Here is a 57,671-nt window from a genome sequence, read left to right on the forward strand (position 1 = left end):
TTCTTTCAGCAAGTTTAGTATCAAAATAGCCACTTTTTATTTCTGAAATTCTTAAAATAGTATCTCCTTTCTTTACAAAATCTCCCTCTTGTACAAACCATTCTTCTATACGCCCAGGTATTTGTGATTGTAATGTTTGTGGACGTTGATTAGGTTTAAGGGTGGTAACCTGTCCTTTGCTAGTTACATTTTGAGTCCAAGGTAAAAACAAGATGATTATTAAGATAACAGAAAATACTAGTAAAAACCTTTTAAATAACTTGTGGTACTCTTTTGTGAAAATGTCTTTTCCAGACTTGAACGTTGTTATGTCTATTTGGTCTGAAACGGTGTTTTTTGATATGTTTAACATGATTACCTAGGATTTAAAGTTAGTTATACTACCTTTTTCAAGGGTAATTTGTTTGTTGCACTTCTCTTTCCAATATTCATTACGGCTTACAATAATTAAACTCCATGGTTGAGAAACATCAGTAATGAAATCAATTATTTTTTCAGCTTCATTTTTTTCAAATAAATCAAGGGGATTCTCCAAAATGAGAAGTTTTGGTTTTTTAATGATTGCTCTAGAAAGAATAATTTTCTTAGCGACTGTATAAGCAATAAGTTTCCCTTCAGGTTTTAAATAAGTGTCTAAACCTTTAGGTTGCTGCTTTAGAAACTCTGTTAATCCTGTGATTTTAAAAATGTTATGTATCTCGTCATCTGTTATAGAAGAATCTCCAAAAGTTATGTTTTCTCTAATAGTTCCTTTGAAAGGAGTTTCTTCTGAAAGAGATAAGCCTAGGTTAGCTCTGTAGTTGTTAGTTAATACACCTTTTAGTGATAAGTCATTCACAAAAATACCTCCATATGTTGGTTCAATTAAACCAGAAATGAGTTGAATTAAACTAGATTTTCCAGAGTTACTACTTCCTTGAAGTAAAACTCTATCGTTAGAGTTTATTTCAAAAGAAACATTATTAATTACTGGTTTTGGTCTGTTGTTAACAACATAGGATACATCTTGAAATTCAATTTTAAAAGGTTTATCTCTATTAATATTACTACCTTTTTGTGGCTCTATGGGTTTATCTATAACCTCTCCGAGTTTTTCTAAAGATGTAAGTACATCGTAAAAAGATTCAAGTCCAAGTATTAATTTTTCTACAGAATTCATAATTAGGATGATAATAATTTCAGCAGCAACAAATTGACCAATATTCATTTGTTGTGTCAGTACTAAAAAACCACCTATAAGTAATAAACCAGCAGTAATAATTACTTTAAAACTAATCATTTGAATATATTGCATAACAAGTACTTTAAAGTGACTTTCTCTAGATTTTAAATAATCATCTACAAGAAGATCACTTTTTTCAAGAGCTAGTTTTGTTTTTCCTGATAATTTAAAACTTATTATAGTTCTTGCAATCTCTTGAAGCCAGTGAGCCACTTTATATTTGTTTTTTGACTCTTTTAAACTCGTTTCCAATCCTTTTTCTGCGGTGTACTTAAAAACAACATAGATTAATAGTAAAACTAACAATCCGAAAATAATAAAAAACGGATGGTAAAAGGAAAGTAGAAGTAAGGCAAAAATGATTTGTAACAGAGCAGAAGGAGCATCAATTAAAATTTTTGAAATACCTTTTTGAATGGTTAACGTATCAAAAAAGCGATTGGCAAGTTCAGGGGGGTAATAGTTTCTTAATTCATTCATTTTAATTTTAGGAAATCGATAACTAAGTTCTATAGATGCTCTGGTAAATATTCTTTGCTGAATAGTTTCAATAATTCTAAACTGCATTAGTTTTAAAACTCCACTAAAAGCAACACCAGCAGTTACTAATATGACTAGTACAATCCAAGAAGCAGAAATTTGAGCTGCTTGTAATAAGTTAATAATAGCTTGTACACCTAAAGGTAATGAGAGAGCAACAATACCTTCAAAAATAGCGTAGTAAGCGATTTGGGTTGTGTCTTTTTTTTCTAATTTTATTAGCCCTATAAATCGCTGCCACGGTGTTAGTTTATTTTTTTTCCTCATTTGAAAGTACGTTTAAAGTTAATTCTGTAAAAAAGGATGTGATAGTAGTGTTTTCATTACAGTTAGTAAGTGATTTAAAATGAGCTTTGACAAATTGCTGATGTAATATTCCTTCAATTACAGTGCTTGCTAATGTTAAAGGATGTTTGTACGAATTGTCATAATTACTAATAATTTCTGCAAAACGTTTTATTACTTCTTTATACAGTTTAAAAAACCCGTCTTTATTTTCAGTATCTACCTCTTTTGTAGAGTATGATTTTGAATTTTCATTGATTATGATTAAGTTAAGTAAGGCTTCATTTATATGAGAAAAGTTATTGTCTTGTTTGGCTTTTCTAGTTAAAACTTCAATAGCTTTAATCAATTTTTCTTTTGGGTTGTTAATACTATAAGTTTCTATTACTAAAGAATACTGAATCCATCCCCAATACCAAGAAGTTAAGTAGATTAAAAGTCTATGCTTACTTTCAAAATAACGATAAATAGAACTTTCGTTCGAGCCTATTACTTTGCCTAATCTCTTGAAATTAAAGTTTTCAAAACCAATTTCTTCAATTAGTATAATACTGTTTTCTATTATTCTTTTACCTAAATCAGATGTTTCAGGATCTTTAATATAAATACCAGAAGGAATCTCTATTTTTAAATTTGATAGTAAATTTTTCATAATTAAAAATTAACTATGCAAATATAATAGTAAAACTATTAATTATGAAAATAAAAGTATTAATAAGGTGTTAATTTTAATTACATAAAATACTTATGAAGACTTTTTAGAATATGACTAACTTTATAGAATAGTGTTAAATTAAGATTTATTTGGGGTAAAAATGAATGTTTGAAGTACATTAAAACTAAAAAAGCCTCAGAAATTACTCTGAGGCTTTCAAATATATGTTTAATCGGTTTTTATTTAAAAACAGATGTAATGTTTAAAGCTACTTCATCCCAAGTTTTTGAAACTCCATCAGCACCTTTATGTAAATCTTTACATGCAGTATTTAAAGATTCTAATGCCTTATTAGCTTGCCAGTCTGTAATTTTCATAGTTGTATTTAAACTGAACTCTTTTCCGTTTAAAGTGTATTTAAAAGGAAGTTTTTTAGTAACACCATTCATGGTTAAGCTAGCGTGACCAATAGAGTCATTTTCTAAAACTAGTTTACCAGAAAGTAATTCAGTATTATCCATTACTCCGAAGAAAAACTTTTTAATTTTAAAATCTCTGCTAGTATCTTTTGTGAAAATACTACTTACAGGAATAGAAAACTCAGCATTGTTGATAGCATCTTTTGCTGTATCAGCTTCACCACCAGCAGTAATGTTTACTTTTTGAAATTGTCCATTTACAGGTACTTTTTCAGTAGTTTTATAAGCTGTCCAGTTTATTACATTGTCAGCATCTTGTAATACAAAAGCGGCTTTCTTTTCTGTTTTAACTTCTTCCTTTGTGGTTTCTGTTTCTTTTTTTGCTTCTGATTTACAAGATGTCATTTGAAAAACTGTAAAACAGATAACTAAAGAATAAACGATTTTTTTCATGATATTTATTTTATAATTGAATTTACTAATTTAATATACTCTTTTTTTGCTTCTCGTTCACTCATACCTCTAAGTTGCATCCAAGCATTAAATTTAAAGGCATTTCGTAAATCACTATTGTCATTAAATGTAAATCTATCTCCTTTTACGGCTTGTTTATAGTAAGCATATAGGCGCAGCATAACATCAGGAGGAAGTTTTTCCTCTAAATCAGATGCTATGTTATAAGCTTCTTTAAACTTTAAATCTAAATCATTTTCCATGGCTTTGGATAATTAAATGTACAGACAGTTTACATTATATAATGAATATACAAATATACGAAGGGTGCAAGGAAAAACAAGCTATCTAGCCTATCTAATAATCCACCATGTCCAGGCATAATTGTACCACTATCTTTTACATTGGCTTGTCTTTTAAGTTTAGATTCTACTAAATCACCCAAAGATCCAAAAACAGAAACGATAACTGCAATGATTACCCAGTTTAAGATAGAAAAAACACCTGAATATTGCCCAATGATAAAGCCTACAATTATAGAAAAAACGACACCACCTATAAAGCCTTCAATAGTTTTTTTAGGAGATACTTTTTCAAACAATTTATGTTTTCCGAAGTTTTTACCCACCAAGAAAGCAAAGCTGTCATTCGTCCAAATAAGAAGCATAATATAAATTATGATGTAAGGCTGATACATATTGTCAATAAACGGAAGGTTTATTAAAAAGTAAAAAGGAAAAATTAAATAGATGGCTTGTAAAAATATTTTTTCACTAAAAGCTTCTGTTTTTATAGGCTTTGTACTAATAAGTAAATATAATAAGACAGCTAAACCGAATAGGGTAATAGCTAGTAAAAAATCAGTAAAATTAATAGTTTTTTTTATTGAAGAAAAAACCACGTAAGCTAAAAGTAAATAGGGAATAAAGCTTTTTAATTTTAAAATTTTAGAAAGTTCCCCGATACAAACTGTTGCAAATATAGCTAATAAACCTATGTATGTTTCTGCAGAAACCAGGATAGCAGAAATAGATAGGATAGCATAAACAAGTGCTGAAAGTGATCTTGTTAAAAGGTTAGACATAGGTTAAAGATCTTCAAAGAGCAGCAAATATAAATCTTTTGTGTTATTGTTGCCATAATTTAAGAAATTATCATCTTCAACTTCAAATTTGTAATTTCTTATAGAGCTGATGTTAGTTGGAATATTACCACTAAAGTGTGTTTTAATTCCCATTAAACCTTCTCCTGTATTTTTTACTAATTGACTAGTTGTGGCATACACAATAAAGTGCTTAGAATGGGCTGCTAGTTTTTGGCTACCTAATTGATTAGAAGAAAATAATATTTCTCCTTTGTCAGCAATTAAGTGCTCACAAGAGGTGAAAAAAGGAACTGAATCTGATGAATGTTGTTGAACATTTACCTCAATTTTTTCAGTAATTTTTAATAAGTCATAATCTGTACAAGTAACTTTTCGCCAATTATTTTCTTGTAAGATGCTTTTTAAATTATTAGTTACTTCGTTTATAGATGTACAGTATAAAAATTTACCTCCTTTATTTATAAAATGATGAACAAAAGAATCATCTAAAGATAAATGAACTACTTGCTCATTGGCAATCTTCTCTTTAGATGATTCTTTAAAGGTTTTAAATAATTTATTGAAAAAATTCATTCAAATAAAAAACTATTCTTCAGTTGTTGTTTCAGTTTTTTCTTCTTCCTTTCCAAACGGTCTATCTCCAAAGATTTTTACTAAATCGTCTTTGAAAATCACCTCTTTTTCAAGTAATAATTCAGCTAACTCAGTTAGTTTATCTCTGTTTTCATCTAGTATATGAATAGCTCTTTTGTATTGATTTTCGATAATTTCTGAAATTTCTTCATCAATTTTCTGAGCAGTAGCATCACTATACGGCTTAACAAAAGCATCGTTTCCAGATGAATCGTAATAGGTAATGTTACCTACTTTATCATTTAAACCGTAAACAGTAACCATAGCACGAGCTTGTTTCGTAACTTTTTCTAAGTCGCTTAACGCACCTGTAGAAATCTTATCAAACATTAACTTTTCAGCAGCTCTACCACCCATGGTAGCACACATCTCATCAAGCATTTGCTCTGTTTGAATAATTTTTCTTTCTTCTGGAAGATACCAAGCAGCTCCTAATGATTGACCACGAGGAACGATAGTAACTTTTACTAAAGGAGCGGCATGCTCTAACATCCAACTTACTGTTGCATGACCTGCTTCGTGGAAAGCAATAACTTTCTTTTCTTTCGGAGTAATTACTTTGTTTTTCTTTTCTAAACCTCCTACAATTCGATCAACAGCATCTAAGAAATCTTGATGCTCGATTGCTTCTTTACCTTTTCTTGCAGCGATTAAAGCAGCTTCGTTACAAAGGTTAGCAATATCAGCTCCAGAGAAACCAGGAGTTTGTTGTGCTAAGAATTCTAAGTTTACGTTTTCAGCTAACTTTAATGATTTGATATGTACGTTAAAAATTTCTCTACGTTCGTGTAAGTCTGGTAAATCAACATAAATTTGACGATCAAAACGACCAGCACGCATTAAAGCTTTATCTAATACATCAGCACGGTTGGTAGCAGCTAATACAATTACATTAGTATCGGTACCAAAACCATCCATTTCTGTTAATAATTGGTTTAAAGTGTTTTCACGTTCGTCATTACCACCTGTCATACTGTTTTTACCTCTAGCACGCCCAATAGCATCAATTTCATCAATAAAAATGATTGAAGGCGATTTTTGTTGTGCCTGCTTAAATAAGTCACGAACACGAGATGCACCAACTCCTACAAACATTTCAACAAAATCAGAACCTGATAAAGAGAAGAAAGGTACGCCAGCTTCACCAGCAACAGCTTTAGCTAATAAAGTTTTACCAGTACCAGGAGGTCCTACTAACAAGGCTCCTTTAGGAATTTTACCTCCTAGTTTAGTATATTTTTCAGGGCTCTTTAAGAAGTCAACAATTTCTTGAACCTCTTCTTTAGCACCTTCTAAACCAGCTACATTTTTAAAAGTAGTTTTAACTTTAGTATTCTCGTCAAAAAGTTTTGCTTTAGATTTTCCGATGTTGAAAATTTGACCTCCAGCACCACCGCCTCCAGCAGCTCCTGACATTCTTCTCATAAAGAACAACCAAATCGCAATTAATAAAATAAATGGAAGGAAGCTGATAAGGGTATCCATCATGCTCGTTCTTTCAATATTTACTTTATCAAAATCAAGGTTGTTTTCTTTTTTTTCTTTCTCGATCTCGTTTTCAAAATTTTGTAAATCACCAAAATTGTAGCTGTACAACGGAGAACCTTTTCTAAAGAAAGGAGATTCAACTAATTTTTTATGCTCTTCTTTTTTTTCTGCTTCAGGCTTTAAAAATATTTGAGCAACATTGTTGTTTTCAACAACTATTTTTTGAATATCGTTGGCTTCTAAAATTTTAGTGAACTCGTTTTTAGAAATATTACGAGACCCTAAGCTACCAGAGTTAAAAAAACTTAACCCTAATAATATAATTAGTATTGGTATGTATAGCCAAAACGAGCTAAACGTAAATTTTGGCGTGTTTTTTTTATTATCACTCATAAATAGGTGTATAAAATGTTAGCAATTAAGCAGGGTTGATTTCGGTAATTTTTGCATCTCCCCAAAGACTTTCAATGTCGTAAAATTCACGAACTTGTTTTTGAAAGATATGTACAACAACATTTACGTAATCCATAAGAACCCATTCAGCGTTACCAAGACCTTCAACGTGCCAAGGTTTGTCTTTAAGTTCTTTGCTTACTACTTTTTGTACAGAGCCCGAAATGGCATTAACTTGTGTGTTCGAGTTAGCAGAACAAACTACAAAATAATCACAAACAGTGTTTTCTATCTCCCTTAAATCTAGTAATTGGATGTCTTCTCCCTTTACATCATCTATCCCTTTAATAATCACAGCTAAAAGATCGTCTGTGTTTGTTTGTTTTATTGTCATTAAATAAAATTAAGTTTTAGCAAAGTTATTGTTTTTTTGTGAGTAATTTATGTAATATTGATACTTGTTTCACTCACTAAATTTACATGAAAATAATCAAACTTAATGCCATCGATTCAACCAACACTTTTTTGAAAGATATGGTGTCAAAAATGTCAATTGATGATTTTACAGTAGTGGTTGCTAAAACTCAAACAAAGGGTAGGGGGCAAATGAACTCAGAATGGGTAGTTGAAGAAGGTAAAAACTTGACTTTTAGTGTGTTTTGTAGGTTTGAAGCTTTGCGTATTGAAAATCATAAGTATTTAAATTTCTGTGTTTCGTTAAGTGTTTTGGAAGCGTTGAAAGGCATAGAAATACCAAATTTAGCGGTGAAATGGCCTAACGACATTCTGTCAGGAAATAAAAAAATAGTAGGGATTTTAATAGAGAACTCTTTAAAAGGTAGCAATATAAGTTCTTCTGTGATAGGTATAGGGATTAACGTAAACCAAAATACTTTTCCTGAAAAATTACCTAATGCTTCTTCAATTAAAATGATTTTAAATAAAGAAACAGATTTAGATACTTTATTAGAAATTGTACTTTTTAAACTTAAAGAAAATTTAGAACTCTTAGATAAAAAAGAATATCAGTTATTAGAAGAGAATTATTTAAAAGTATTGTATAAAAAAAATGTTCCGACAATGTTTAAAAACAATCAGAACATTTTATTTATGGGTAAAATCATTGGAGTTTCAGAAAATGGAAATCTCCAAATTGAATTAGAAGACGAAACGATTCAAGAATTTGGGTTGAAAGAAGTTTCGTTTGCTAATTTATAACTTTGCTAAGTTTTCAGTTAAAGTACCAATAAACTTTGTTAACGGAGCTTTCACCATCATTGCCATCATAGCATTGAACTCACCATCAAACTTTAAAGTTACCTCACTTTCGTTTTCAGAAACCTCATTAATGTCAGCAGCTAATGTAAAAGGTAACTTACTGCTTGCAGCACCTAAAGTAACATTTGAGTATTCGGTTTTATCTTTCATAACCAATCTAATTTCAGGCATTCCTTTTAAACCAAAAATAAAGCTATCACCATCTACCTCAAATTTTTGAGTATTCTCAGGCATTAATTGCTCAAAGTTTTTAAGTTTGGTTAAAAAATCAAATAAGTCTTTAGATGACTTTTTTACAGTTACTGTATTTCCTTCTATATTCATTGTGCTGTTAGTTTTCGTTTTGTTTCCATTTACTAGGTTCAATTCTCCAGTCTTCTAAAGTACGGAGTTCTTCGCTAGTTATATATTTACTGTCTAAAGCTTGTTCTAATAGGTATTCATAGTTACTTAATGTAGTTAGTTCTACACCGTCTGCTTTAAAATTTTCAGAAGCAATACTAAATCCGTAAGAGAAAATAGCTACCATACCTTTAACATTAGCATGTGCTTCTTTTAAAGCTTTTACTGCATTTAAACTACTTTTACCTGTACTAATTAAATCTTCAATAACTACAACATTTTGGCCACTTTCTATATGTCCTTCAATTTGGTTTTGTCTACCATGTTTTTTAGGTTCTGGTCTTACATATACAAAAGGTACTCCTAGTTCTTGAGCAACTAATATACCAATCGCAATAGCTCCGGTTGCTACACCTGCAATCACATCAGGTTTACCATGCTTTTCTTCAACCAGTTTAGCAATTTCTTGTTTCAAAAAATTCCTAACAGGAGGATATGATAATGTAATTCTGTTATCGCAATAAATTGGAGATTTCCATCCAGAAGCCCATGTAAAAGGCTCTTTCGGGCTCAATTTTATCGCTTTAATTTGCAAAAGAAGCTCGGCAGTTTTTTTTGCTGTATCTTTGTTAAAATCCATGCCGCAAATGTATAAAGTTTTTGTTAATGATAAACCAATAATCTTTACAACTTCAATTAAAAATGAAGGGGATTTTCCTGTATATATTTACAAAAATACGATTATTGAAGAACTTATTTACAAGTTAAAAGTAGGTAAAATTGAAGGTGTTTACTTGTATTCGAATAACTTAGCTGAAGTTTGGTTAGAGTTTAAAGAAAAATATAAGGTAATTGTTGCTGGGGGTGGATTGGTTTTAAATGACAACAACGAAGTGCTGTTTATATATAGAGGTAGCAAATGGGATTTACCCAAAGGAAGAATTGAAGAAGGAGAAGGAATAGAAGAAACAGCTATTAGAGAAGTAGAAGAAGAATGTGGTGTTGAAAATCTAACAATACAAAGAAAACTTATTGATACTTACCATTTATTTGTAATGGATAATGAATACCGTTTAAAAGAAACTCATTGGTATTTAATGCACTCAGATTATGAAGGGGAGTTAATTCCACAATTAGAAGAAGGAATCACAGAAGTAGCTTTTAAAGATGAGAAAGCAACCCAAGAAGCCTTAATGAATAGCTACGCTAACATACAACTTGTCTACAATTCCTACGTAAAAGGATAAGTTTATGACACTCTGTCATAAAAAACAATTACTTTTTGTTCTTTTTCTGCCAAAATAATAGAGGAACTCTGTTGGCATACACTTTGACTAATACTACTCGTAAATTTGAATTAAAAACTTAAAAAAGATAAATAAAGATTATGAGTAAAATTATAGGTATAGATTTAGGTACTACGAACTCATGTGTGTCTGTAATGGAAGGAAATGAGCCAGTAGTTATTCCAAATGCTGAAGGAAAAAGAACTACACCATCTATTGTAGCATTCGTAGAAGGTGGTGAGCGTAAAGTAGGAGATCCTGCAAAACGTCAAGCAGTAACAAACCCAACAAAAACAGTTTATTCTATTAAACGTTTTATGGGGAACAAGTATTCTGAGTCTGAAAAAGAGGCAGATAGAGTACCTTATGAAGTAGTAAAAGGAGATAACGATACACCAAGAGTAAAAATTGATGATCGTTTATATACACCGCAAGAAATTTCTGCAATGATTTTACAGAAAATGAAGAAAACTGCTGAAGACTATTTAGGTCAAGGTGTTTCTGAAGCGGTAATTACAGTACCAGCATATTTTAACGATGCACAACGTCAAGCTACTAAAGAAGCAGGTGAAATTGCAGGGTTAACAGTTCGTCGTATTATCAACGAGCCAACTGCAGCAGCATTAGCTTACGGGTTAGATAAAGCAAATGATGATAAAAAAATTGTAGTATTCGATTTTGGTGGTGGTACGCATGATGTTTCTATCTTAGAATTAGGAGACGGAGTATTTGAAGTATTAGCTACTGATGGAGATACTCATTTAGGAGGTGATGATGTAGATGAAAAAATCATTAACTGGTTAGCAGACGAGTTTAATGCTGAAGAGAATATGGATTTACGTAAAGATCCTATGGCATTACAACGTTTAAAAGAAGCTGCTGAAAAAGCTAAGATTGAATTATCAAGTACAACTTCAACAGAAATTAACTTACCATATATCACAGCTACAGCTAGTGGACCAAAACACTTGGTAAGAACATTAACAAGAGCAAAGTTTGAGCAATTAATCCACGATTTAATTGATAGAACAATTGAGCCATGTAGAACAGCATTAAAAAATGCAGATTTATCTACATCTGATATTGATGAAGTAATTTTAGTAGGAGGTTCAACTCGTATTCCTGCAATTCAAGAAGCTGTTGAAAAATTCTTCGGAAAAGCACCAAGTAAAGGTGTAAATCCAGATGAAGTTGTATCGTTAGGAGCAGCAATTCAAGGAGGAGTGTTAACAGGCGATGTTAAAGACGTATTATTATTAGATGTTACACCATTATCATTAGGAATTGAAACAATGGGGAATGTATTTACCAAGTTAATCGAAGCAAATACAACCATTCCAACTAAAAAATCGCAAGTGTTCTCTACAGCAGTAGACAACCAACCATCAGTTGATATTCACGTATTACAAGGTGAAAGAGCGATGGCAGCAGATAACAAAACAATAGGTCGTTTCCAATTAACAGATATTCCTCCAGCACAAAGAGGAGTGCCTCAAATTGAAGTAACTTTTGATATTGATGCAAACGGAATTATTAAAGTATCTGCAGTAGATAAAGCAACAGGTAAGTCACAAGACATCCGTATCGAGGCTTCTTCAGGGTTATCTGATGAAGAAATTCAAAAGATGAAGCAAGAAGCAGAAGCTAATGCCGATGCAGACAAACAAGCAAAAGAAACAGCAGAGAAAATTAATGGAGCAGATTCTATGATTTTCCAAACAGAAAAGCAATTAAAAGAGTTTGGTGATAAATTATCAGCTGATAAAAAAGAACCAATCGAAGCTGCTTTAGAAGAGTTAAAGAAAGCTCACGAATCTAAAGATCTAGCTGCTATCGATGCTGCAATGGAGAAGATCAACGAAGCTTGGAAAGTTGCTTCAGAAGAAATGTATAAAGCACAACAAGATGCACAAGCTAACGGAGCAGGCGCACAAGGAAATGCAAATACAGGTTCTTCATCAGAAGGAGATAATGTAGAAGATGTAGACTTCGAAGAAGTTAAATAGTATTGATTAAAATCAATTACTAATAAATAGTAAAAAGCGGTAAACTAATGGTTTGTCGCTTTTTTTGTTGAAAACTTTAACTGCTAATACATGTATATTTATTTTTTTATGCAAAATTTATTATGTAACCCCTATAAACAAAAGTAGTTACTCCATACTCCAAGAAAAACCAAATCATTTTTAAAACGGAAATACATTCGAGAGTAACTTTTACCTTTAAGCTATAAACGAGGGTGGTTTTTATGTATATTTACCCTCGTTAAGAAGACGCAAGTAATTATTACCCTCGTTAAAAATGACTGAATTTAACAAAAACGAACCCTACAATAATTTACCTTTATTACCGCCTAAACAAGATTTAGAAACAGTAGCTATACTTCGTAAAACAATTACAGCGAGTAGAGCGTTGGCACAACTTAATGGTATGCTAACAAATCTACCAAATCCAACGCTGTTTTTAGATACAATTCATTTGCAAGAAGCTAAAGCTAGTTCTGAAATTGAGAATATTATTACAACTAATGACGATTTATATAAATCTTTAGTTGCTGATAAAAATTTTGGTGATTTTGCTACAAAAGAAGTTTTAAGTTATAAAGAAGCTTTGTTTTTTGGTTTAAAAACTATTGAAAAACGCCCTTTTATAAGCACTAATTTATGTGTCGATATAGTACAAAGCATTAAAAAGAATAGTGCAGGTATTAGAACAACTCCAGGAACTACCTTAAAAAACACAAAGGGAGAAACAATATATACACCACCAGTAGGAGAAGCTATAATACGTGAAAAATTAGCTAATTTAGAAGTTTTTATTAATGAAAATAAAACAATAGATCCATTAATAAAAATGGCGTTAATGCATTATCAATTTGAAGCAATACACCCGTTTAGTGATGGTAATGGTAGAACAGGACGTATCTTATTATTGTTATATCTAAAACTAGAAAAATTATTAGATATTCCCGCTATATACTTAAGTGAATATATCATAAAAAATAAAGCTGATTATTATAATAAATTACGAGAAGTTACAGAAAATAATGATTGGGAATCGTGGATATTATATATGCTAGAAATGGTAGAGTATACCGCCAACAAAGGTTTGAAGCGATTAAAAGATGTAACTGAGTTGATGGAGCAAATGACTACAGAAATTAAAGAAAAACTACCTAATATATACTCTAAAGAACTGATAGAGATACTTTTCAGACTACCATATACCAAAAGAAAATTTTTAATTGATGAAAAATTAGGAACGCCTAAAACAGTAGGTAATTACCTAAAAGCTTTGGAAGATGCAAGCTTTTTAACTTCAGAAAAAGTAGGTAAAGAAAAACTATATCTTAATCATAGATTAATGGCTGTTTTAGAGGAGTCTTAGTATTATAAAATAATCGAAAAGTAAGATACAATAAGTATCAATGAATTCATCCCAAATATAAAAAAGGTAATTGAATTAGTTGATAACTTCAATAAAGAAGAATTTGTATTCGATTTACTGAAAGCATACGGTGTATCTAAAACTTCGATTACACGTTTAAAGAAAGGTACTTTCAATTTATCTAAAGTAAAATAAGTTTTTAAAAGCTCGCCAATAGGCGAGCTTTTTTGTTTTCAATAAAATCGTTGTATTGCTTTTAGAAAGAAAAAGAAACGTTTTAGAAAAGAACAAACCCCTTTCAGCAAGTTTTTCAGTGTGTTAGTTACTGTGTTTATATTTTTATACTCAAATAAGGGAAAAGCACTTTTATGTAGAAGTGCAAAAAATAAAAATTAGAAAAAAAGACACACATGAGAAAAAAAATTACCATGTATGCAGGTGCTATTCTTTTTGTACTTGCAAGTATCACAAGTTGTGATAAAGATGAAGAAATTATTCCAGCAGTATTTTCTATTGATCAAATAGAAAAAGACTTCGGAACAGTAGAGGTAGAGCAGTCTGCTAGTTATTCATTTGAAGTAACAAATAAAGGAGAAGCAGACTTAGAAATTGATGAGTTTGTTATAAAAGGAACAGATGCAGCAGATTTTTCTACAAGCGCAGTGCCTAAAGTAATTAGAAAAGGAGAGGCTTATAGCTTCGAAATTACTTTTGCTCCTTTAACAGAAGGAAACAAAGAGGCTATTTTAGAAATTACTACTAACATAGGTAAAAAAGAAGTAACAGTAACAGGAGTTGCAGAGCCAAAACCACTACCAACTGTAGACTTAAATGTAACAACTTTATCTTTTGGAGATGTAGAAATTAACCAAACAGATGATGCTACATTCACCATAACAAATAGCGGAGATGCCGACTTAGAAATTACTGCTTTTGAGGTAAAAGGAACAGATGCTTCTGAATTTACAGCGGCTGCAACAGCAGAAACGTTAGCTGTAGGAGGCACAAAAACGGTTTCGGTAACGTTTGCTCCAGCAACAGAAGGGAATAAAACGGCTAGTTTAGAGATAACAACAAACGTAGGTGTAAAAATCATAACGTTAGATGGTAAAGGTACTGCGGTAGCAGAACCAGTAATGACATTTAGCGAGTCGCCAATTGCTTTTGGTAACGTAGAAGTAGGTCAAGAATTATCTAAAACTATTACAGTTTCTAATACAGGAAATGCAGATTTAGAGATTACTAATGTAAATATTGTTGGAAGTAGTACCGCATCATCTTTTACAGTAATAGGAGGAACAAGTTCATTAATAAGAACTATTGCTCCAGGTGATACATATACTTTTGAAGTTAAATTTATTCCAAGTTCAGAAGGGTATGTTTCAGCATCTATTAGGCTTTATAATAATGCTTATGATATTGGTTATACGTTTTTAGGAATGAATGGAACAGGAACAGCGCCAGCACAACCTGCAATTGCTTTTAGTGAAACAGGATTGGGTTTTGGTGATGTTACTGTAGGAAACTCTGGAAATGATTTAACTTTTGCTATTCAGAATAATGGTCAAGGAAATTTAGAGGTAAGTAATATTAGAATTAGCGGAGCTAACGCAAGTGATTTTAACTTAATTAATGTGTCTGCTCCACAAACAATTGTGTCTAATGGCTCATATACTGTTACTGTTAGATTTACACCTCAATCAGAAGGGCAGAAATACGCACAAGTTTTTGTAGAAAATAATGACCCTACAAAACCTAACCATGGACTTATTGTTGAAGGAAAAGGATTACAGGCTACGACAGGAAATGTAGTATCTATTCCAGACGCTAACTTTAAGGCGGCATTAGTTGGAAATTCATCGATTAATACGAACGGAGATACTGAAATTCAAGTTTCAGAGGCTCAGGCTTTCACGGGTGAAATTAGAGTAGATGGATTGAGTATTTCAGATGTAACAGGTTTAGAAGCTTTTGAAAATATTTCACGATTTAATGCAATGAATAACGCTTTAACTAGTATAGATTTAAGCCAAAACACAGCAATAACAAGATTAGTATTAAGACAGAATAATTTAACCGCTTTAGATCTTTCAGCTAATACAGCTTTAGAAACTATATTAATTGACCAGAATAGTATAAGCTCAATAGATTTATCTAATCACTCAAGCTTAGCTATCCTAGATTGTAGAGATAATAATATCTCAACATTATTATTACCAACAACGAATAGCATGAATCATTTATACTTAGAGGAAAATCAAATTAGTACGTTAGATGTTTCTATGTATCCAGAATTAAGAACTTTATATGTTTACAACAACAATTTAACAAGTGTAGATATTTCTAATAATTCAAAACTTTATGTTTTAGATGTTAGAAGTAACAATTTAACAAGTTTAAACGTAGCAAATGGTAATAATGTAAATATCCGTTTTATGGTTGCAGATGGAAATGATGACTTAACGTGTATTCAACATGATGCTGGTTTTGATCCTTTAAACCCACCAAATACGCAAGCAAACCAATGGGCTAAGCCATCTGGAGCTTCTTGGAGCACAGTCGCATGTCAATAAAAAACATTCCCTTTAAATAGTAATTCAAGAAAGAAAGTTACCTGTGTAAAAGCAGGTAGCTTTTAATAACATAAAAACAGTAATAGAAATGAAAAAATATACAATATTAGTTTGTTTATTCTTCGCTAGTTTTTTGTTTCATCAAACAGCCAATGCTCAGTTTGGTAACATGTTAAAAAAAGCTAAGCAAAAAGTAACAAAAAAAATAGAAGAGAAAGCTTCTTCATCAATAGAAAAATCAACTACAAGTTCAGATACTAATTCAACGTCTAATACAAATGAGTATTCAGATGAAGAGTTTAAAAAAGAGTTAGCTAAAAAGTATCCCAACGATAAAGAAAAGCAAGATTTTTATTTTAAAAAGTATAAAGAATATCAACAAAAGCAAGCAGCAGAAAAAGAGGCTTTGTTAGCTAAAGAAAATAGTAAAGGGAAAGTAGTGAATGAAATTCCTTCACCTATAGAAAGTAGTGAAAATGATAAATTTAAAGACAATCAAATTTATGTATTAAACAGAACGAAATTTAAAAAAATGCCTGCTTACGATGGTGGTTTTTCTGATAAGATGGAACTGTCTGGTTACTACCATTTATCACAATACTTTGTTAGAAATCCTTCAAGTCATTTTGATAGCAATCCAGGTGATATTTACGAAGGCTTTTCTATTGAATATGATCCGACAACGTATCAATTAAACGCTTATTTCACTCCAGAACAAAAACGTTATGGTGTAGTTCCAGAGCAATATAGAAAATCTGCAGACAAAGGAAATATTCAGTTTCAGTTTGGAATGGGAGGTGGACCAGAGTGGACCAATGCTAATGTGCTTTTATTAGAACCAGGGGTGTTGTTAATAGGGGCTGAAGTATATCATAAAAATGATAATGAAGGCCATAAATGGATGAATAATGCTCAACCAAAACAGTTTGTGATTGCTGCTAAAAATCCAGAAAAAATTAAGAAGTATTATAAAAATCCTGAATTAACATCTCAAACAACTTTTGCTAAGTTTGATAACTTACGTAAAGATTGGTTAGGAGCAAAGTTAAATAGTGTAACAATGCCAGCAAAAGGTAGTTTAAACAGTAGTTTGATAGGAATTGCTACCAAAGGGTTAAATGCTTATTACGGTAAAACAAGTATGAAGAACTTAAAGCAATATGTTACTTCAAACAAGTGGTCAACAGTAAAGCATAAAGTAACAGGAGTTCCTTTGTATCAATGGGTAGTTGGAGCCGTAGTTCAGGAAAACTCTGATGGGCAGTGTATGTTACAACAATTTATTTTACGAAGAGATTATACAGGGGGGGGAAAATACGGAGAAGTTTATTTTAATGGAATTAGCCGAACTGGAGGAGCACCTTACGGAGGATATTGTAAGTGTGACGCAAAGCCTTAAAAATAACAATGAAACTTCATGTTAAAAAAAGAAGAGTAAAAAAAGATACACTCATACGGTTCATAAATTCCTATTTATACCATTAATTTTTAGAGGTAAATTTTTTTGGTTAAAAAGAGTTATAATTGAAAAGTCATTTAATGGTTATAAATTGACTATCATAGGAGTTAATTAATTTTAAACTAAGAACAGTTGTGAATAAAGGTGGTGTTTTGCGTATTATTGCATAGCCACCTTTTTTATAGTGATATTAAATTTGTGAAAAAAACTTTTTACATACTTGTTTTCGTATTTCTTTTCTTTGAAAATGTTTTTTCACAAGAGCCTTTTTATACGCAATTTACATCGGATGATGGTCTAGCTTCTCTGGCTAATTTTAATATTATTCAAGATAAAGATAATCTTGTTTGGGTTGGTGCAGAACAAGGATTGTTTTACTACAATGGTAAAAAATTTATTAAGGTAAAAAATACGATTGCTACCACTAAAAGTATCTTCAATTTACAAATTGATGATGAGGGGCAAATATGGTGTTCTACAATTTCAGGACATATTTATAAAGTTGTAAATAAAGAGTTACAGCTATTTAAAGACTTTTCTAATGAGTTAAAAGGAACCTTTGCTCATTTAATGGTTTTTAAAAATGATATTTTCTTTATTTCTCAGAGGAAGAGTTTTCAGATAGATAAAAAAACAGGATCAGTAAAAAAAGACTTAAATGCTGAGGTTTCTAAAATAGCAAAATCTGAAAACGGTTTTTTTTATTACAATTTAAAAGAAACAAATACGATTACTCATGTTTATGAAGAAGAGGGAATACCAGTTTTCAAAAAAGTAAAATGTGATAAAAAAAGATTTTCTTTAGATGAAGAGAATTTTCAGATGTTTCAGTGGTTTGATGAGATTGTTGTTAAACTTGATAGTGATGTATCAAAAGCGTTTTCAATTAATATTCATACAAGAGAAATTAGTTTTATAAAACTTCCGAATAATTTTCAAAAAGCTCAGGTATACAATACAAAGAAGTTTCAGAAAAACTGGTTGTTAACATCAAATGGTATTTATAAAACTTTAGAAAAAACAAAAGTTAATGATACCGAACAAATTTTTAAAGATTATCATATAACGGATGTTTTAAAAGATAATGAAAATAATTATTGGTTAACTACACTTCAGAATGGTGTTTTTGTAGTACCAAGTTTAGGAATAACAAAGAAGAGTTTTTTAGAGATAAAAGAAGATATTATCTCAATAGAAGTTGTAGCAGAAAATCGTTTGTTACTAGGTACCCAAAATGGTAATTTAATAGATTATAATACACAAAATAACAATTATACAATTTCGAATTTACCGAACCAGCGACCGGTAAATAGAATCAAATATGATGAAATACTCGATAGGGCATATATAAGTACTAACGGAACGAGTAGCTATATTTATGATTTAAAGAGTAAAAAAATGACGAATGTTGGGAGTCAATTTACAACAGCTAAAGGTTTTGCTCAAATAAGTAAGGATTCGCTGGTGTATTTATCGTACCGACATGCTATTATTTACACCCATTTGTCAAAAAATAAAGAGCATATAGTTTTAGATAGTAAAAGACCTATTGGTACTCATTACGATTCTAAAAATAAACTCATTTACGTAACTTATATTGACGGAACGGTAGTTTATAATAAGAAACTACAAACCATTCCCGTAAGTTATCAAAACAAGCCTATTATTTTTTCTGAATACACTCAAACTTCTAATGGTAAAATATGGGCAACCACAAAAGATAAAATCTTAGGGTTAGAAGCTGGAAAAGTTACCGACAGCATTACGTATTCAACGGGGTTGTTGCAATCTCAAATAAAAGGAATTTTAGGAAAAGATAATTTTCTGTGGATTGTTACTGAAAAAGGGATACAGCGATATGATACAGATAAAAAATCGATAAAAACAATCAATTTAACTGATAAAAGTGCTATAAAGTTCAAACATCCGGTTGTTCAAAACGATTATTTATGGGTGCCTGGAAATAATTTTTTATGTAGAGTAGATATATCTATTCCAGATCTAATGCAACCTAAAACAGCCCCATTGGCCTATATAAGCAATGTTAAAATTGGAGGTGAAGAGCAAGAAATAAAAACAAAGTATGAGCTACCTTATAAAACCAATGATATTACATTTAATTTTAATGCAAACGGATTTAAAGCTAGTAGTAAAAATGTTTTTCAATATAAACTCTTGGGTTTCAATACCGAATGGCAAACATCAGAACTGAATGATGATGTTGTTAGGTATATTGGAATTCCATCTGGAAAATATGAGTTTTTACTTAGAACCAAAAGTTTAGATGGAAGTATTGGGGAAGAAAGTAAAGGCGTTAAAATTATTGTTCAAAAACCTTTTTGGGAGAATTGGTGGTTCATAGCTGCTGTATTTTTCACATCAGTTTTAGTGATAGTAATGTATTACCGAATTAAGTTACAGTGGAAAGAGAAAGAAGGAGAGCGAGAGTTAGAAAAAGTGATTTTAGCTAGTAGAATAAGTAAGTTACGATTAGAGAACTTACGCTCACAAATGAATCCTCATTTTATTTTTAATTCTTTAGGAGCAATTCAAGATTATGTAATGAAGAACGAGAAATATTTAGCGAGTGATTATCTGGTCAAATTTTCCCGTTTGATTAGAATGTATTTAAATCATAGTAGGGTTAATGTAATATCGCTAAAAGAAGAACTCAATTCGCTAGAAACTTATATAGCATTAGAACAATTACGATTTGAGAATAAATTTAAAGTTCATTTCTTAGTAGATAAGAATTTAAATAAAGATCAATTTGAAGTTCCACCGTTATTTTTACAACCGTTTGTAGAAAATGCCATAAAACATGGACTTGTTCATAAAAAGGAACAAGGGAATTTATGGATAACAATTAAAAATAAGACTAATAATTTGTTAATTGTAACTATAGAGGATGATGGTATTGGAAGGGAAAAATCATTAGAAATCAATAAGAAAAGACAAGGACATAAATCTTTTGCTGTGAACGCAACTCAAGAGCGAGTTTCACTATATAAGAAAGAAAAGTTATTTGATATTTCAGTAGAGTTTACAGATAAAGTTGATGAAAATAATAAGGCTACAGGAACGGTAGTAACACTAAAAATAAAAAGAATTTAAAAATGAAAGCGTTAATAATTGATGATGAGGCAAAAGCACGTAGCGTAATGGAAACGATGCTTACAGAATTCTTCCCTGAAATAAAAAGTATTAATACAGCTGACAACTTGTTGAATGGAGTAAAAGAAATAAATCAGCATGCTCCTGATATTGTTTTTCTAGATATTGAAATGCCAGAATATTCAGGGTTAGAAATTTTAGACTTTATTTCTGAGCCTATCGAATTTCAATTAATTTTTACAACAGCCTATCAACAATATGCGCTAGATGCATTAAAGTTATCGGCAATAGATTATTTGGTAAAACCTATTGATAGAGAAGAATTACGAGTAGCTATAAATAAGGCTAAAGTAAATATAGAGCAGAAAAAGGTTTCAGCGCAATTTTCGGAGCTAAAAAAAGCAATTCAATCCTTATCGTCACATAAAATAGCTTTAGAAGTTCCTGGAGAAATCATTTTTGTATCTCATGAAGATATCTTGTATTTAGAAGCAGATGGTATGTATACAAAGGTACATCTGGCAAATAAAGAAAAGCAGCTTATTAGTAAACCGTTATCATATTTCGAAAATCAACTTCAAAGCAATAACTTATTTTTCAGGTGCCACAGGTCTTTCTTAATTAACCTCCATTATTTAGAGAAGTTTATAAAAAAAGATGGAGATTTTTTGTTGATGCAAAATCAAACAACAATACCTATTTCTAAAACAAAAAAGCAAGAATTTTTAAAGATTATAAAAGAAGTGTTTTAGATTTGCGGTATGCAATTTTATCAAAAAGAAATTCAATTACCAGCATTTAACAGAGGTTATCATTTAATTACAGATATTTTATTAGAAGCATTTCCAGAGCTTAAAAATATTAAGGTAGGACAGTTTCAGGTATTTATAAAACACACATCAGCAAGTTTAACGATTAACGAAAATGCTGACCCGACTGTTCGAATGGACTTTGAGTCGCATATCAACAAAATGATTCCTGAAAATATGCCATACTACAAGCATGATTATGAAGGAGCAGATGATATGCCTGCACATATTAAAAGTTCGATGTTAGGATGTCAGGTACAGATTCCGATCACCAATGGAAAACTTAATTTAGGAACTTGGCAAGGAGTGTATTTAGGAGAGCACAGAAATTATGGTGGTAGAAGGAAAGTAGTACTAACAGCTTTTGGAAATTAAATGAAGTATCATAAATTTAACTTTTACAGAAGTACCTATTGTGAGTTTGAAATGCAAAACATCAATTTTTTTGATGATATGAAAGCTCATTTTCAAAGTAAATCGGGGAGCTATTACTATTACACTGAAGAAGGTGTTTTTCGTTACTCAAACCACTGGGGTAGGGTTGCAAATTGCAGATGGAAAATTCAGGGAATAGACCATTATAAAAATCAGAAATATTATGTAGGCTATGCAAATTGGTCAGACTTTTATCCGCTGAACAGTAAAGATAAAGTGTTTTATATAGAGGTAGACTATCAAGAGCGTAAAGCAAATATCAAAAGAATACGAACTGACGAAGAGTGTAAAGAATTCTTAATGACCTCAGAATTTGCACATCAACGTTTAAAACAAATTCAAACCTTATTTAAAGAGTACAAGTGGGCACGATACTATGAAGAAGATATAGATGTTTTAAGAAAAATAATCATCGAAAAACTCATAACAACAAACAAAACACTACAACAACTAAAGTTGGAGTTATAAATCTTTGTAATCTCTATTAACACCAAGACTAAAGCCAAAGCGCGTGTCACTTTCTCTACCTAGTCTGTGAATAGCAACTTTACCTAATGGAATTTTACCAAACTCGTTGTTGGTAATTTCCTCATTATTTAAAATAAGCTTTCCTTTAAATTGCTTTTTTGTGTTGTACTCACTTCTATCCTTCTTGTTCTGATAAATATTTATAGATAGGATATTATCCTTATCCGTATAACCACAAAAAATACCGTGTTTATCCCAAATCATGTACTCGTTACTCTTTTTTAATTCTCTACTAGGCTTACCCAATACTTGAATTAAAGTACTGTAATTTGTAGGAAAAGTTAGGGGTTTATTGTTTACATGAATAACATCCGTATCGCATTCAATAACTAAATTTTTCACCTTTTTTTTCTTGAAGAAATTAAGCATAGTAGTTGTTTTATTGGGTTAATGAATTTAAGGGATGAAATGTAAAACTAAAAAATAATTTTTAAGAAACTCCTTTCTCTTTTAGTTAAATTTGCTAATTACATATAAAACCCTAATTAATAATGAACATACCTCAAACGAGTTTTCCTCGAGTTATTATTGTAGGAGGTGGATTCGCAGGATTGGCAGCTGCAAGAGCATTAGAAAATCAAGAATTACAAGTTGTTTTAATCGATAAACACAATTACCATACATTTCAACCTTTACTATATCAAGTAGCCACAGGAGGATTGGAGCCTGATAGTATAGCGTTTCCTCTAAGAAAAAGGTTTAACGATATAGAAAATTTTTATTTTCGGTTAGCTAAAGTTACGGGTATAAATGCAGAGAAACGAATTGTAGAAACTACGATTGGTAATTTGGAGTATGACGAGTTAATTCTTGCCACAGGATCTACTACAAATTTCTTCGGAAATACCAATATTCAAAAATATGCGATGGAAATGAAATCGGTTCCGCAGGCATTGAATATTCGTAGTTTGGTTTTAGAAAACTTTGAAGAGGCATTATTGGTTACCGATTTAGAAAAACGAAGAGCGTTAATGAACTTTGTTATTGTAGGAGGAGGACCAACCGGAGTAGAGTTAGCAGGAGCATTAGCGGAAATGAAAAAAGGAATTCTTCCTAAAGATTACCCTGATTTGGATATTCGAGAAATGAAAATTAATCTCATTCAAAGTTCAGGAGAGTTATTAAAAGGGATGAGTAAAGCTTCTTCAGAAAAATCAGAAGATTTTTTAATAAAGTTAGGAGTAGATGTATGGAAAGACCTTCGTGTACTCGATTATGACGGAGAAACTGTTACTACAAACGGAGAAGATCATTTTAAAGCTCAAACCGTTATTTGGGCAGCAGGAGTAAAAGGAGCTGCTGTTAATGGTTTAGTCGAAGAATGTGTAGTTGAAAGAGCCAATCGATTTAAAGTAGATGAATACAACAAAATAATCGGTTATGATAACATATACGCTATTGGAGATGTAGCGTGTATGGAAACCAAAGAGTATGAAAGAGGACACCCTATGATGGCACAACCTGCAATTCAACAAGGAAGGTTGTTGGGGAAAAACATCATAGCCAAGTTAAAGAAGAAAAAGCAAATACCTTTTAAGTACAAAGACAAAGGGTCAATGGCAACTATTGGAAGAAACAAAGCAGTTGTTGATTTACCTAAATGGAAATTCCAAGGAGTTTTTGCTTGGTTTGTATGGATGTTTGTGCACTTGTTTTCACTTATTGGATTTAGAAATAAAGTAATTGTGTTTATGAATTGGGTGTATAATTACATCCGTTTTGATCGTGAAACAAGGTTGATTATCCGTCCGTATAAAAAGAAAAATAAATACAGCTTTAAAGAACAAGAAAATGGCAATTACTAGAAACGTTAAATGTCCAAACTGCGGAGTTTTTAATAAGAATAGCGATTACTGTAAAAATTGTAATACGTTAATTTCTTTTGAAAAGAAACAAGAACAAAAAGTAGCAGCATATAAAGAAGAAGAGCTTCAAAAAGTAAAGTATGAAATAGAAAACCCAAACTTGGCAGAACGCTTAAAAAAACATTCGTTTTGGTTGTATCGTATTGTTGGTTGGGTTTTATACTCGGCGTATTTATTGGTAAGTGCAATAGGAGCGTTAATTGCATGGTTTATAGCAATGGTAGCAGCAGGATAGGAGCGTATGCAAAAAAGGATACTTCCATATTACTTCTATATTTCAGTTGCTGTAGGAAGCTTTATTTATCTCGCTCAGCAATTTGAAATTATACTACCTAAAATCGTTAATAATTATGTAAATGATTTTTTAATACTACCGATTGTATTAACGATCTGTCTTTTTATTTTACGATGGAGTAGAGGGGATAAAAGTTATACAATTCCTCTTGGTGTAATTATGTATATCTGCGCTTTCTACGGAGTTATTTTTGAGTATTTACTACCTAAGTTTCATCCAAGATACACCGCTGATTTCATTGATGTATTCTTATATTTTATGGGTGGTGTAGTTTTTTATTTTCTTCAGAAAAAGGAATAAATATTTTGAAAAACAGAATTAGTGCTTTTTATAAGACACGGTGTTGATGTGTCATTTTTTTCTACCAACTCAAACAAAATTTGTTGTCACCATTGTCTCTATCAATTTCCATAGAACCTGCTTCAGCTCCGTATGTCCAATGACCTGTAAATCTCAGTTTAATTGGGTCAGAATCTTTTGTAATAATCACATTACTAATTTCCCATATTCCAGTCGATTCGTATCCTTTTGTATTTCGAGTATCAGTGTCCAATGTCCATTTAACTTTTCCATTTTCAATTAGAGTGAGAGTAGGTGAAAGTGTATCATTCCGATTTTCCAATATTAATTTTCCATTTTTTGCTAATTGAAATTCTTTAGCATTTTTAGTTATTTCAATTGGTTTAATAGTTACCGCTTCGAAAGGTCCATCATCCATTCCGCAACCAACACTAAATTGATACCAAACTACTCCTATTAGTCCTAAATATCCAGTGATTCCAATTCCTGCAATAATTCCGACTCCTATTAATATTTTTTTAAAGGTTTTGTTCATTTCTAAAAGGTACACAAACTTGTTATATGTCAAACTTTAGCTCTTTTATCCCGACAATAGCATGGGATATAATGAAGTTTAGCAATTTTATTGTTTTCTCAAATATATACAAAAAATCCCGAGTTAATTAACTCAGGATTTTTTTGATTTTATGTTGTTTGCGATTAGTAGCTTACGTAATCAACAATTTCTAATCCGTAACCAATCATACCTACACGTTTGGTTTGTTTAGTGTTAGAAACTAAACGTAGTTTATGTATGTGTAAATCGTGTAAAATTTGAGCACCAATACCAAAATCTTTGTTATCCATTACCACATTCGGAGCTTTCATTTCTCCTTTCGCTTGGTTTTCTTTCAACACACGAAGTCTGTTTAATAAGTTTAACGCTTGCATTTGTTGGTTAATGAATAAGATAGCACCTCTACCTTCATCATTAATAACCTTAAACATTTGGTCTAACTTTTTATCAGCATTGTTGGTAAGTGTACCTAAAATATCGTTGTTAACTAAAGTAGAGTTTACACGAGTTAAAATAGGTTCGTTCTTACTCCAAGTACCTCTGGTTAAAGCAATATGAACTTGGTTGTTAGTCGTTTGTTGGTAAGCGCGTAAACGGAAGTCACCAAAACGAGTTTGAATATTAAAGTCTTCTTTCTTTTCAATTAAAGAATCGTGTTCCATTCGATACGCTACTAAATCTTCAATAGAAACAATTTTCAAATCGAATTTTTTAGCAACTTCTAATAGTTGAGGTAAGCGCGCCATAGTACCGTCTTCATTCATAATTTCAACGATAACTCCAGCAGGTTGTAAGCCAGCTAAACGAGCAAAATCGATAGCAGCTTCGGTATGTCCTGTTCTACGTAAAACACCACCGTTTTTAGCTTTTAGTGGGAAAATATGTCCAGGTCTAGCTAAATCGAAAGGTTTTGTATCAGGATTTATTAAGGCTTCGATAGTTTTAGCTCTATCAGAAGCAGAGATACCAGTAGTAACTCCATTTCCGCGTAAATCTACAGAAACGGTAAAAGCAGTTTCCATAGGGTCGGTATTGTTGCTAACCATCATACCTAATTCTAATTCTTTACAGCGAGTTTCGGTAAGTGGCGTACAAATTAGTCCACGACCATGGGTTGCCATAAAGTTGATCATTTCTGGAGTAATTTTTTCAGCAGCGGCTAAAAAGTCACCTTCATTTTCACGATCTTCATCATCAACAACGATAATAACTTTACCGTTTTTGATATCTTCTATAGCTTCTTCAATTGTGTTTAATTGAATATTCGTTGATGCTTGTGTTGTCATTATTTTGTTGTTTTCTCTTTTTTAGAGAATATGTTTTTAAAAGAGTTTCGTATTGGAGCCATAAAGCTGTTAATATCGAACAATCCTTTGTCTTTAGTTGCTCTAAGTGTTAAAGTTACCGCCAAAGGTAGCATTAAAAATACACTTAGCCAAGAACCGACAATTGCTGTTAGCGAGCTTTCTTCTGCTAAATTTCTACCAAAGGTATTGGAGAAAAAGTACAGTACATAAATAGCAATGGCTAAAATCATGGGTAAGCCCATACCACCTTTTCTAATGATGGAACCTAACGGAGCCCCGATAAAGAAAAGTAGTAAACAAGAGAGTGAAAAAGCAACCCTGTTGTAAAATTCAATGTCGTATAAGTTTAAATATTTACGTCTGTTTTTTAAGGTTTCTTTGTAATCTTTGTTATTGTTTATTGTACGTTCTAACTTTGAAGTTGCTGTGATAAGCACATTTTGTTTTTCTCTTAAATCAAAATTATCAAGGATATCTGACGATAATTTTTTGTTCATTAACGAATCAGGATATTGGTGTAAGTCTTCTACATCAACGCCTAAAAATAGGTTTTTAGCTCTACTGGCAACATAGTCGTGATAACTTTGTTTCATCGTTGGTAACGTGTCTTTTAACTGAGCCAAACTTAACATGTTGTACTGCGTTTTGTACTTTTCTTCTTCAAGATCATCATCACTAAAAGAAGAAATATCGATATTGATTGTATATTCATCAAAATCGGCATAGGATGCAGGCATTTTTTCTCGTTCTTTAAAAGAAGCTCCGTTTTTTATATGGTGTTCAAAAAAATGGCCATCATACAAAACTAAGGTCATGTAACGACTTCCTTCTTCAGAAAGAATTTCACCTTTTTTTGCTGTAATAATTTTATTATTTCCTCTTTTAGAAGATAAATCGTAAATCATTACTTCTTTTAATAGGTTGTCTTCTTCTCCGTATTTTTCTTTAAATTTTATTTGAAAGTTGGGAAGCTCTGTATTAAAACCTCCTGCAACTAGTGCAATGGCAGGTTGCTTTTTCTTAATATTCACCTTCATGTTTAGCTGTTTTAGCATAGCATAAGGGTACACGTAATTGAGAAATAAGAAGTTAATACCGCTTAAAAAAATAGCGAGAAAAACAATCGGACGGACCATTCGTTGTAAGGAAACACCAGCAGATTTTGCTGCAGCAAATTCGTAGTTTTCAGACAAACTACCTAGTGTCATAATCGAAGAAAGGAGTACTCCAATGGGTAAGGCTTGCGGAGTTACAATGAGTGTGGTATACCACAAAAATTTTAAGACTATTTCGACACTTATACCTTTACCAGCAAGATTGTCAAAAACTAACCACAACGCTTGCATTACCAGTACAAATAAGATGATAAAGAAGGTGGCCAAAAAGGGTATTAAAAAACTTTTTAATATATATCTGTCTAATGTTTTCACAGACGCAAAGGTAGTAGGTTAGTGGCATATAAACACAAAAGTTTTGTTAATGATTTTATAAGCAAATCGGTAACAAAACTTTGTGTGATTTTTTTAGTCTATGTAGTAGCCTTGTTTAGCGTATTTAGTTCTATCAAAAGAGAAAAGCTTTTCTGAAATAGGTTGGTTGCTTTTAAACTTGGTAATTGTAAACGTAGTTTCAGCACCATTAGCACCTATTTGCGTAAGTTTGTATATATGTTTTGTTTTAGCATCAACTCCTAATTGTACTTTTACAATATCAGAATTACTATCAATAGGAGTCAAGTCAATGTATTGAACGTGACGCCCATTACTATTTTTTAAAGTTCCCATGGTATAGTTGTAGCCTTCTTTGTAAAAAGTTAATAATTTAGAAGGGTAGATAAATCCGTCTTCTTCTTCAAGGTTACCGTTGCTAATGGTAACTTCTTTTTCATCTTGATTGATAACAACTAATTTTTTTCCATCAAAAATAAACGTGTTACCTAAGTAGTCTAAGTTATACTTTTCGCCAGATAAGGTTATTTCTCCTCTAATTGGAGGGTCGTTGGTAATACCCGCAGCTTTATTTACTAGTGATGAATTAAAACCTATCACCATATTCTTATAAGCCCCCATTTTAGAAGATACTTCATCAAGCAACTTTTTTGCTTCAGAAGATTTCGATTGTCCCATAGCACTTACGCTAATACATAATCCAATAAATAATAATCCTATTTTTTTCATCGTCTGTCTAATTTCCACTTTCGGAATAGTTTATAATTATTAATTCTTTTCGTTTTCTAATAACTGCTCTAAAGCAATTAAATCTGGTACAAGTACTTGTCGTGCTTTACTACCTTCAAAAGGACCAACAATACCTGCTGCTTCTAGCTGGTCTATCAATCTACCAGCACGGTTGTATCCTAGTTTTAATTTACGTTGCAATAACGATGCCGAACCTTGTTGTGCAGTTACAATTATTTCGGCAGCTTCTTTGAACAATTTGTCCCTGTCTGCAATATCAATATCAAGATTTGTGCCACCATCTTCACCAACATACTCTGGTAATAAATAAGCTTCAGGATAAGCGCGTTGAGAGCCAATAAAATCAGTGATTTTTTCTACTTCAGGAGTGTCTACAAAAGCACATTGAATTCGAGTAATATCATTTCCTCCAGAATATAATAAATCTCCACGACCAATTAATTGGTCTGCTCCAGGGGCATCTAAAATTGTTCTGGAATCAATTTTTGAAGTTACTCTGAAGGCAATTCTAGAAGGGAAGTTCGCTTTAATAATACCCGTAATTACGTTTACCGACGGGCGCTGCGTAGCTACAATTAAGTGAATACCAATTGCACGTGCTAATTGTGCTAAGCGAGCAATAGGAGTTTCTACTTCTTTGCCTGCTGTCATAATTAAATCAGCAAATTCATCGATTACTAGTACAATATAAGGTAAAAAGCGATGACCATTTTCTGGGTTTAACTTACGAGCCTTGAACTTAACATTGTACTCTTTAATGTTACGAACCATTGCGTTTTTAAGTAAGTCGTAACGGTTATCCATTTCAATACATAATGAATTTAAGGTGTTTACAACCTTTGTAGTATCGGTAATAATAGCTTCAGATTCATCAGGTAGTTTCGCTAAATAATGACGCTCTATTTTGTTGAATAATGTTAATTCTACTTTTTTAGGGTCGACTAAGACAAACTTTACTTCCGCAGGATGTTTTTTATATAAAAGAGATGTTAAAATAGCGTTCAATCCAACCGATTTACCTTGTCCTGTAGCACCTGCCATTAGTAAGTGAGGCATTTTAGCTAAATCGACAATAAAGGTTTCGTTAGAAATCGTTTTTCCTAAAGCAATAGGAAGTTGCATTGGTGATTCTTGGAATTTCTTAGAGGCAATTACCGAATGCATAGAAACGATGGTTGCCTTTTTATTAGGAACTTCAATACCAATAGTTCCTTTTCCTGGAATTGGTGCAACGATACGAATTCCTAAAGCAGAAAGTGATAGGGCAATATCGTCTTCTAAATTTTTAATTTTTGAAATACGTACTCCTGCTTCTGGTACAATTTCATATAAAGTAATTGTTGGTCCAACCGTAGCTTTAATTTGAGCAATACCAATTTTGTAGTTTTTTAAGGTTTCTACAATTTGGTTTTTATTGGCCTCTAATTCAGTAGGATCAACAGAAATACTTTCGTTATATTCTTTAAGTAAGTTGAAGGTTGGAAACTTAAAGTTCCCTAGTTCTAGCGTAGGATCAAATTCACCAAAATCTTTTATTAATTGATCCGATAAATTTTCGGTAACACTTTTTTCTTCTGCAATTTTTTCAATAGCAACTTCAACTTCATTTTTACTTTCTTCTGAAACTTTGAGAGTTGGTTCTTTTGTTTGGTGAATGTCTAAAGGAACTTCTCCAGTATCTTCTTTCTCTACTGTATTGTTTACATCAGAATAGTTAGAAATAGTAGGTTGTAAATTTTCTACAGACAATTCGAAGCCTGATTTGTTATCTGTTTTAGGTTTTTTAATTTCAGAAGTAGTCTCTTCAATAATTGTTGAATCTTCTATAGTTGTAGTATCATCTTGAGTTGTGGTAGTTTTGTTATTGAAAATAGTTTTATTCTTCTCTTTTTGATTTCTTACTTTTTCGCTAATCGCTTCAGGTGTAATGCTAAAACGAATGATTAAATAAGCAACTAAAAAGAATAATAATAAAATAGATAAACCAGTTTTACCTAAAAATGTTTGTAAATATTCATTCAATTCAAAACCGATAACTCCAGATAATAAGGAGTTTTCTTTTTCAACAAATCCCAGAGAGGTAGAAATCCAAAGCATGATTAAAACACCCCAGTTCCAAGAGGTAATAATACGTTTTAAATTGGTTTGAAGTAATATACGAGCTCCTGTTAAAAATAAGGTTATAGGAATAAGAAATGCCCCTAAACCAAAACCTTTGTAGACAAAAAAGTTGCTTAATTTAGCACCAATTTTTCCTAGTAGATTTTTAGTTTGAACAGTTCTGTCTGCAAACTGGGTTAAGGTACTTTGATCTTCTTGCCACGAAAAGAAAAAAGAGATAAAAGCAACAGTTAAAAAGATAGAAAATAGTAATAGGAAAAAACCAAGAATAGTTTGGTTTTGTCTATTGGAAAAAAAGGAATTTATTCTTTTAAAAATAGATATTCTAGGTTGTTTTTTTTGAACAGTTGTCTTTTTTTTTGCCATGTATTTTTGTTAGAAATAAATTGAACGCTACAATATAGCTATTATTTTAGGAAGGTAAATTATACCCGCAATAATTAATGAAGTAATAGCAGCAAAGGTAGGAGCACCAGCAGCAATATCTTTAATAAAACCTATTTTTTTATGATAATCGGGGTGTATAAAATCAGCTACTTCCTCAATAGTAGTATTTAAAGCTTCTGCAACTAAAACAAGCCCAATAACCAAGCACTGGATCATCCATTCTGTAGAAGAAATATGAAAATAAAACCCCATGATAGTAGCAATTAAAGCAAATGTAAGTTGAACTTTTATACTATCTTCTGTAGTTATTAATAACCACATTCCTTTTACAGCAAATTTAATACTACGAAGGCGTCCTTTTAAAAAGCCGTCATTAGGTTTTTTCATAGATAATTACAATGCTTTTAAAGCGGCTTCGTAATTAGGTTCATCAACAGTTTCGTTTACCTGTTCTGTATAAGTTACATTACCATTTTCGTCAATGATAATGATAGAACGAGAATGTAAACCAGCTAAAGGACCTGTAGTAATTTCTAAACCATAATCTTTACCAAATTGACCAGCGGCAAAATCAGATAACATAATTACGTTTTCAATGCCTTCAGCACCACAAAAACGACCTTGAGCAAAAGGTAAATCTCTAGAAATACATAAAACTTTGGTGTTTTCTAAGTTAGCAGCCTTTTTATTAAACTCTCTTACAGATGTTGCACAAGTACCTGTGTCGACGCTAGGGAAAATATTTAAAATTAATTTAGAACCGTTAAAGTCACCTAAATTTTTAACAGATAAATCAGTTGCAACTAGTGAAAAATCAATTGCCTTAGTTCCAGTTTTAGGTAAGTTACCTATTGTTTCTATTGTGTTACCTTTTAGAGTTATTGAAGCCATTTTGTATGTGTTTTAGGAAAATCAAAAGTAAGAATAATTAAATAACTAAGAGTAAAATTCTAGGTTATTCATAATTAATTTAATTTTTTTAAAACCAAGAAGCGCTCCTTTTCGTAGGTATGGTTAAATAGAAAGAATATTAATTTAAAAACCATTATTTATGAAAATCTTAAACTTTTTTAAAGTAACTGTTTTAGTAATTGCTTTATTTGCTAATCAAAGTATTACAGCACAAGAAAAAACAAAAATGGTCGGAGGAGCAGAAATGTATCCATCAAAAAACATTGTACAAAATGCAGTGAACTCTAAAGACCATACTACACTGGTAGCTGCTGTAAAAGCCGCAGATCTGGTAGGCGTTTTATCAAGTAAAGGACCTTTTACAGTTTTTGCTCCTGTAAATAAGGCTTTTGATAAGCTTCCAGAAGGAGTAGTTGAATCATTATTAAAACCAGAAAACAAAATGAAATTACAAACGATTTTAAAATATCATGTCGTTGCTGGTAAATGGAGTGCAAACGAATTAGCAAAGCTAATAAAAGATGAAGGAGGTAAAGTTTCTTTAGAAACAGCTAGTGGGGAAAAGATAACTGCATGGATGAAAGGGAAAAATGTTTACATATCTGATGCGAATGGGGGAAAGGCAAAAGTTACGATTACAGATGTAAACCAATCTAATGGAGTAATTCATGTAATTAATAGTGTTTTATTACCTAAATCGTAAGTACGAGGATAAAGTGTAATTATTTGATATCATAAAAACCGCTTTTAAGCGGTTTTTATTTTGTTATAACCCTACATTATTTTAGATAACAGTTGTATTTTTGCAAGCCGAAAAGAATACCAAATTGAATTTACAACAATATACTTCGGAGTTTAAATATAACTTGAAACTTGCAGCGCCTGTAATGTTAGGAATGCTAGGACATACATTTGTAAGTTTTATAGATAATATTATGGTGGGACAACTTGGGACAGCTGAATTAGCAGCGGTTTCATTAGGGAACAGTTTTATGTTTATTGCCATGTCGTTAGGTATTGGTTTTTCTACTGCGATAACACCTTTAATTGCTGAAGCTGATTCTTCCAACAATTTTGATCAGGCTAAATCAGCTTTTAAACACGGACTCTTTTTGTGTACTATGATGGGAATCATTCTGTTTTTAGCAGTATTCTTTTCTAAACCTTTAATGTATTTAATGAAACAGCCTATAGAGGTAGTTGAGTTGGCAATACCATATTTAGACTTAGTAGCTTTTTCATTAATTCCGATGATTGTTTTTCAGGCATTTAAACAATTTAGTGATGGAATGTCAATGACACGTTATCCTATGTATGCTACATTAATAGCCAATGTGTTAAATGTATTATTGAACTATTTATTAATATACGGGAAGTTTGGTTTTCCAGAGTTAGGAATTGTAGGTGCTGCCTATGGAACTTTGCTGTCAAGATTTGTGATGGTAACTTATTTATGGTGGCTGTTGAGTAAAAAAGAACGTTCAAAACGTTTAGTAACCAACATTAAGTTCTTTGTTTTAGACACGTTAATGCTTCGAAAAATTATTAGTTTAGGTACACCAAGTGCTATGCAAATGTTTTTTGAGGTAGCTATTTTTACTGCAGCTGTTTGGTTAAGTGGATTGCTAGGAAAGAATCCTCAAGCAGCAAATCAGATAGCATTGAACTTATCTTCTATGACATTTATGGTAGCAACAGGGTTAAGCGTTGCTTCTATGATTAGAGTAGGAAATCAAAAAGGACTAAAAAACTATAAAGAACTACGAAGAATAGCATTTTCAATCTTTTTTTTAGGAACTATATTAGCGGTTGTATTTGCTACTTTCTTCTTTGTTTTTCATAAATCATTGCCAAATTTATATGTTGATTTAAGCGATGCTGAAAATTATGTAGATAATATGGAGGTGATGAGTATTGCAGCTAATTTATTAATTGCAGCAGCTATTTTTCAAATTAGTGATAGTATACAAGTAATGGTGTTAGGAGCTTTACGTGGTTTACAAGACGTTAAAATGCCGACATTAATTACATTTATATCGTATTGGGTAGTTGGTTTTCCAATCAGCTTTTATTTCGGTTCAAAAGAAATGTATGGTAGTTTCGGAATTTGGCTTGGACTATTGGCAGGATTAACAACCGCTTCAATTTTACTTTTTATACGATTTAATAAATTAACTTTACAATTGATTAAAACAAAACATAATGAACTTACCTAAATTTTTATTAGCAGATAATAGCAATCATCCAGAAGATATTTTTGTGTTACATACTGAGTATCCACGTTTTTTAATCAATTTAAAAGATGATGAAATAGAGTGGTTTGAAGACTTGTCTAACGAAAATGAACAAGACTTAGCTAATGAGTTAGAAGGGTTAATTGAAGCTGCAGGATTATTTTATGATGCTGAAATGGAAGGATTAGAATAAACTTTATTAAGAATAATAGAAAACGCCATAGTGATTAACCAAACACTATGGCGTTTTTGTTTATTTAGTTATTTCATGTGTCCAAAAAGCACCGCTAATATCTGTTATTTTTACAGTATATGTTCCGTTAGGAACCTGTGAAAAAAATTGATTACTAAAAGTCATTTTTGCTTTGGCTCCTAAAGGAACAACTAAGCTATGTTTACCAGGTTTAATTTTAGCAACATAATAGTTTGATATGTTTTGATCAGCTAACGAAGCTAACTCTTTTTGAGTGTACTGAACAATAGATTTATTATTTTGATCCAATACTTCAATAGCAATAACCCACGACCCGTATGCATCAACACCTTCTGTTCTAAAAACGTCAAAAGAAAGCGTATCGTTGTTAATTTTACCTTCTGTTATTTCTAATTTAGGTTTAACCGATTTGTTATGAAGCGTTCCCCAAACCCCACCATGAAATACTTGATTGGTAAATAACGTCATTCCTAAAATGGCTAACGATCCTACTAAAACAAATCTTGGGAAAATGTTGTTTTTAATCGGTAAAATTCCTGATCCTAACCATGCAAACCATTTTTTATTAGTGAAGGAAAAATTGTTCTTCATAAAGTAGTTATCTAGCGAGTACTTACTGCTTCCTGTTAAAAACAGTACATATCCTGTTGCGATTCCAAGTACACCAATTTGCCATTCGTCAAGGCAGGTTGTTCCAATCCAACCAGAACCCAAAAGAATTCCCATAGCAAGACCGAATACACCAATACTCATTATTCTGGTGAATAAACCAAAGATGATAAAGAATCCTACAATTCCTTCAATAATGGTAAATATTACCATGTTTAGCCAAAGAATATCAGGATTTTCAACTAAGTATTGGATAAGGGGTTTTATTCCTAATGCATTAGGAAGAAAATGGTTGAATTTTTCTCCGATATACCCTGCTAATTCAGGATCGAGTTTGTTAGCTAAAATTGTTCTTCTCCAAAAAGCGGAGAAGTAAGTCCATCCAATAACCAATCGTATTGCCAGAACTAAAAGTCCTGAGTCGTTTTTTATATTGTTGTTAATCATAATATTTTATTTTGATATGAAGACTGATGCTATTTTAAAGTTTTAAGCACAGCCGATGAACTACATAAGTTAGTGTTATGTAGATTGAATTTTATTTTAGAAAGTTGAAAGGAGGGAAGGCTTAAAGGTAAACCTTGAAATTTTTGAATAAAATATAAAGAGGGATAGAAGAGGTTATAAATCCCTTTTTTTGATAATTAGTAGTAATTTTATTAGGAAAGCTTTCAATAAAGTAAAGAGAGAAGTTAAAAGCTCTAGTTGGAAAAAATGGTGAAATTTTGGTAGAAGCAGCTACTTGTATTAGAGAAGCATCTGTAGTTTCAGTATCATAACAACTTAGTTGGTTGTGAGTTGTTTGGCTTTTGTTTGAAACCTCTGTTTGGGGAATATTTAGTTCTGCTTGTACGTAGTTTCTAACTTTACAAGGTGAAAATAGCAATAAAAAAATCAACCCTATTATGGGAAATAGAGTTGATTTTTCGGTTATTTTATTAAGCTTTATCACTTGGTAAACTTATAAAATAAACTAAGTAGTATTTGTTATAATTTTCTTAATTAAATTATAACTTTTTATTGGCTTTCATGAGTTCTAGCTCATGTTCAAAATTCACTTTCTTTTTTACGGTGTAAGGCATTTTTTCAATAGCAATAGCTTTAAGAGTAATTGCCTTTTTTGTTTTTCCTGCTTTATACAACATATCTGCTTTTAAGTTATCTATTGAATATTTTTCAGGAATTAATTTATAACAGTATTTAATCCATTTCTTCAAATTTCTTTTTTCTTTACTCGTTTGTGTGAAGTCAAAGTAATGATTAGCTGTTTCAATAATAGGTTTTACAATATTGTTAGCATCTCTACCTTCTTTGTAATTTTGTAGCATGATATCAGTAAAAGGATCTTTTCCAAACTCTTTGTTTTTAGAATACAACTGATAATACTTACTGTCTTCTTCTTTAATTTCTTTAAGAGTTTTTTGGTTCATTAAACTATTAATGTATTGCTCAGCTAAGTGCTTAAAAGCTTCATGATTTTTAGAATAACGATAACAATCCATAGTGTAGACAGTTAAATTATCATCCGATTTTGAGCGATATACCCCGTTTTATAACGTTCAATTACCACTTTCATAAGTTCAGCATCTTGACTTTTTCGAGCGTGTCCTACCGATCTTGAAAAGGTTGCACTTTTAAATCGACTTAACGATTTTTTTTGTCTGTCAGTAGCAAGAGTTAGGTAATGTTCGTAATTGTTGTTTAAAATTTCTTCCGATTTTGTACCAAGACATACAGAGAATTGTTTGTTTAATAAGAAATTCATCATTTGAATGTCAAACTCTTCAAATTCAGTTTGCACTTTTAACCAAGCATTAATACCTTCAGGAGGATCCGTACCTAGTTCTTCCATTTTTTGATAGTACATTTTGAGAAATGCTTCACCGTTTTGCTTTTCAGTAAACATTTCTTGTAGTTTCGCCCAACTATATTTTGAACTCGAAGCGTTTAGGGCTGCAGTTCCGAAGCCAATCATATCATATCCATTAGTAACCCCGACACCTTTATGAACAACATCTCCGTCACCATTTACAAATACTAAAGTAGGATAAGAAGTAATTTTATATCGTCTAGCTTCTGCTATACCTTCTTTTTCTGCGTCAAGCTTTAAATAGATGAAGTTTTTATTGTAAAACTCATCGTTTTTAGGCTCTTTAAACGGACCCTTAGCAAGTTTTTTACACGGACCACACCATTCTGTATAAAAATCGATAAATATTAATTTGTCTTCTGCTTTAGCTTGTGCTAGGGCTTCGTCAAATTTTAGACTCTTAAAGTCAATTCCTTGAAAAAATAATAAGTTTACTGTAAACAAGAAAAGTACAAGAGCTATTGATTTTTTTTCATAAGATGATTGATTTCTTTATAAATGAATAGTTGTTTCGGATTCATTTATAGGACGAATAAATCTTAGAAGAGGGTGAAACGTAGTGTAAAATAATATTTTAAGAAATAAGAGGCGGTTTTATTTGTAAGTGCTCCATTTCTTTTCCTGTAAGTGTCTTTTTGCTAGTAATTTCAAATCCTAGTTTTAAATACAATCTTTTTGCATTCGGATTATCTTTATCAACTAATAAACCTAAGGTTTCTTTTCTTTTAGAAACGTATTCATCAATTAAAAAGTGCAACATTTTAGACCCAAGACCTTTACCTTGATAGTTGGGGTTTACACCGATGCAGTCAATGTAAAACTCACCTTCTTGAGTTTCGTCTTCACATTGAAAATCTCGATTGAACATTGTTTTTACCAAAGAAGCTACAGGAGTTCTTAGTTTTTTTAAATCGGCTCCGTTATAAACGTTTGCTAAAGCGATTGTATTATCATTATCGTCAATTACCCAACAGTTTTCGTAAGAATATTGATTTTCTTTTTGAAGAATTAACTTTTCTAAAAAAGAAAGTGCTTTTTCTCTTGAGTTTTCTCCTATGAATTTATACACGATATCCTCCATTGCTAACATCATATAAGTAGCAATTTCTTTTGTGTCTTGTGGAGTAGCTTTTCTAATAATCATGTTAGTTTTTTCATATCGTTTTTTAAGGTTGATAAAATTACAGCTATTTTTTGGCACGCTCCACCAGCTCTAATTGCTCAATTTTAGCTTCCGTAGTAAATAACCCGTAATTTATAAATGCTTTTTTCTTTTCTATTTTGTCAATAGTTCCTACAGCATTTCCGTCAATTAAACGAACTCTGTCATTTACTTTAAAAACATAGGCAGCTCTTTCCTTTGCAATTTTTTCAGCTTCTTTTTTCTTTTCTTCTCGAACCTTTACAACTTTTTGAAGCACTTCTTTTTCTACTTTTTTAATTGCTTCTTGTTGTTTTTTTGTTGCAACCTTCTCTTCTTTTTTTTCTGTTTTAGTTTTCTTTTTAGGCGGATTCTTCTTTATATACTTGGTTTTTTCAGCCATAGCCCATTTAAAAAAGCTAGCAGAAAGTTCTTTCTTATTATTTGTTTGGAAGTATTTATTGAGCATTTCATTAATACTCCTTCCTAAAGATAGCATGCGTTGGTTGTTATCGTATAACTCTTGGAAACCTTCTAATTTTTCACGTATTTTAAGTTCTTTTTCTTGTAAGTTTTCAATATGCTCTTGTCCTTTAGATTTTTGTTTGTTTAAGCTTTCAGAAGTTTTTTGTAAGCGATTTCGCTCCTTTTGAAGTTTGGAAATCGTCTTATCTAAACGAACTTTTTCGGTTTCAACACGCTTTTTTGCGCGATTGATCAAGCTATACGGAATTCCGTTTTTCTGCGCTACCTCAAAGGTAAAAGAGCTCCCTGCTTGCCCAATATATAGTTTATACAAAGGTTCTAAAGTACGTTCGTCAAACTGCATATTGGCATTGGTAACATTATCCAATTCATCTGCTAATACTTTTAAGTTTGCATAGTGCGTGGTTATAATTCCGAAGGCTTTCTTCTCATAGAATTCCTCCAAGAAAATCTCAGCCAAAGCCCCTCCTAACTCAGGATCAGAACCTGTACCAAATTCATCAATTAAAAACAAGGTGTTGTCATTACACTTCCTTAAAAAGTAGCGCATGTTTTTCAATCGATAGCTATAGGTACTCAATTGATTTTCGATAGATTGATTATCACCAATGTCAGTCAAGATAGTATTGAAAAGTGTAGTTTCACTACGTTCATGTACAGGGATTAATAATCCGCTTTGTAGCATGACTTGTAATAAGCCAATCGTTTTTAATGTGATACTTTTTCCTCCCGCATTAGGTCCTGAAATAACAATTATTTGTTGCTCTTCACTTAACTGAATAGTCTGTGGGATAGTTTCAATATTTTTAGCGTTATTTTTTTGCCATAAAATAGGGTGAAACGCATTTTTTAAAAAAACCTTTTTCTCTTTGGAGATTTTAGGTAGTAATCCGTTAATGCTCTTAGCATATTTTGCTTTGGCACCTACCATATCTAAATGTGTTAAAAAAGTAACGTATTCAGTTAGTAACGGAGTAAAAGGTCTTATTTCAGTAGCTAAAGCTCGTAATATGCGAACGACTTCTTGTTTTTCTTCGTACAATAAGTTCTGTAACTCTCTACTGTAAGAAAGTGTTGCTTGTGGAGCTATGTATACAATGTTTCCAGATTTTGATGATCCTAATAAACTTCCTTTAACCTTACGTCTGTGCATCGCTAAAACTGCTAAAACACGCTGATTATCAATTACCGTTTCTTTAATATCATCTAAATATCCACTTGACATGTTTTTACTCAACGCACGAGAAAAACTTTCAGAAATTTTACCTCGTACAGAGCCAATTTCTTTTCGTATCTGTTTTAAGGCTGTAGATGCATTGTCAGCAACCTCACCGTATGGAGTAATTATTTTCTTTATACTATCTACAATTATTGTTGTAAACTCAACTTCATCACTTAAGGAAAATAATGTAGGGTAGTAGGTTTGAAATTTCTTTAAAAATTTCTTTTGTTCATTAACAGTTTCTGAAACAGCTGAAACCTTTAAGAAACCGTCTGTTTCTAAAAAACTGTTTTCTATAGCAAGTCGCTTAATTTCTTCAGAAATATCTTCAAAATAATGATTCGGAATTCGGTTTTCATTTTCAAAAGAAGACAGATATTCATTCACCATATTCAACTCAAAAAATAACTTTTTTTTGTTTGAAATAGGTTGAACTAGCATTGTTTTCTCTTTTCCTAAATTAGAGATACAGTGCGTTGCAACTTGTTCTAAAACCGTTGTAAATTCTAAATCTTGAAGTGTTTTTTCTGTAATGTTTTTAGTCAAAATAGTATATTTGAAACCACGACAAAAATAACAAACAATGCAAGTAAAAATTAATGATAGCTGGAAAAATATTTTACAATCTGAATTTGAAAAACCCTATTTTGAAAATCTTACCAGTTTTGTTAAAAATGAATACTCAAAGCATACGTGTTATCCAAAAGGGTCAGATATTTTCGTAGCGTTTGATTTTTGTTCGTTAGATGATTTAAAAGTAGTGATTTTGGGTCAAGATCCATACCACGGGGTAGGGCAGGCTAATGGATTGTGTTTTTCGGTACATGACGGTGTTGCACATCCTCCATCATTGATTAATATTTTTAAAGAAATAGAAAAAGATGTAAACATTCCATACCCTAAAAGTGGCGATTTGTCTCGTTGGGCAAAACAGGGAGTGTTGTTGTTAAATGCTACTTTAACGGTTAGAGCGGGAGAAGCGGGAAGCCATCAAAAACAAGGTTGGGAACAATTTACTGATGCTGTAATTGAGAAAATATCTGAAGAAAAAGAGGATGTCGTGTTTTTACTTTGGGGTGGTTTTGCTAAGAAAAAAGCAAAGCTTATTGATAAAAACAAGCATCATATTTTAACCTCAGGTCATCCATCACCGTTAAGTGCCAATCGTGGGTATTGGTTTGGTAACAAGCATTTCTCTAAAACCAACGATTTTTTACAAAGGATTGGTTCACCAACTATTCAATGGTAATTTCTGGTAAAATGGTTTTGTTGTAATAGGGTAAAATAATTGCATCTAACATATCTTCGGTAACATCAGGGTAGTGGACTTCAACAATTTTATTTGAGTTAATCCACTTTTCAATTTTTGGTAATTGTTTTTTACTTAGTTTTTTTACGACTGTAACTCCCATTTCTTTTAAAGTAACAGCGTTGCATTGTTGTTCGTACTGATTTTTCATTGGAATAACCAATAGTTTTTTACGTAAGTATAAAGCCTCTGCAGGTGTTGCAAAACCTGCACCACAAATTATTCCTTTAGCAGAAGCCATACTACGAATAAAAGCATCGTCGTTTATTGGTAGGATGGTAATATTATGGAAAAATTGATGCTCTTTTGTTTTTTTAGAAAACACCTGCCATTTTATGTCTTTTATGCTTGAAAGTACTTTGATTATTTTTTCATCACTATAAGAAGGTAAATACACTGTGTAATGTCCTTTGTTTGTAATATTTCTATAGCGAATTTCCTTACGGATAATAGGTAAGAAGGTTGAAGAGGAATGAGTTTTAAAGTGAAATCCGAATTTATTTTTTGCAGGCGCATAGTATTTAATAATCAAACGCTCTAACCTAAACCTTTTAAAAGCAGAGTTTTTTTCGTTTAACAAAGCATTTTGATTGCTCAAAGAGATAATGGGGACATTTCTAAATAAACATGCCCAAGCTGAGATAGGTTCAAAATCGTTAATAACTAAATCATATTCTTTTACAGGTAATGTTTTAACTTCTTTGTAAACTTTCTTTAGGCTTAAGTCTTTTAAGCTGCTAATTAGATCAATTCCACCTTTTTTACCAAAAACAAAACCTAAGCCATGTAATTTATATTTTATGTTGAAAGGAAGCTCTATTTCATATTGTGAGCCAATAACCAATATGTCAACATCACCACGTCTTTGTAAATGTGGGATTATCTCTAAGGCTCTACTTGCATGTCCGTTTCCTGTTCCTTGAAAAGCGTATAATATTTTCATCTTTTTAAATTTTTATAATTGATTGTTTTTAGAAAATTACCTGTTTAGTAGGTATTGACCATTTCCTAACTTAATGCCCATTATAAGCTTCATGATTATTGGGTTTTAATGTTAAACTCTTTAAGGAGCTCTGTAAAAAGTTTACTATTATTGTGTTCAGAACTAATGAGCTCTAGATCTTTTACAGAGTAGTCTAAATGAATATTTTTAGCGATCTCATCTTTTTCATATTCATATAAAGACCACGTTTTGTTTTTGTATTCCAGAGCAGTTAAGTTTTCTATCCAATCACCTGAATTTAAGTATACAGTACTTCCTTTTTCAGTTTTGATGGTTCTCATTTCTGGTTGATGAATGTGTCCACAGACTACATAGTCATACCCCTCATCAATTGCAATGTCTGCAGCAGTTGTTTCAAAATTATTGATGAATTTAATGGCGCTTTTTACACTATTTTTAATTTTTTTGGAGAAAGAGAGTCTGCCGTACCCTAGTTTATGACTTACCCAGTTTACAATCGTATTAATAAGGATTAAAAAATCATAGCCCATTCCGCCTAGTTTCGCAAGCCATTTTGAATGTTGCATGGTAACATCAAAAACATCACCGTGAAAGAACCATCCCTTTTTACCATCAATATCAAGTACTACTTTGTTTACGATTTCAAAGCTTCCTAAGCGAAAACCTTTAAACCTACGCAGCATTTCATCGTGATTTCCTGTGATGTAATACACTTTTGTTCCAGAAGTGATGAAATTCATCAGTTGCTTAATGACTTTCATGTGTGGTTTAGGAAAGTAACGTTTGTTAAATTGCCAAATATCAATAATATCTCCGTTTAAGATTAATATTTTAGGATTGATGGTTTTTAGATAATTATTGAGTTCAGTAGCTCTACAACCAAAAGTTCCTAAATGTACATCTGATATTACAGCAATATCTAATTTACGTTTTTTGTGTTTTTTCATTCTAAGTATACTTCGATGTTTACCAAAGTTACTTTTCGAATGTTTTTAAAAAGTGAAGTAATTATAAATTATTAGTAATAAAATCTTTACTAAAAAGTGTAGTGAATGTTATGTAAAAGTAAAAAGCTCGGTAAAAACCGAGCTTTTTATATAGCTTGTTTGAAGATTACTTGTTGTACAATACCCATTCTCCTTTTTCTAATAAAGGAATAGCTTGTTTGTACTTAACTTCTTTTTCTTCACCAGACATTACATTTTTGATGTTAACTTTTTCGTTACGACCAATTTTTGGTTGTTCACGAACAACTGTTTCTACAGCTTGTTGTTCCTGCGTTTGTTGGTTACGTGCATTGCTAATAGCTTGCTGTGTTGAGTTTTGAACTTCATCTTTACGTAAATCTAATTGCTCACGTTGTTGTTCACGAGCTTCAGATACTTGTGAAGCTTCTTGACTAGGTAGTTTTCCTTTAAATAAGAACGATAAAACTTCTTTATTTACTTTGTCAATCGTTTCTTGGAATAACTCAAAAGCTTCAAACTTATAAACCAATAATGGATCTTTTTGCTCGTACGTAGCATTTTGAACAGTTTGTTTTAATTCGTCCATTTTACGTAAGTGATCCTTCCAGTTTTCATCAATAATCGCTAAAGTGATGTTTTTTTCAAAATCGTTAACTAATGATTTTCCTTCACTTTCGTAAGCTTCTTTTAAGTTGGTAACTACCTGTAATGTTTTAGAACCATCTGTAAAAGGAACAACAATACGCTCGTAACGGTCACCTTCGTTTTCAAAAACATTTTTAATTACTGGGAATGCATTTTCAGCATTTCTTTCCGCATCGTTTTTGTAGTGTTCCGTTACTATTTTGTATAGCTTGTCAATTAAATCTTGCTCTGATGTTTTACTGAATTCTTCTTCAGAAAAAGGAGAAGTCATTGCAGAGAAGCGAATTAATTCGAACTCAAAGTTTTGGAAGTCTTTAGCGCCCTTATTTTGTCTTACAATTGAATCACAGGTATCGTAAATCATGTTTGCAATATCAATCTGTAAACGCTTTCCGTCTAAAGCATGACGACGACGTTTGTATACAAACTCACGCTGTGCGTTCATAATATCATCATACTCTAATAAACGCTTACGAATACCAAAGTTGTTTTCTTCTACTTTTTTCTGAGCTCTTTCAATAGATTTAGAAATCATAGAATGCTGAATTACTTCACCTTCTTTTAACCCCATTCTATCCATCATCTTCGCAATTCTTTCAGAACCAAATAAACGCATTAAGTTATCGTCTAAAGCTACATAGAATTGAGAAGAACCTACATCTCCTTGACGTCCTGCACGACCACGTAACTGACGGTCTACACGACGAGAATCATGGCGTTCTGTACCAATAATAGCTAAACCACCTGCTGCTTTAACTTCGTCAGATAATTTAATATCGGTACCACGACCAGCCATGTTTGTAGCAATGGTTACCACTCCTGGTTTACCAGCTTCAGCAACTACATCAGCTTCTCTTTTGTGTAATTTTGCATTTAATATATTGTGAGGAATTTTACGAATTTGTAACATTCTTCCTAATAATTCAGAGATTTCAACCGAAGTAGTACCTACTAATACAGGTCTTCCTTCTCCAACTAATTTTACAATGTCTTCAATTACTGCGTTGTATTTTTCACGCGTAGTTTTATAAACTAAATCTTGTTTGTCGTCTCTTTGAATTGGTTTATTTGTAGGAATTTCAACAACATCTAGTTTATAAATTTCCCAGAATTCACCTGCTTCTGTAATCGCCGTACCTGTCATACCAGATAACTTACGGTACATTCTAAAGTAGTTTTGTAAAGTAACGGTAGCAAACGTTTGCGTAGCGTCTTCAATTTTTACATTCTCTTTAGCTTCAATGGCTTGGTGTAACCCATCAGAGTAACGACGACCGTCCATAATACGACCTGTTTGCTCGTCTACAATCATTACCTTATTGTCCATAACCACATACTCTACATCTTTTTCAAAAACCGTGTAGGCTTTTAAGAGTTGGTTCATGGTATGAATGCGCTCACTCTTCACACTAAATTCGCGATATAATTCTTCTTTTTGATCAGCTTTCTCTTCTGGAGTAGCATCGCTTTTATCTATTTGACCAACTTTTACACTAATATCTGGTAAAACGAAGAACGTTTCATTTTTTGTGATATCAGAAAGGTGTGCAATACCTTTATCAGTTAAATCAATTTGATTGTTCTTTTCTTCAATAGTAAACCATAATTCAGCATCAACTTCAGGCATTAGCTTGTTGTTGTCTTGCATGTAAAAGTTTTCAGTTTTTTGAAGAATTTGTTTAACTCCTTCTTGAGATAAAAACTTAATTAAGGCTTTGTTTTTAGGAAGACCTCTGTAAACTCTTAATAATAAGAAACCACCTTCTTTAGTGTCTCCTTCTTTAATTAAACGTTTAGCTTCAGCTAAAACACCTACTAAGTATTTATTTTGAATAGAAACTAAATCGGCAACTAGAGGCTTTAATTCATTAAATTCATGATTGTCTCCTTGTGGTACTGGTCCAGAAATAATTAACGGTGTACGAGCATCGTCAATTAAAACAGAATCCACCTCATCAATAATAGCATAGTTTGGCGCACGTTGTACTAAGTCCTTCTTAGAGTTAGCCATGTTATCACGCAAGTAGTCGAAACCAAACTCATTGTTAGTTCCGTAAGTAATATCAGCATTATAAGCCTCTCTACGTGCTTCAGAATTTGGTTGGTGGAAATCAATACAGTCAGTACTTAAGCCGTGGAACTCAAAAATAGGAGCCATCCACGCGCGGTCACGTTTTGCCAAGTAGTCGTTTACAGTAACAACATGTACTCCATTACCTGTTAAAGCGTTTAGGTATACAGGTAGTGTAGAAACTAACGTTTTACCTTCCCCTGTCATCATTTCGGCAATTTTACCCTGGTGTAAAACTGATCCACCGATTAATTGTACATCGTAGTGAATCATGTCCCAAATAACTTCTTTACCAGCAGCATCCCATGAGTTAGCCCAAAAAGCTTTGTCTTCTTCTAAAGTAATATGTTCTCTAGTAGCTGATAATTCTCTATCGAAAGGAGTAGCGGTAACTTCTAATTCTGTGTTTTTGGTAAAACGTTTTGCAGTTTCTTTTACAACAGCAAAAGCCTCTGGCATGATGTCTAATAAAACAGCTTCAGAAGCTTCGTAAGCTTCGTCTTTTAATTTATCAATTTCTGTATAAATTTCTTCTTGACGATCGATGTCTGCTTTTTTAGCTTCTTCCTCAAGCTCAGCTATTTTATTATTAAAAGATTTGGTAGCGTCTTTAATTTTCGATTTAAACTCAATTGTTTTTGCCCGTAATTCGTCATTTGATAAACTGTTTAATGAATTTTCAAAAGATCGTACTTTTTCAACGATCGGTTGTAGTGATTTTAGGTCCTTTTGTTGTTTGTCTCCAACAAATAGTTTTATAATCGAATTTAAAACGCTCATTTGTAAAATATTGTTTTATAGCTAATTAAGTTGTTTTTAATTAGCGTTTTTTGTGTTTTTATTGATTGCTTAAAAGTAAGCAAAAAAAAAGCCTCTGTAAAAGAGACTTTTTATTATTTATTTTTTTCTAGTATTCATCTTCATTCCAAAGATAATCTTCTTCAGTAGGGTAATCTGGCCAGATTTCAATAATAGAATCGTACGCCTCACCTTCATCTTCGATATCTTGTAAGTTTTCTACCACTTCTAACGGTGCTCCAGTACGAATAGCGTAATCAATTAATTCGTCTTTAGTTGCAGGCCAGGGTGCATCTGCTAAATAAGATGCTAATTCAAGTGTCCAATACATTTCTTTATCGGTTTAATAAGATTTTCCGCAAAAATAATTTTTTTTTGTAAAAAGTCAAGTTTTTTTTAAAAAATGTGAAATCAATAATTAAAGAACTTAGTTATAGCTTTTCAGGAATCCATTTAATTTCCTCAGCTTGTAAGTCTTGGGTCAACTTCCGTGCCAATACAAAAAGGTAGTCAGAAAGTCGGTTTAAATACTTTAAAACAGTATCGCTAATTGTTTCTTCTTCGTTTAAAGCCACGGCTAATCGTTCCGATCTACGGCATACGCAGCGTGCTATGTGACAAAATGACACGGTTTGATGACCGCCTGGTAATACAAAGTGTGTCATTTGAGGTAAATCTTTATTCATAAGGTCAATATCGTCTTCTAAAAACTGAATTGACTCTTCATTAATTTTAGGGATGTTTAAGCGTTCTTTACCACTTTTTAAAGTTTCCTTTTCTGGTGGTGTAGCTAACATGGCGCCCAATGTGAACAAATCGCTTTGAATTTTTGTTAATTTCTTTTTTAAAGTATCATCAATGTTTTGATCTCTAATTAATCCAATGTAAGAGTTAAGTTCATCAACAGTTCCGTAGCTTTCTATTCGTAAGTGGTGTTTAGGTACTCGAGTACCACCAAATAGGGCAGTGGTACCTTTATCACCTGTTTTAGTATATATTTTCATATGTTTTTTATTGGTTTGATTAATTATTTTAAGATAGCCAATTTATCTAAAATATAATCAGGACAACGCATAGGTCTTTTTGTTTTATTGTTAATAAATGCTAACACAGTATTTCCAGTTGAAATTAGGTCGTTATTTTGATTGGTAATTTCATAGTCGAATTCAATTTTTACTGAAGGTGTTTTTTTTAAAATAGTTGTAATGGTTAATTCATCGTCGTATAATGCTGATTTTTTAAAGTTACAAGATAAAGATATAACAGGTAGCATGATTCCTGTTTTTTCCATATATTTGTAGGTAACGCCCAGAGAACGTAACCATTCGGTGCGACCAATCTCAAAAAACTGTGCGTAGTTCCCATGGTAAACTACTCCCATTTGATCAGTTTCAGCATATCGAACACGTGTAGATGTTTTATGTTTTTGCAAAAGATTGTTTTTTTAATTTGCATAAACATTACGCAAAAAAAAAATAAAAGTCAATAGCGATTTGATTTTTTTATACTAAAATTTATTCACACTTTTGTTCGCCCAGACATTGGTGTTTGGTGCCCCCTAAATCTTAATAAAAATTAACAACTAAAATTGATTTTTTACCGAATATGACTAAAACAGCCGATTCAGTTTGGATGGAATGCTTGTCTTTTATAAAAGACAATATTAAACCTCAGGCATACAAAACTTGGTTCGAGCCAATTAAGCCAATTAAATTAGCAGGGGAGGCTTTAACAGTACAAGTTCCAAGTAAGTTTTTTTACGAATGGTTAGAGGAGCATTACATTAAATTGCTAAGAGTCGCTTTAGTTCGTCAGTTAGGAAGTGATGCTAAGTTAATTTACGATGTACGTATGGAAAATACGTATAGTAGTAATAGTCCACAAACTGTAAAAATACCAAGTTCAAACCGTAATCCTTTAAAACCTCAAAAGGTAACAGTTCCGTTAGAGTCAAAACGAGAGTTGAAGAATCCTTTTATTATTCCAGGCCTACAAAAGGTAAAGATTGAGTCTCAGTTAAATCCGAACAACAACTTTGTGAATTTTGTAGAAGGAGATTCAAATCGATTAGCACGTTCAGCAGGTATGGCAGTTGCGAATAAACCAGGAGGTACCTCATTTAATCCATTATTAATTTATGGAGGGGTAGGTTTAGGTAAAACGCACCTAGCACATGCTATTGGTGTTGAAATAAAAGATAAATATCCGGATAAGACCGTTTTATATATTTCTTCGGAAAAATTTACACAACAATTTATTGATTCGGTAAAGTCGAATACTAGAAATGATTTTATTCACTTCTATCAGATGATTGATGTGTTGATTATTGATGATGTTCAGTTCTTATCAGGAAAAGCAGGAACACAAGATGTGTTCTTCCATATATTTAATCATTTACATCAAAATGGAAAACAGGTTATTTTAACTTCAGATAAAGCACCTGTTGATATGCAAGATATTGAACAACGTTTATTGTCTCGTTTTAAATGGGGACTGTCTGCTGAATTGCAAGCGCCAGATTATGAAACAAGAATTTCGATCTTACAAAACAAATTGTACAGAGATGGTGTTGAAATGCCAGAAGAAATTGTAGAGTATATTGCTAAAAATATCAAATCGAATGTTCGTGAGTTAGAAGGAGTGATTATTTCGATGATTGCACAAGCTTCTTTCAATAGAAAAGAATTTACAATTGAGTTGGCAAAACAAATTGTAGACAAGTTTGTAAAGAACACGAAAAAAGAGTTGTCGGTTGATTATATTCAAAAAGTGGTATCGAAGTATTTTGATATGGATGTAGCAACTTTACAATCAAAAACACGTAAACGTCATATTGTACAAGCACGTCAGTTAGCTATGTATTTTGCTAAGCGTATGACAAAGTCGTCATTAGCTAGCATTGGAAGTCAAATTGGTAAAAGAGACCACGCTACTGTATTGCATGCTTGTAAAACTGTAGATAATTTAACGGAGACTGATAAGCAGTTTAAAAAGTACGTTGAAGATTTAACGAAGAAATTAACGCTTTAAGAAATAGCCTCACTAAGTGAGGTTTTTTTATTTTATAGAGATGAAAAAAATATTAATGGTTTGTTTGGGGAATATTTGTCGATCACCATTGGCAGAAGGAATTTTACAAGCAAAGTTATCTTCAGGGTTATATGAAGTTGATTCTGCAGGAACTGCGGGCTATCATGTAGGTGAATTACCAGATAAACGTTCTGTTCAAGTAGCAAAAAAATATGGGATTGATATTACAAATCAGCGTTCAAGAAAGTTTGAAAAAGCCGATTTTGATAAGTTTGACATGATTTTTGCTATGGATAAAAGTAATTACGATGATATTGTAGCGATGTCTGAAAATAGTATGCAACGAGAAAAAGTAAAAATGATTTTGAACGAACTGTATCCTAATGAAGATATGGGGGTTCCAGATCCGTATTACGGAGGAGATCAAGGTTTTGAAAATGTGTATAAAATGTTAGATGAAGTGTGTACAATTATCGCTTCAAAATTAGAGATAAATAATGAAAGGTAAATTATACTTGATTCCCACGACTCTAGGAGATACTGAACCTTTAGAGGTGATGCCTTTATCGGTTAAAAAAGTGGTAGAGCAATTAGATTATTTTATTGTTGAAAATGAGAAGTCGGCTAGAAGGTTTATAAAAAGAATTACACCTACTAAATCTCAACCTTCTTTACAATTGATGTTGTTAGATAAATATTCAGATGATTTAGAAACTAAGAATTACTTGGATATTTGCGAAACAGGAGTGTCTGTAGGTTTACTTTCAGAAGCAGGAGTGCCTGCGGTTGCTGATCCAGGAGCAAGTATTGTGAAGTTAGCACATCAAAAAGGAATTCAAGTAGTGCCATTGGTCGGTCCATCATCAATTTTGTTGGCAATTATGGCATCGGGAATGAATGGACAGAGTTTTGCGTTCAACGGATATTTGCCTATTGATAAATCAGACAGAAAAAAAGCAATCAAAGAATTAGAGAAGCTGTCAAAAGATAAAAATCAATCACAATTATTCATTGAAACTCCTTATAGGAATGAGAAAATGTTAGACGATTTACGAGCTACTTTATCTCCTGAAACAAGAGTTTGTGTTGCGTGTGATATTACGCTTCCTACAGAGTATATTAAAACATTGACAATAAAAGAGTGGAAAAGCGTTAAACCAGATTTACACAAGCGTCCCGCTATTTTCATCATTCATAAATAACAAAAAAAAGCTCACTTTTCAGTGAGCTTTTGTATTAATAAGCGATTAGCTGTAGTAATTCTTCTTTAAAACGCTCTTTGGGTAAGTATTCCTTTTCTAAATTACCTGCGAACGGAATAGGAGTTTCAATACTCGCTACTCTTTTTACAGGAGCGTCTAAATACTCAAAACAGTTTTCCATAATAAGAGAAGAAATATCACTAGAAACACTTCCAAATAAAGAATCTTCCTGTAAAATAATTACTTTTCCTGTTTTTTTAACCGAGTTGTAAATAGTTTCGGTATCTAAAGGTTGTAAGCTTCGTAAATCAATTACATCAGCTGATACGGCTACCTGTTCTAAGGTTTCTAAAGTCCAATATACCGCAGCACCAAAACTAATAATTGTAACCTCATTTCCTTCCTTTAAAACAACCGCTTTACCTAAAGGTAGCGTGTAATATTCTGTAGGAACATCTTGATACGTACTTCTGTACAATCCTTTATGTTCAAAAAATAAGACAGGATTCGGATCGTTAATAGCAGCGGTTAATAATCCTTTTGCATCGTACGGAAAAGCAGGATATACTACTTTTAACCCTGGTATTTTTATAAACCATGCTTCATTAGTTTGTGAATGAAAAGTCCCCGCACCAACACCAGCGCCACAAGGCATTCGTATTACAACATCGGCTTTTTGATTCCAACGATAATGCGACTTGGCTAATAGATTGACAATAGGATTGAAGCCTGTAGAAACAAAATCGGCAAATTGCATTTCCATTACAGCTTTCATTCCGTTGACCACCAATCCGTAAGACAAAGAAACAATTGCAGATTCACAGATTGGCGTATTGCGAACTCTTTCCTTCCCAAAAGCTTCGACGAATCCTTCAGTAATCTTAAATACACCGCCATGTTCTGCTACATCTTGTCCTATAATAACTAAATCGTCGTAACGTTCCATATATTGCTTTAAACCTTTTGAAATGGCGTCAATTAGGCGAATATTTTCTGTTACAGAATTAGGGGCTACAGTTTCTAGAGAAGAAGTTTTATATACATCATTTAATTCGTCTTCAATTGAGGAAGTAATTGGCGCTTCTTCAAAAGTAGTATTCAAATGTTCTTGGATGATGCCCTTAAACTCATTTTTAAATTCTTCAGGAGTAAGAATTTTTTCTTTAATAAGGAAATTTCTATAATTTTCAATAGGATCTTTTAAAGCCCATGCGTCCATCAATTCTTCAGGAACATATTTAGCTCCACTAGCTTCTTCGTGTCCACGCATTCTAAAGGTTCTAAACTCCAGTAAAATAGGTTTCGGATTTTCACGAATGCTTTCTGCTAATTCAGAAACTTTGGTGTAGCCTTCTAAAATATTATTTCCATTAATGATATGAGATTCCATTCCGTAGCCAATACCTCTATCGGCAATATGTTCACAGTTATATTGTTCTGAAGTAGGGGTGGAAAGCCCGTATGCGTTATTTTCTACACAAAATAAAACAGGTAAATTCCATACCGAAGCTACATTTAATGCTTCGTGGAAATCACCTTCGCTGGTACCACCATCGCCTATAAAACAGCGCAGGCTTTTTTATCACCTCTAAGTTTATTGGCAAGGGCGATTCCATCAGCAATCCCTAATTGAGGACCTAAATGAGAAATCATTCCTACAAGTTTATATTCTTGAGTTCCGAAATGAAAGCTACGATCTCTTCCTTTGGTAAAGCCATTAGCCTTTCCTTGCCATTGAGAAAATAAGCGATACAGAGGAATTTCGCGAGTAGTAAAAACACCTAAATTTCGGTGCATTGGCAAAATATATTCATCGCTTGTTAGTGCAGCAGTAACTCCAACAGATACTGCTTCTTGCCCAATACCGCTAAACCATTTAGATATTTTACCTTGTCGTAATAAAATTAACATTTTCTCTTCTATGAGCCTTGGTAAGAGTAGTTGTTTGTAAAGTTTAATTAGCGTTTCACTGGTAAGGTTTTCTTTGTTTTAAAGTATTGAAAAATAGTTACTTGTGTTAAAAGTTGTTTTTATGGTTAAGTTATAGTTCTTCAAATGTGGCTAAAAAAAAATAGAATCAAAATGAGAAATTTTAATTATATAAATTCGTGAAAAATTAAAATTTGATAAAAAATGACTAAAAAATTATAGTATTCTTATTATTTATATCAACAATAACATTTGCACAAGAAAAAGTGTTACTTCGTTTAAACTATGAAAAGGTCAAAAAGTATACTATGGATATGAAAATGGCTCAAGTAATAGGTGTTGGTGTAATGACAAACAACATGCATATTCAAATGAAATACAATATAACGAGTGTTTCAGATGATACATATGAAAGTAGTTCTAAAATCACCAAAATGGTAATGGGTATGAAGCAAGGAGCAGTGAATATATCATACGATTCATCTAAAAAGGATGAAGAATTAGATGAGACAGGAAAAAGGATGAAGTCTAAAATGCAACCTATGTTATCTGCTACAATTATGATTAAAGGTGATAACCTAGGAAATATCTTAGAAACAAAGGTTGAGCCTAGTAATATTCAAGGAGCAAAGGATTTTACAAAACAATCGAGTAGTGTAATTTATCCTAAAGAAGCAGTTGCTGTAGGTGATACCTGGACAAAAACTAAAAAATGATGGCACAATGAGTTTTAGTTTTATCTATAAAGTAAAATTAATTTCAGAAAAAAATGTTTTAATAGATATTTCAGGAAAAATAACAGGAGCAGCAGAAGGAGATATAACTGAATCTATGGATATTGATAGAAGTACTGGTATGCCTTCAGAATCAAAAATTAATATGACGATGAAGATTCAAGGTCAAGATGCATCAACAAATATGACAGCCAAGTTTACAAAAGGGTAAAATATAAAGTAATCTAAATATTGATATAAAAAAAGCTCAGGGTTTTTTCTGAGCTTTTACTTTTTATGAAAGTACCACCAGTTCATATCTCTTGTTAGTTTATATCCCAACTTTTCATAAAGTTGTATTGCAGGGTTTCCTTTATTGGTGTGTAGAATAGGGTGTTTCCCATCTTTTAAAATTTCTTTAGTAACATGTTGAGAAAGTTGTTTAGCCAACCCTTTTCTAGTATGTTCAGGGTGAGTAACTACAGCACTAACTTCAATAAAGTTATCAGTTTGCATACGTTGTCCAGTTACAGCAACAAGTTTGTTATTCTTAAAAATCCCGAAATACTTTCCCATATCAAAAGTTCTTTTTCTGTAATAACCAGGCATTACTAACCATACTAGGTTATAAATTTCATCAATATGTTTTTCAGTTAATGGTATAATTTCTTCAGTAATGTCAAAATTAGTTAAGTCTTCAAGTATCATTTGGCAACCATCAATCTTTTTGTACAGAAAAATTTTGTCTTTGTCATAAGTAGGTGTTTTATTTTCTGAAACTAAAAAGAATTTATCTGTAAGCTTTGCATATTCATTTAGAGCATAGGTTGTTTTTGAAGCCTCAGTAAAAGCACCAAAAGGACAAATAGTAGGATTATAAAACTTCACACTATTATAATTAATAGCAAATTTTTCATGTGTTTCACACAACGAATGCCAAACAGGATTTTGAAGTTTGTTATTCATTATAAATATTGGTTAAAGCAGTATTTAAGTTTGAAAAAATAAAATTATAAGCATTACTTGTTTTCTCATAGGAAATCCTACTTCCTTTTAATAAAATATAAGCCATTTCACCTAAAGCTATTTTCAAAATAAATGAAGGAGCATTCATGGGAAGTACAGGTTTATTAATAACCTTTCCTAGTAGCTTTGTAAAACTTTCATTAGTCTGATGTTCGGGAGCAACAGCATTATAAACTCCAGTAAAACCGTTGTCTTCTATCGCTTTTGTATACAGTTCACATAAGTCATGAATGTGAATCCAAGGCATATACTGTTTACCATTTCCTAAGGCAGATAGAAACAAAGGAGTATTCATCTTTTGTAATGCACCACCATTTTTAGAAAGTACAACACCAGTTCGTAAAATAGTTACAGGGATATTAATATGCTTAAATTGATGAGCAGCAGCCTCCCATTTTACGCAAATTTTAGAGATAAAATCATTTTCTGGTTTATCATTTTCTGTATAGATTTTATTAGAAGTAATTGCTCCATAATATCCAATACCAGAAGCAGAAATAAATTTCTTGATGGATATTTGATACTCTTGTATTTTATTAAATAGTAAAGAAGCTGTTTTTACACGGCTATCAATCAATTCTTTTTTTCTTTCATTAGTCCAACGTTTATCAGCAATTCCAGCTCCTGCCAAATGAATAATATAACTTACATTATTAAAAGCATCTTTATCAATAAAGCCTTCTTTAACATTCCAACGAAATTCGTTACTCTTTTTTGGAGTTCTGGTAAGAATGTTAACCACATGCCCTTTACTAGTTAACCTTTTTGTTAACTCTTTTCCGATTAAGCCAGTTCCTCCTGTAATTAATATAGTTGCCATAGTACTCAAAAATAAACATTCATTTTTAAAAAAGAGGAGAGTAGGAGAAAGATTATAAAAAAATAATCATCAAATACCTAGTAAAATTAAGACTTATGAATCTTTTATAAAAAAAAGTTAAAAAAATAAAAACCGTCATCACCATTTTCTCGTAAGTAAGGTAGAATGAGTAATTAACTTTAAAATTTACAACCATGAAAAAAATGAAATTAATTATTGGAGCCGGTGCTTTAGCATTAATAGGTTTAGTCTTATTAGCAGCCGATCACATTGATGCTCCAGATGTAACAGGAGGCTCAAGTGATATTACAGACTTTTATGCTTTCCAAGGAGAAAATACAAGTAATCTTGTATTTGTAGCAAATATTCAAGGATTACTAAGTCCTTCAGCTACGGCAGCAGCAAGTTTTGATGAAAATGTATTAATTGAGTTTAATATTGACAATACTGGTGATAATGTTGAAGACTTGGTAATTCAAGCAATTCCTAGAGATGGAATAATGTACTTTTTTGGTCCATACAATCCATCAACTACTGGTTTAACTAGTACGTTACCACAAGATGGATCAGAATATGGGGTTTCTATAACTCCTTATGGATCTAGTGCTATTATTGGTAGTAAGGGAGGAATGCAATTTTTTGCAGGGCCTAGAGACGATCCTTTCTTTATGGATTTTGCACAATACGGTGAAATTATAGCTGGAAATGCAGGTGGTTTTAACGATCCAGGAGCAGATACTTTTGCTGGAACAAATGTATTATCAGTAGTAGTAGAGGTGCCAAAATCTATGATTGGAGGCTCAGGTACTATTAATACTTGGGTAGAAACTAAAACGAAGCAGTAAAAATCAATCAACTTTAAAATTCAAAGACATGAAACTTAACAATATAAAAATTTTAGCAATTTCAATTCTATCAATCTTTGCATTAGCAAGTTGTAGTGATGATGATAATAACATGCCGCCAATGGCTTCTATTGACTTCTCGGGAAGTTATATGCAAAAAGACCAAATGGGTAGACCAGCAGTAAATACAGTATTTGTAAATAGCGATATGAAAGATGCGTTTAATGTAACAATACCGTCAGAACAAGGAGCAAATTTTGCTGCAATGTTTGAAACAAATTTAAAAACGTTAAGCCCAGCATATGCAAATGACGGAGATACCAACGCATTAGGTTTAGATGCAGCAACTTTTACGAGTGTTTTAGCTACCGATGTATTAACCGTTTCATTAGATGGTACAACAACTTTTTATGATGGAACAAATGTGTTAACAGGTAGAGCTTTAGCAGATGATGTAATTACCGTTGAATTATTATTGATTTTCGGAGGCGAGGACTTTTCTGAAAATCCTACATTATCAGATGATCATGTAGATGGAAATGATAAAGACTTCTTAAGTTCTTTTCCATATTTAGCTAGTCCTTGGTAGAATGGGATGACTAAACCTCCTGGGGTTAAAATTGGTTGCTAAAAAGCAACCAATTTTTAAACAAAAACTAACTTAAAACCTTCGATAATGAAAACTATAAAAATAATTATATGTGCTATTTTAAGCAGCACTATATTGAGTTGTACAACTTCAAAAACAACAAAAGTAGCTAGTAAAGAAGAGTATAATAAGTATTTAGAAAATACAATGACTACTTCAGAATCGTTAGCTCAAAAAGAACTAGATTTTTGGCAGAAAAAACTAAATAATCAGCCAACGCAGTATCCATATTTAAGTAAAATAGCAAAGGCTAATTCATTACTTTTCTCAGAAAAAGGAAATATTTCTTATTTGATAGAAGCGGAAAAGAAGCTGTTAAAAATCAATCAAAAAACAAATTATAACAAGGCTTCACATTTACGATCATTAGCAAGAAACTATATTTCTCAACATCGATTTAAAGAATCGTTAGAATTATTAAAAAAAGCAGAAGTAAATGGAGAAAACCTAAATGCTACTCAAAAAATGTTGTTTGATGTTTATTTAGAGTTAGGAGAACCTGAAAAAGCTTCAGAATACTTAGCAGAAATTGAAAATTATGCTGACTTTGATTATCTAATAAGAGTTTCTAAATGGCATGA

57 protein-coding genes and 1 pseudogene (2 of these 58 cut by a window edge) are annotated in these 57,671 nt (G+C 31.9%); 25 read left to right on the forward strand and 33 right to left on the reverse strand.

All coding sequences use genetic code 11. The features are described 5' to 3' along the window. From Q0663_RS05065 to rsfS, 9 genes are all read right to left on the reverse strand, one after another. On the reverse strand, positions 1 to 352 hold the start of the coding sequence (locus tag Q0663_RS05065; protein WP_299007422.1) for an HlyD family efflux transporter periplasmic adaptor subunit. It extends 1,010 nt beyond the left edge of the window; 352 of the gene's 1,362 nt are visible here — the first part of the coding sequence; its start codon is at positions 350 to 352; the stop codon falls past the left edge of the window. A gap of 6 nt (positions 353 to 358) precedes the next feature. Next, entirely contained in the window at positions 359 to 2,029 is a 1,671-nt protein-coding gene (locus Q0663_RS05070) for a peptidase domain-containing ABC transporter (protein WP_299007424.1), read from the reverse strand. After that, positions 2,013 to 2,699 carry a TetR/AcrR family transcriptional regulator gene (locus tag Q0663_RS05075; protein WP_299007426.1) on the reverse strand — a complete coding sequence of 229 codons (687 nt, stop codon included), beginning with the start codon at positions 2,697 to 2,699 and terminating at the stop codon, positions 2,013 to 2,015. The genes Q0663_RS05070 and Q0663_RS05075 overlap by 17 nt, the downstream gene beginning before the upstream one ends. 242 nt (positions 2,700 to 2,941) lie before the next feature. After that, positions 2,942 to 3,574, reverse strand: coding sequence for a YceI family protein (locus Q0663_RS05080; protein ID WP_299007429.1), 633 nt, complete (start codon positions 3,572 to 3,574; stop codon positions 2,942 to 2,944). A gap of 5 nt (positions 3,575 to 3,579) precedes the next feature. After that, complete coding sequence (locus tag Q0663_RS05085) at positions 3,580 to 3,837, reverse strand: acyl-CoA-binding protein (RefSeq protein ID WP_299007432.1); 258 nt, start codon at positions 3,835 to 3,837, stop codon at positions 3,580 to 3,582. A 29-nt stretch (positions 3,838 to 3,866) separates the two neighbouring features. Beyond that, positions 3,867 to 4,658 (reverse strand): phosphatidate cytidylyltransferase, encoded by a 792-nt coding sequence (locus Q0663_RS05090; RefSeq protein WP_299007435.1) that lies wholly within the window; start codon positions 4,656 to 4,658, stop codon positions 3,867 to 3,869. A 3-nt stretch (positions 4,659 to 4,661) separates the two neighbouring features. Next, entirely contained in the window at positions 4,662 to 5,252 is a 591-nt protein-coding gene (locus Q0663_RS05095; protein WP_299007438.1) for a hypothetical protein, read from the reverse strand. Between the two features lie 12 nt (positions 5,253 to 5,264). Beyond that, positions 5,265 to 7,193, reverse strand: a complete 1,929-nt coding sequence (gene ftsH / locus Q0663_RS05100) for an ATP-dependent zinc metalloprotease FtsH (protein ID WP_299007441.1) — start codon at positions 7,191 to 7,193, stop codon at positions 5,265 to 5,267. A gap of 25 nt (positions 7,194 to 7,218) precedes the next feature. Continuing rightward, positions 7,219 to 7,587, reverse strand: coding sequence for a ribosome silencing factor (rsfS, locus tag Q0663_RS05105; RefSeq protein WP_028893075.1), 369 nt, complete (start codon positions 7,585 to 7,587; stop codon positions 7,219 to 7,221). Positions 7,588 to 7,673: 86 nt separating this feature from the next. Here rsfS and Q0663_RS05110 point away from each other — a divergent pair, with 86 nt between their 5' ends. Next, a complete protein-coding gene (locus tag Q0663_RS05110; protein ID WP_299007444.1) occupies positions 7,674 to 8,411 on the forward strand; it encodes a biotin--[acetyl-CoA-carboxylase] ligase in 738 nt (245 codons plus the stop codon). On the opposite strand, the gene Q0663_RS05115 is transcribed toward Q0663_RS05110, so the two are convergent. Then, positions 8,406 to 8,795: an SRPBCC family protein gene (locus Q0663_RS05115; protein ID WP_299007446.1), complete on the reverse strand. Its 390-nt coding sequence runs from the start codon at positions 8,793 to 8,795 to the stop codon at positions 8,406 to 8,408. The two genes, Q0663_RS05110 and Q0663_RS05115, sit on opposite strands and share 6 nt — an antisense overlap. 7 nt (positions 8,796 to 8,802) lie before the next feature. Beyond that, complete coding sequence (gene pyrE / locus Q0663_RS05120; RefSeq protein WP_028893078.1) at positions 8,803 to 9,453, reverse strand: orotate phosphoribosyltransferase; 651 nt, start codon at positions 9,451 to 9,453, stop codon at positions 8,803 to 8,805. Positions 9,454 to 9,460: 7 nt separating this feature from the next. Here pyrE and Q0663_RS05125 point away from each other — a divergent pair, with 7 nt between their 5' ends. The 9 genes from Q0663_RS05125 (at position 9,461) to Q0663_RS05165 (ending at position 22,344) form a co-directional block, all read left to right on the forward strand. Continuing rightward, positions 9,461 to 10,060: an NUDIX domain-containing protein gene (locus tag Q0663_RS05125; protein WP_299007449.1), complete on the forward strand. Its 600-nt coding sequence runs from the start codon at positions 9,461 to 9,463 to the stop codon at positions 10,058 to 10,060. Between the two features lie 140 nt (positions 10,061 to 10,200). Next, positions 10,201 to 12,105, forward strand: coding sequence for a molecular chaperone DnaK (gene dnaK / locus Q0663_RS05130; RefSeq protein WP_299007452.1), 1,905 nt, complete (start codon positions 10,201 to 10,203; stop codon positions 12,103 to 12,105). 295 nt (positions 12,106 to 12,400) lie between these two features. Next, the gene (locus Q0663_RS05135) at positions 12,401 to 13,486 is read left to right on the forward strand and encodes a Fic/DOC family N-terminal domain-containing protein (protein WP_299007455.1); all 1,086 of its coding nucleotides are present in this window, start codon (positions 12,401 to 12,403) and stop codon (positions 13,484 to 13,486) included. A 410-nt stretch (positions 13,487 to 13,896) separates the two neighbouring features. Continuing rightward, positions 13,897 to 16,059: a choice-of-anchor D domain-containing protein gene (locus Q0663_RS05140; RefSeq protein WP_299007458.1), complete on the forward strand. Its 2,163-nt coding sequence runs from the start codon at positions 13,897 to 13,899 to the stop codon at positions 16,057 to 16,059. Between the two features lie 88 nt (positions 16,060 to 16,147). After that, positions 16,148 to 17,458 (forward strand): hypothetical protein, encoded by a 1,311-nt coding sequence (locus tag Q0663_RS05145; RefSeq protein WP_299007460.1) that lies wholly within the window; start codon positions 16,148 to 16,150, stop codon positions 17,456 to 17,458. Between the two features lie 258 nt (positions 17,459 to 17,716). Beyond that, the gene (locus Q0663_RS05150; RefSeq protein WP_299007463.1) at positions 17,717 to 20,632 is read left to right on the forward strand and encodes a histidine kinase; all 2,916 of its coding nucleotides are present in this window, start codon (positions 17,717 to 17,719) and stop codon (positions 20,630 to 20,632) included. A gap of 2 nt (positions 20,633 to 20,634) precedes the next feature. After that, entirely contained in the window at positions 20,635 to 21,384 is a 750-nt protein-coding gene (locus Q0663_RS05155) for a LytTR family DNA-binding domain-containing protein (RefSeq protein WP_299007466.1), read from the forward strand. 9 nt (positions 21,385 to 21,393) lie between these two features. Next, positions 21,394 to 21,816 (forward strand): secondary thiamine-phosphate synthase enzyme YjbQ, encoded by a 423-nt coding sequence (locus Q0663_RS05160; RefSeq protein ID WP_274635140.1) that lies wholly within the window; start codon positions 21,394 to 21,396, stop codon positions 21,814 to 21,816. Continuing rightward, entirely contained in the window at positions 21,817 to 22,344 is a 528-nt protein-coding gene (locus Q0663_RS05165; RefSeq protein ID WP_299007468.1) for a hypothetical protein, read from the forward strand. Here Q0663_RS05165 and Q0663_RS05170 read toward each other — a convergent pair. Further along, positions 22,339 to 22,746: a hypothetical protein gene (locus tag Q0663_RS05170; protein WP_299007471.1), complete on the reverse strand. Its 408-nt coding sequence runs from the start codon at positions 22,744 to 22,746 to the stop codon at positions 22,339 to 22,341. The genes Q0663_RS05165 and Q0663_RS05170 overlap by 6 nt on opposite strands. Positions 22,747 to 22,895: 149 nt before the next feature. On the opposite strand from Q0663_RS05170, the gene Q0663_RS05175 reads away from it, so the two are divergent. Genes Q0663_RS05175 through Q0663_RS05185 form a run of 3 tightly spaced genes read left to right on the forward strand, consistent with a single transcriptional unit; the run spans position 22,896 to position 24,864 of the window. Then, a complete protein-coding gene (locus Q0663_RS05175) occupies positions 22,896 to 24,209 on the forward strand; it encodes an NAD(P)/FAD-dependent oxidoreductase (protein WP_299007473.1) in 1,314 nt (437 codons plus the stop codon). Next, complete coding sequence (locus Q0663_RS05180) at positions 24,196 to 24,504, forward strand: hypothetical protein (RefSeq protein ID WP_299002738.1); 309 nt, start codon at positions 24,196 to 24,198, stop codon at positions 24,502 to 24,504. The genes Q0663_RS05175 and Q0663_RS05180 overlap by 14 nt, the downstream gene beginning before the upstream one ends. Before the next feature lie 6 nt (positions 24,505 to 24,510). Beyond that, positions 24,511 to 24,864, forward strand: coding sequence for a hypothetical protein (locus Q0663_RS05185; protein ID WP_299007476.1), 354 nt, complete (start codon positions 24,511 to 24,513; stop codon positions 24,862 to 24,864). Positions 24,865 to 24,925: 61 nt separating this feature from the next. Here the strand turns inward: Q0663_RS05185 and Q0663_RS05190 are convergent, their stop codons facing one another. From Q0663_RS05190 to tpx, 7 genes are all read right to left on the reverse strand, one after another. After that, on the reverse strand, positions 24,926 to 25,399 hold the full coding sequence (locus Q0663_RS05190) for a hypothetical protein (RefSeq protein WP_299007479.1): 474 nt from the start codon (positions 25,397 to 25,399) through the stop codon (positions 24,926 to 24,928). A 164-nt stretch (positions 25,400 to 25,563) separates the two neighbouring features. Then, positions 25,564 to 26,706, reverse strand: coding sequence for a 3,4-dihydroxy-2-butanone-4-phosphate synthase (ribB, locus tag Q0663_RS05195; RefSeq protein ID WP_274635257.1), 1,143 nt, complete (start codon positions 26,704 to 26,706; stop codon positions 25,564 to 25,566). After that, positions 26,706 to 28,157: an LptF/LptG family permease gene (locus Q0663_RS05200; protein WP_299007483.1), complete on the reverse strand. Its 1,452-nt coding sequence runs from the start codon at positions 28,155 to 28,157 to the stop codon at positions 26,706 to 26,708. The genes ribB and Q0663_RS05200 overlap by 1 nt, the downstream gene beginning before the upstream one ends. Positions 28,158 to 28,250: 93 nt before the next feature. Continuing rightward, positions 28,251 to 28,904, reverse strand: coding sequence for an outer membrane lipoprotein carrier protein LolA (locus tag Q0663_RS05205; RefSeq protein ID WP_299007486.1), 654 nt, complete (start codon positions 28,902 to 28,904; stop codon positions 28,251 to 28,253). 39 nt (positions 28,905 to 28,943) lie between these two features. Then, positions 28,944 to 31,412, reverse strand: coding sequence for a DNA translocase FtsK (locus Q0663_RS05210; protein WP_299007489.1), 2,469 nt, complete (start codon positions 31,410 to 31,412; stop codon positions 28,944 to 28,946). Positions 31,413 to 31,439: 27 nt separating this feature from the next. After that, positions 31,440 to 31,820: a diacylglycerol kinase family protein gene (locus tag Q0663_RS05215; RefSeq protein ID WP_299007491.1), complete on the reverse strand. Its 381-nt coding sequence runs from the start codon at positions 31,818 to 31,820 to the stop codon at positions 31,440 to 31,442. 6 nt (positions 31,821 to 31,826) lie between these two features. Further along, positions 31,827 to 32,324 carry a thiol peroxidase gene (gene tpx / locus Q0663_RS05220; protein ID WP_299007493.1) on the reverse strand — a complete coding sequence of 166 codons (498 nt, stop codon included), beginning with the start codon at positions 32,322 to 32,324 and terminating at the stop codon, positions 31,827 to 31,829. 160 nt (positions 32,325 to 32,484) lie between these two features. Between tpx and Q0663_RS05225 the strand changes: the two genes are divergently transcribed. The 3 genes from Q0663_RS05225 (at position 32,485) to Q0663_RS05235 (ending at position 34,772) form a co-directional block, all read left to right on the forward strand. Then, positions 32,485 to 33,048, forward strand: coding sequence for a fasciclin domain-containing protein (locus Q0663_RS05225; protein ID WP_299007495.1), 564 nt, complete (start codon positions 32,485 to 32,487; stop codon positions 33,046 to 33,048). Positions 33,049 to 33,172: 124 nt separating this feature from the next. Then, positions 33,173 to 34,561, forward strand: a complete 1,389-nt coding sequence (locus tag Q0663_RS05230) for an MATE family efflux transporter (RefSeq protein WP_299007497.1) — start codon at positions 33,173 to 33,175, stop codon at positions 34,559 to 34,561. Further along, positions 34,548 to 34,772 carry a hypothetical protein gene (locus Q0663_RS05235; RefSeq protein WP_299007500.1) on the forward strand — a complete coding sequence of 75 codons (225 nt, stop codon included), beginning with the start codon at positions 34,548 to 34,550 and terminating at the stop codon, positions 34,770 to 34,772. Before Q0663_RS05230 ends, Q0663_RS05235 begins: the two co-directional genes overlap by 14 nt. A 60-nt stretch (positions 34,773 to 34,832) precedes the next feature. Here Q0663_RS05235 and Q0663_RS05240 read toward each other — a convergent pair whose 3' ends face one another. The 5 genes from Q0663_RS05240 to Q0663_RS05260 all read right to left on the reverse strand — a co-directional run bounded on the left by Q0663_RS05240 (position 34,833) and on the right by Q0663_RS05260 (position 40,667). Next, the gene (locus Q0663_RS05240) at positions 34,833 to 35,849 is read right to left on the reverse strand and encodes a TQO small subunit DoxA domain-containing protein (protein WP_299007503.1); all 1,017 of its coding nucleotides are present in this window, start codon (positions 35,847 to 35,849) and stop codon (positions 34,833 to 34,835) included. Positions 35,850 to 36,409: 560 nt separating this feature from the next. Continuing rightward, positions 36,410 to 36,904 (reverse strand): hypothetical protein, encoded by a 495-nt coding sequence (locus Q0663_RS05245; protein WP_299007505.1) that lies wholly within the window; start codon positions 36,902 to 36,904, stop codon positions 36,410 to 36,412. Between the two features lie 11 nt (positions 36,905 to 36,915). Beyond that, positions 36,916 to 37,716 carry a thioredoxin domain-containing protein gene (locus tag Q0663_RS05250; protein ID WP_299007508.1) on the reverse strand — a complete coding sequence of 267 codons (801 nt, stop codon included), beginning with the start codon at positions 37,714 to 37,716 and terminating at the stop codon, positions 36,916 to 36,918. A 130-nt stretch (positions 37,717 to 37,846) separates the two neighbouring features. Beyond that, positions 37,847 to 38,416 (reverse strand): GNAT family N-acetyltransferase, encoded by a 570-nt coding sequence (locus tag Q0663_RS05255; protein ID WP_299007511.1) that lies wholly within the window; start codon positions 38,414 to 38,416, stop codon positions 37,847 to 37,849. Between the two features lie 43 nt (positions 38,417 to 38,459). Continuing rightward, the gene (locus tag Q0663_RS05260; RefSeq protein ID WP_299007514.1) at positions 38,460 to 40,667 is read right to left on the reverse strand and encodes a DNA mismatch repair protein MutS; all 2,208 of its coding nucleotides are present in this window, start codon (positions 40,665 to 40,667) and stop codon (positions 38,460 to 38,462) included. 37 nt (positions 40,668 to 40,704) lie between these two features. Between Q0663_RS05260 and Q0663_RS05265 the strand changes: the two genes are divergently transcribed. Then, positions 40,705 to 41,370 carry a uracil-DNA glycosylase gene (locus Q0663_RS05265; protein WP_299007517.1) on the forward strand — a complete coding sequence of 222 codons (666 nt, stop codon included), beginning with the start codon at positions 40,705 to 40,707 and terminating at the stop codon, positions 41,368 to 41,370. Here Q0663_RS05265 and Q0663_RS05270 read toward each other — a convergent pair. The 6 genes from Q0663_RS05270 to Q0663_RS05295 all read right to left on the reverse strand — a co-directional run bounded on the left by Q0663_RS05270 (position 41,357) and on the right by Q0663_RS05295 (position 48,308). After that, positions 41,357 to 42,373 carry a glycosyltransferase family protein gene (locus Q0663_RS05270; protein WP_299007521.1) on the reverse strand — a complete coding sequence of 339 codons (1,017 nt, stop codon included), beginning with the start codon at positions 42,371 to 42,373 and terminating at the stop codon, positions 41,357 to 41,359. The two genes, Q0663_RS05265 and Q0663_RS05270, sit on opposite strands and share 14 nt — an antisense overlap. A gap of 95 nt (positions 42,374 to 42,468) precedes the next feature. After that, positions 42,469 to 43,341: a UDP-2,3-diacylglucosamine diphosphatase gene (locus tag Q0663_RS05275; RefSeq protein ID WP_299007523.1), complete on the reverse strand. Its 873-nt coding sequence runs from the start codon at positions 43,339 to 43,341 to the stop codon at positions 42,469 to 42,471. Between the two features lie 166 nt (positions 43,342 to 43,507). Next, a complete protein-coding gene (gene secA, locus Q0663_RS05280; protein WP_299007525.1) occupies positions 43,508 to 46,858 on the reverse strand; it encodes a preprotein translocase subunit SecA in 3,351 nt (1,116 codons plus the stop codon). A 127-nt stretch (positions 46,859 to 46,985) separates the two neighbouring features. Next, a complete protein-coding gene (locus Q0663_RS05285) occupies positions 46,986 to 47,207 on the reverse strand; it encodes a DUF2795 domain-containing protein (RefSeq protein ID WP_047789198.1) in 222 nt (73 codons plus the stop codon). A gap of 100 nt (positions 47,208 to 47,307) precedes the next feature. After that, positions 47,308 to 47,880: a cob(I)yrinic acid a,c-diamide adenosyltransferase gene (locus Q0663_RS05290; protein WP_299007550.1), complete on the reverse strand. Its 573-nt coding sequence runs from the start codon at positions 47,878 to 47,880 to the stop codon at positions 47,308 to 47,310. Positions 47,881 to 47,903: 23 nt separating this feature from the next. Next, the gene (locus Q0663_RS05295; RefSeq protein ID WP_299007553.1) at positions 47,904 to 48,308 is read right to left on the reverse strand and encodes a thioesterase family protein; all 405 of its coding nucleotides are present in this window, start codon (positions 48,306 to 48,308) and stop codon (positions 47,904 to 47,906) included. A 173-nt stretch (positions 48,309 to 48,481) separates the two neighbouring features. Between Q0663_RS05295 and dnaA the strand changes: the two genes are divergently transcribed. The 3 genes from dnaA to Q0663_RS05310 are packed head-to-tail and all read left to right on the forward strand — an operon-like array spanning position 48,482 to position 51,108. Then, positions 48,482 to 49,906, forward strand: a complete 1,425-nt coding sequence (dnaA, locus tag Q0663_RS05300) for a chromosomal replication initiator protein DnaA (RefSeq protein ID WP_299007556.1) — start codon at positions 48,482 to 48,484, stop codon at positions 49,904 to 49,906. A 40-nt stretch (positions 49,907 to 49,946) separates the two neighbouring features. Next, complete coding sequence (locus tag Q0663_RS05305) at positions 49,947 to 50,414, forward strand: low molecular weight protein-tyrosine-phosphatase (protein ID WP_299007559.1); 468 nt, start codon at positions 49,947 to 49,949, stop codon at positions 50,412 to 50,414. After that, a complete protein-coding gene (locus Q0663_RS05310; RefSeq protein WP_299007562.1) occupies positions 50,404 to 51,108 on the forward strand; it encodes an SAM-dependent methyltransferase in 705 nt (234 codons plus the stop codon). The genes Q0663_RS05305 and Q0663_RS05310 overlap by 11 nt, the downstream gene beginning before the upstream one ends. Before the next feature lie 34 nt (positions 51,109 to 51,142). Here the strand turns inward: Q0663_RS05310 and Q0663_RS05315 are convergent. Then, positions 51,143 to 53,067: pseudogene (locus tag Q0663_RS05315) on the reverse strand (thiamine pyrophosphate-dependent enzyme). A gap of 278 nt (positions 53,068 to 53,345) precedes the next feature. Between Q0663_RS05315 and Q0663_RS05320 the strand changes: the two are divergent. Then, the gene (locus Q0663_RS05320) at positions 53,346 to 53,753 is read left to right on the forward strand and encodes a hypothetical protein (protein WP_299007563.1); all 408 of its coding nucleotides are present in this window, start codon (positions 53,346 to 53,348) and stop codon (positions 53,751 to 53,753) included. A gap of 7 nt (positions 53,754 to 53,760) precedes the next feature. Continuing rightward, on the forward strand, positions 53,761 to 53,982 hold the full coding sequence (locus Q0663_RS05325; RefSeq protein ID WP_299007566.1) for a hypothetical protein: 222 nt from the start codon (positions 53,761 to 53,763) through the stop codon (positions 53,980 to 53,982). Positions 53,983 to 54,038: 56 nt separating this feature from the next. On the opposite strand, the gene Q0663_RS05330 is transcribed toward Q0663_RS05325, so the two are convergent. Together Q0663_RS05330 and Q0663_RS05335 are read right to left on the reverse strand one after the other, a co-directional pair. Further along, positions 54,039 to 54,716 carry a GNAT family N-acetyltransferase gene (locus tag Q0663_RS05330; RefSeq protein ID WP_299007567.1) on the reverse strand — a complete coding sequence of 226 codons (678 nt, stop codon included), beginning with the start codon at positions 54,714 to 54,716 and terminating at the stop codon, positions 54,039 to 54,041. Further along, entirely contained in the window at positions 54,709 to 55,596 is an 888-nt protein-coding gene (locus Q0663_RS05335) for a TIGR01777 family oxidoreductase (RefSeq protein WP_299007569.1), read from the reverse strand. Before Q0663_RS05335 ends, Q0663_RS05330 begins: the two co-directional genes overlap by 8 nt. Before the next feature lie 194 nt (positions 55,597 to 55,790). Between Q0663_RS05335 and Q0663_RS05340 the strand changes: the two genes are divergently transcribed. The 3 genes from Q0663_RS05340 to Q0663_RS05350 form a co-directional block, all read left to right on the forward strand. Beyond that, entirely contained in the window at positions 55,791 to 56,441 is a 651-nt protein-coding gene (locus Q0663_RS05340; RefSeq protein ID WP_299007571.1) for a DUF4331 family protein, read from the forward strand. Between the two features lie 28 nt (positions 56,442 to 56,469). After that, positions 56,470 to 57,030 carry a DUF4331 family protein gene (locus tag Q0663_RS05345; RefSeq protein WP_299007574.1) on the forward strand — a complete coding sequence of 187 codons (561 nt, stop codon included), beginning with the start codon at positions 56,470 to 56,472 and terminating at the stop codon, positions 57,028 to 57,030. Between the two features lie 87 nt (positions 57,031 to 57,117). Then, a protein-coding gene (locus tag Q0663_RS05350; protein ID WP_299007577.1) for a cell surface protein crosses the window boundary here: on the forward strand, positions 57,118 to 57,671 show its start. It continues 742 nt past the right edge of the window; only the first 554 of its 1,296 coding nucleotides appear in the window; its start codon is at positions 57,118 to 57,120; its stop codon lies off the right edge, out of view.

Source organism: uncultured Tenacibaculum sp. (assembly GCF_947504135.1).
Lineage (GTDB): Bacteria > Bacteroidota > Bacteroidia > Flavobacteriales > Flavobacteriaceae > Polaribacter.

What these genes read in the sequence shown, in the direction of transcription:
- Q0663_RS05320 (WP_299007563.1), top strand. Translation starts at nt 53,346, where the DNA reads ATGGATATGAAAATGGCTCAAGTAATAGGTGTTGGTGTAATGACAAAC.
- secA (WP_299007525.1), bottom strand. Translation starts at nt 46,858, where the DNA reads ATGAGCGTTTTAAATTCGATTATAAAACTATTTGTTGGAGACAAACAA.
- Q0663_RS05335 (WP_299007569.1), bottom strand. Translation starts at nt 55,596, where the DNA reads ATGGCAACTATATTAATTACAGGAGGAACTGGCTTAATCGGAAAAGAG.
- Q0663_RS05270 (WP_299007521.1), bottom strand. Translation starts at nt 42,373, where the DNA reads ATGAAAATATTATACGCTTTTCAAGGAACAGGAAACGGACATGCAAGT.
- Q0663_RS05125 (WP_299007449.1), top strand. Translation starts at nt 9,461, where the DNA reads ATGTATAAAGTTTTTGTTAATGATAAACCAATAATCTTTACAACTTCA.
- Q0663_RS05110 (WP_299007444.1), top strand. Translation starts at nt 7,674, where the DNA reads ATGAAAATAATCAAACTTAATGCCATCGATTCAACCAACACTTTTTTG.
- Q0663_RS05185 (WP_299007476.1), top strand. Translation starts at nt 24,511, where the DNA reads ATGCAAAAAAGGATACTTCCATATTACTTCTATATTTCAGTTGCTGTA.
- Q0663_RS05145 (WP_299007460.1), top strand. Translation starts at nt 16,148, where the DNA reads ATGAAAAAATATACAATATTAGTTTGTTTATTCTTCGCTAGTTTTTTG.
- pyrE (WP_028893078.1), bottom strand. Translation starts at nt 9,453, where the DNA reads ATGGATTTTAACAAAGATACAGCAAAAAAAACTGCCGAGCTTCTTTTG.
- Q0663_RS05095 (WP_299007438.1), bottom strand. Translation starts at nt 5,252, where the DNA reads ATGAATTTTTTCAATAAATTATTTAAAACCTTTAAAGAATCATCTAAA.
- Q0663_RS05075 (WP_299007426.1), bottom strand. Translation starts at nt 2,699, where the DNA reads ATGAAAAATTTACTATCAAATTTAAAAATAGAGATTCCTTCTGGTATT.
- Q0663_RS05210 (WP_299007489.1), bottom strand. Translation starts at nt 31,412, where the DNA reads ATGGCAAAAAAAAAGACAACTGTTCAAAAAAAACAACCTAGAATATCT.
- Q0663_RS05310 (WP_299007562.1), top strand. Translation starts at nt 50,404, where the DNA reads ATGAAAGGTAAATTATACTTGATTCCCACGACTCTAGGAGATACTGAA.
- Q0663_RS05135 (WP_299007455.1), top strand. Translation starts at nt 12,401, where the DNA reads ATGACTGAATTTAACAAAAACGAACCCTACAATAATTTACCTTTATTA.
- Q0663_RS05290 (WP_299007550.1), bottom strand. Translation starts at nt 47,880, where the DNA reads ATGAAAATATATACTAAAACAGGTGATAAAGGTACCACTGCCCTATTT.
- Q0663_RS05215 (WP_299007491.1), bottom strand. Translation starts at nt 31,820, where the DNA reads ATGAAAAAACCTAATGACGGCTTTTTAAAAGGACGCCTTCGTAGTATT.
- Q0663_RS05090 (WP_299007435.1), bottom strand. Translation starts at nt 4,658, where the DNA reads ATGTCTAACCTTTTAACAAGATCACTTTCAGCACTTGTTTATGCTATC.
- Q0663_RS05160 (WP_274635140.1), top strand. Translation starts at nt 21,394, where the DNA reads ATGCAATTTTATCAAAAAGAAATTCAATTACCAGCATTTAACAGAGGT.
- Q0663_RS05285 (WP_047789198.1), bottom strand. Translation starts at nt 47,207, where the DNA reads ATGTATTGGACACTTGAATTAGCATCTTATTTAGCAGATGCACCCTGG.
- dnaA (WP_299007556.1), top strand. Translation starts at nt 48,482, where the DNA reads ATGACTAAAACAGCCGATTCAGTTTGGATGGAATGCTTGTCTTTTATA.
- ribB (WP_274635257.1), bottom strand. Translation starts at nt 26,706, where the DNA reads ATGACAACACAAGCATCAACGAATATTCAATTAAACACAATTGAAGAA.
- Q0663_RS05325 (WP_299007566.1), top strand. Translation starts at nt 53,761, where the DNA reads ATGAGTTTTAGTTTTATCTATAAAGTAAAATTAATTTCAGAAAAAAAT.
- Q0663_RS05255 (WP_299007511.1), bottom strand. Translation starts at nt 38,416, where the DNA reads ATGATTATTAGAAAAGCTACTCCACAAGACACAAAAGAAATTGCTACT.
- Q0663_RS05155 (WP_299007466.1), top strand. Translation starts at nt 20,635, where the DNA reads ATGAAAGCGTTAATAATTGATGATGAGGCAAAAGCACGTAGCGTAATG.
- Q0663_RS05165 (WP_299007468.1), top strand. Translation starts at nt 21,817, where the DNA reads ATGAAGTATCATAAATTTAACTTTTACAGAAGTACCTATTGTGAGTTT.
- Q0663_RS05205 (WP_299007486.1), bottom strand. Translation starts at nt 28,904, where the DNA reads ATGAAAAAAATAGGATTATTATTTATTGGATTATGTATTAGCGTAAGT.
- Q0663_RS05225 (WP_299007495.1), top strand. Translation starts at nt 32,485, where the DNA reads ATGAAAATCTTAAACTTTTTTAAAGTAACTGTTTTAGTAATTGCTTTA.
- Q0663_RS05175 (WP_299007473.1), top strand. Translation starts at nt 22,896, where the DNA reads ATGAACATACCTCAAACGAGTTTTCCTCGAGTTATTATTGTAGGAGGT.
- dnaK (WP_299007452.1), top strand. Translation starts at nt 10,201, where the DNA reads ATGAGTAAAATTATAGGTATAGATTTAGGTACTACGAACTCATGTGTG.
- Q0663_RS05190 (WP_299007479.1), bottom strand. Translation starts at nt 25,399, where the DNA reads ATGAACAAAACCTTTAAAAAAATATTAATAGGAGTCGGAATTATTGCA.
- Q0663_RS05275 (WP_299007523.1), bottom strand. Translation starts at nt 43,341, where the DNA reads ATGAAAAAACACAAAAAACGTAAATTAGATATTGCTGTAATATCAGAT.
- Q0663_RS05140 (WP_299007458.1), top strand. Translation starts at nt 13,897, where the DNA reads ATGAGAAAAAAAATTACCATGTATGCAGGTGCTATTCTTTTTGTACTT.
- ftsH (WP_299007441.1), bottom strand. Translation starts at nt 7,193, where the DNA reads ATGAGTGATAATAAAAAAAACACGCCAAAATTTACGTTTAGCTCGTTT.
- Q0663_RS05240 (WP_299007503.1), bottom strand. Translation starts at nt 35,849, where the DNA reads ATGATTAACAACAATATAAAAAACGACTCAGGACTTTTAGTTCTGGCA.
- Q0663_RS05235 (WP_299007500.1), top strand. Translation starts at nt 34,548, where the DNA reads ATGAACTTACCTAAATTTTTATTAGCAGATAATAGCAATCATCCAGAA.
- Q0663_RS05080 (WP_299007429.1), bottom strand. Translation starts at nt 3,574, where the DNA reads ATGAAAAAAATCGTTTATTCTTTAGTTATCTGTTTTACAGTTTTTCAA.
- Q0663_RS05265 (WP_299007517.1), top strand. Translation starts at nt 40,705, where the DNA reads ATGCAAGTAAAAATTAATGATAGCTGGAAAAATATTTTACAATCTGAA.
- Q0663_RS05245 (WP_299007505.1), bottom strand. Translation starts at nt 36,904, where the DNA reads ATGGATTGTTATCGTTATTCTAAAAATCATGAAGCTTTTAAGCACTTA.
- Q0663_RS05305 (WP_299007559.1), top strand. Translation starts at nt 49,947, where the DNA reads ATGAAAAAAATATTAATGGTTTGTTTGGGGAATATTTGTCGATCACCA.
- Q0663_RS05115 (WP_299007446.1), bottom strand. Translation starts at nt 8,795, where the DNA reads ATGAATATAGAAGGAAATACAGTAACTGTAAAAAAGTCATCTAAAGAC.
- Q0663_RS05085 (WP_299007432.1), bottom strand. Translation starts at nt 3,837, where the DNA reads ATGGAAAATGATTTAGATTTAAAGTTTAAAGAAGCTTATAACATAGCA.
- Q0663_RS05340 (WP_299007571.1), top strand. Translation starts at nt 55,791, where the DNA reads ATGAAAAAAATGAAATTAATTATTGGAGCCGGTGCTTTAGCATTAATA.
- tpx (WP_299007493.1), bottom strand. Translation starts at nt 32,324, where the DNA reads ATGGCTTCAATAACTCTAAAAGGTAACACAATAGAAACAATAGGTAAC.
- rsfS (WP_028893075.1), bottom strand. Translation starts at nt 7,587, where the DNA reads ATGACAATAAAACAAACAAACACAGACGATCTTTTAGCTGTGATTATT.
- Q0663_RS05070 (WP_299007424.1), bottom strand. Translation starts at nt 2,029, where the DNA reads ATGAGGAAAAAAAATAAACTAACACCGTGGCAGCGATTTATAGGGCTA.
- Q0663_RS05345 (WP_299007574.1), top strand. Translation starts at nt 56,470, where the DNA reads ATGAAACTTAACAATATAAAAATTTTAGCAATTTCAATTCTATCAATC.
- Q0663_RS05330 (WP_299007567.1), bottom strand. Translation starts at nt 54,716, where the DNA reads ATGAATAACAAACTTCAAAATCCTGTTTGGCATTCGTTGTGTGAAACA.
- Q0663_RS05180 (WP_299002738.1), top strand. Translation starts at nt 24,196, where the DNA reads ATGGCAATTACTAGAAACGTTAAATGTCCAAACTGCGGAGTTTTTAAT.